Source organism: Azonexus sp. (genome assembly GCF_030824335.1).
GTDB lineage: Bacteria > Pseudomonadota > Gammaproteobacteria > Burkholderiales > Rhodocyclaceae > Azonexus.
In genome coordinates this window covers 110,782-163,012 of sequence record NZ_JAVBXX010000010.1, presented here as the reverse complement: position 1 = coordinate 163,012, position 52,231 = coordinate 110,782, and the positions used below count along the sequence as shown (strand labels likewise).

Genomic DNA, 52,231 nt, shown 5'->3' with positions numbered 1-52,231 from the left:
CGGTCGACGGTCTCAGCCTCGAACGAAGTCAGCGTGACATTGCGCGCTTCGACAAAATTGAGCAGACCGGTTGGCGCGGCATCAACGCCATACCCCCCGGATTCGTCCGTAATGTAAATCGCCTTGCGGTCCCACTTGCGCGGCTGTGCGAGCAGATTTGCCATGGCTTATTTGCCTTTCTTGACAGAGGATTTTTCATCGGCAGGCGCCTGGACTGCCGGCACTTGCGGCACAGCGGCAGCAGGAACGCGCTGCTTCGTGACAGGGTCAATCACGTAACGACCACCTTTGCCCCAGTTCGGGCAACTGGTCGGGTCTTTTGCTGCATCGGTCATGGATTACTCCGGAATGTGAAAACACCCCGAGTTTGAGCGCCGGGCCGATTGGTCGTCAGGGGGACGGGCGTCGGCGCTCTAGGTGGATGGACGCATGTAGTAGGCGGTTCGGTACTCATCCATCCAGAACACCACCCCATCGTCAAAGGACATCAGCCGCCCGCTGGAAAACTCAACCGGGTCAAGATACGTATCGGGTGACCAGCCGTGCAGCGCGATCTTCACAGCATCACGAAATGGCTCCAGGTCATCAATCGCTGCACCGCCATCACCGTCACTACAATTTTTCACGGCAAATACAACAGCAAAACCCGCAGCGACGCGCACGATGGTATCGCTGGCCACATTCATTTTCCCCGCCTGCTCATCCATCGGCAGCAGATATAAAGCCGGCGCTGGCACTCGGCCGGATTTGAGCGCGGCAAGGTCGGCGGCGCTACCCACTTTGCGCACGCCGGCTGGCTTGACCGCCACCAGGCGATCTTTGATGGGCTTCAGGTTCACTTAGTATTCCGCCAGCCCGTCGGCGTCAAAAAACCGTGCCGACGACCGTACAGTAACGTTCACGCCACCCGCCGCTGCCGGCTGGGAAATTCCGACAAGCACCGCCGCGCCGGAGGCCAGCGCACGCAGGCGGCGTGCCGCCTCTTCGTAGCGTTTGGCCACAATCTCGGTAGCGCGTTCATCGTGCAGCCGGTAACGGGCAATGTCGCAAGCGATAGCGACCAGCACCTCCGGCGAGCTGGACAGCGGTAGCGGGTAGCGCACCGCAAGGTGGCTATCGATTTCTGCATGCGCATCTGCCAAGGCTCGCCCCACCACTGCGGCATCAATGATTGATCCGTTGACACGGTCAGTCAGTTGCGCCAGCTCCTCACTGCCAAAGCGCTCTTCCAGATCAGACTGGGTGGCGTAGGGCATGGCTTACTGCCCGGCTTCCGTCAGGTCGGCGACTTCTGCCAGCCCCGCGTCGATCAAGGCGGGTAAGTCATCCGGCACGGCGAGTAGCGGCTCACCAGGTAGATAACGCTTGCCGCGATACTTGAGCGGTTCAAGGACAGCCATGACCACCAACGCTGCATCATCTGCGGCGCTGGACGCGGCCTTGGCGGGCGCGGCCTTGGCGGCCGCTGCCTTGCTATTGGCCGCCATGATCAAGCCACCGCCGCCGAGATCAGGTAACCGGCATCAGCCCCCGCGAGGACCGGCGACACTTCGTCGGTCACCGGATACACCCAACTCTTGGCGTTGCGGTCCTGGTAAGCCTGCTCGACCACCGGATAACCGCCCAACTGATAGGTATAGCCGAAGGTCGGCCGCCCCATGTCAGACACGCCACCCACTTCGGTGTAGGCAATCACCACCTTCTTGCCCCAGACATCGACCAGTTCGCCCGCGTCGTTCTCGTACAAGGCATCGCCGATCAGCACCTGCTTGACGCCGAACAGTTGCGCCAGTAACTCCGGGGTCGCGGCATCGCGGCCGGTGTACTTGATGCGGTCGATCACCTTGGGGTGATACTGCAGCTTGGACCAGACGGCGGCGCCCATCACCACGGTGTTTGGCCGCTTGCCGATCTTCTGGCGTACTGCCTCGATGCCGGTCTTGACGTCGTCAATCGGCTCCGAGGTGCCCGAGTAATCGCTCCACTGGTCGGTGCCAGCCAGCGTTGTCTTGTTGCTGGACGCGTACTTGCTGGCATCGGTGGCCAGATCGGCCTGGGCTTTTTCCAGGCGCAGGCTGATGATGTCCTGCGTCTTGCGGACGGCGTTCTGCCCCAGATCCACACCCGGCACGCGGTTGGCTTCTTCAAGCAGCTCGAACGGCACCACGCCTTCCAGCGCATGCTGCTCCAGGGCGTAATTGCCCGACGAATGGCCGAACTGCACGCGCTTGGTGTTGGTGCCCGGCGTGCGGCCGGTGGCGTAAAGCCGGAAATCCTCGCGGCCGAACGACAGAATCTTGCCGCCGCGCTGCTGAACCGGCACCTTGGGAAACAGGGCGCCGCCGACAAATTCGGCATTCTGGTAGCCCTTGGCCACCGTGGTCAGAATCGGATCGATGACCCGGGCCTGGCCAGTTGTCATTTGCGTCATGGTCAATCTCCTTTAAGCGTTGGGAAGCAACAGCACTTCGATCAGGGCACCGTCGGCGCCAGCGGCTTGCAGCGCAATGGCGACCTTGGCACCCGAGACAGCCCAGGTAATCGCCTTGCCATTGGCGTCAACCTTCAGGGTGTCGCCCTGCGTGATTGCCGCGCCGGCCTCGACAACTGCCGTGCCGATCACATCGACGGGAACCTTCTCGCCGATACTGCCGGCCGAGCGGGTAACGCCCAAGGTATTGGCGCCAGCGCCCGCCTGGGCGCCCGCCGGGGTAATGAAACGGTTGGCTGCCGCTGCGCCGGTCAGGCCGACCGTCAGGGCAAGCAGGGAAATCGCTTGTTGGCTCATGAAATCCTCCTCGGGTTAAGCCATCACCGCACGGACGGCGGCTGGGTAATCGCATTGATGCTGCGCCTGGTAGGCGAGCGCCTTCTGATGGGTGGCCAAGGCGTCCTGGTCGATGCCATAGCCTTGCGGTGCGGCGAACTCGACGCGCGGATCGGCGCCCGCTGCCTTGGCGGCCGTGGCCGTTTCGGCAAATTCGATACGCGGCGGCAAGGTGTTCAAGAAATCCTTGAAGCCATCGAGCAAGGCCTTCTCGCCGTCGCCATCGGAAAAACTCAGCGATTCGTTGGCAAACAGGTTCATGGTCGCCACCACCACAGCCTTGTCGGCCGGCAGCAATTTGCCCTGGCCGATCAAGCCCTCGGCAAAGGCCGTGTGCTGTGCTTCGATCTGTGCCTGTGCCAAGCGCTTGGTTTCTGCCTCGGCATCGGCCACTTTCTTCTTGAGCTGGGCATTCTCGGCCTCCAGCGCGGCCTTTTCTTCAGGTGTCACGGTCGACGCCTCCTTATGGCCCAGAGGGCCGGTATCCCCTTGCGGGGCGGGTTGAAAAACAGGGGTGGAAAATTCGAAGCTGACGATCTCGCTATCGTCGTCGCTGCTGGCAAACTCCGGTGTTCGCAAGCCCTTGACGGCCGGTGCCTGCGCCCCGAGAAAGCCGACATGGCGTAGGTAATAGACCCCCGGCACGGGGTTATTCCGTGCGGCGGGGTGGAAGAAGGAAGCGGAAATTTTCTTGAAGCGGCCAGCGGCGACCATTTCGGCAAAGGCTGGGTCGACTTGCTGTGGTAGTGCTTCAAGTGCGCCATCGGCAAAGCCGAGTGACTTCACCCAGCCATAGGCGGGCGCATCAAGCTGCGGATGCCCCACCACCAGCGGTGCTTCGAACAAGGCCGGGTCATAGGCTGCCGCCGACGCAGCGACATCGCTATCGGAAAACGTCAGCTCGGCACCGCTCATCGCGGCATGCCGGCCGGGCTTGAAAATCTGCAGGGGAGTGGTTTGATGTGCCATGCCGCCAGTTTGGCGACATGGGCTTTACGCGGTCAGGGGGACGGGCGTCGGCAGTTCAATGACCTCGCGAGGCTCTCGGTAAGATCGTCGACATAAATTGTGTTACTTGTTTTTGCACATAACTTCTGCAAGCTTAATAGCGGCATCTGGATGATCAACTGTTACCGATGTAGTCGTTACATAAAACCACCGAAATCCAACATAGGCTCCGTAGGCATTTTTCCCGTTAACTTGCCCACAGACGCTTCCGGAAAAGTCGACTTTTGATTCTCTGAATTGCGCGCTTGATGGATCAAGGAGTTCTGACGCAACCTTTTCCTGTGCCAAGGCTATTTTTTTCTCGCCCTCTTTGCTTGCTACAGCTTCCTGGTAAAGCGGCCACCCAAAAAAATAAGCAAAGATGCCGAGGCATCCTGATAGGGCGATAGACGCCACAAGTAACAAAATTTTCTTTTCTTTCATGACTAACTCGGCCAATCGTATTGATGACGTATCAATATAGCATGGTGTGCTTAGTGAGTCGCAACGGTGCGAAATCTCAACTAAGTTGTCGGCCCGAACTCGTTATATATGACTATGCTATATTTGGTGTCGGCTAGTTGGTGATAGTCAGTAACCGGCCGATTCTGTTGAAAAACTCAAAACCATGCTTTTCCAAGGTATGCCGAAACCTTCCCGGTGGCGAGATCGTCGAATACAGAGCGATTGTGAACGTCGAGCTTTTTGGCCCAAGCTCCTTTTCCACCAGAAAGCGAGTTTTTCAACAGCATCGGCCATCAGCAGCCAGTGGTCGAATACGCTCTAAAGCTGTCGTATAATGCCATTGGCACGTCCTGGGGTGCTTGCAGGGCTTTCGGAACTGTTAAGTACTGTATGCAGGCCGAAAGATTCACCAGTTGTAGTTAAAAAACAACGGATTGCACCAATGAACGCCGCTAGGTCATACGTCGTGAAACCGAGAAACCCTGCAATATTGTTGTCCGCTTTACCTTAGACACTTATCTTCCTTCACTGACCGTATCGAAAGGCGTATGGCGATATGACTAAATTTTCCAAATCAGACGAATCTGCATCGTCATTTGATAGTGACTTTTCATCAGCCATATTTCGCTTCAGTCGCAGCCTTACCGACTTGCGCGAGTTCTCGGAGCTTGTCGAGAGCCTAATCAAGAAGCACAAGCTCAAGGAGCTTGAGACCGCGCTATCCCGCTATGACGGACTTGGTGAAGCCTTGTGTCAACTCGATGACACGCTCAAGTCCGACATCCACTTAATTCAGGACGCTTGTGCGGAAAACCAAACGCCCTGCGAATCGTCACTCCGGTTCGAAGTAAAAGACAACGGAAATGGCAAGGTGCACCTTTCGGCATTCGGCCACCGCGACGACCTGAAAGATTTTGATAAAACCATCAGCACAATTCTACGGAGTGAAAGTGGTGTCCAACACTTGCACCGTAGCTCACTCATAAGCCTGGTTAGTGTTGTCGAGTCCTTCCTGTCGCGCCTTCTCCATCTTTTCTTCCGCAAGCATCCCTCTGCCGTCAACGCCAAGGAGAAGCAGTTCACCTTTGAAGAGCTATCCGCATTCTCAAGCCTAGAAGATGCGCGCACTTATCTTGTGAGCTGGAAGATTGAAAACCTTCTCCGCGGCAGCTACGACGATTGGGTTGAGTACTTTAGGAGTCAGCTCAAGCTGGAGCTTCCTGGAATCAACAAGCATCATGATCAGCTCGTTGAAAACTTTCAGCGCAGAAATCTTTTCGTCCACAACGATGGCGTAGTGAACAAGATATACCTGTCGAAGGTCAGCAAAAGTCTCACCAAGCCAGACATGCTGGACAAGAGTCTTAGCGTATCTAGGACCTACCTGTTCTCAGCGATTGACTGCTTCGAATCTGCATTTCTCCAACTTGCGTTCGAGCTATGGGCTAAGTGCGAGAAAAAAAGCGACGAACGTCCTTCGCTCATAGTCCATTCATCATATGACGCTCTTCAGAACAAGCGTTGGAACGTGGCAACCGAGATTGCGGAGTTCATTGTAAGAGACAAGGCCGCGGACGAAATTTCAATACTGATGGCCAAAGTCAATGCATGGATAGCTCGCAAGCGTGTGGGTGGGCTGGACGCAATCAAAGTCGAAGTAACCGATTTCGACGTCTCAGCCAAAGATGACCTCTTTCGGTTAGCGCGCCATTGTCTGCTGGATGAACACGACGCTGCCCTAACTTTGATAATGCGCCTCTATAAGGGGAAGCGCTTTTCACTTTCCGAGCTATCCGACTGGCCTCTATTTGAGGATCTACGATCCAATTCGGATATGAAGTCTTGGCTCACTCAGCTCCGAGAGAAGGCCGCTAGCGCCAAGAAAAAAGCTGCCCCTACTAACGGCAAGGAGTCTTCTACTAATGAGCCCGCCGAGTCAAAAACATCCACTGCCCGTCGTCCCCGCGTGAAGAAGAAACCTCTGCCGACGGTAGAAAGTGTCTGACCCTGCGGTCCACCGGACGCTGCGCGATAAAGCCGTGCAGCTCCGGTGACTTCCACGTTGAACGTCCGCTTTCCCTGGCAACCAACTTCCGCTTCGGGTCGATTCGAGCCGGTCAAGTTGATGTGATTCAGTGGTCAGATTAGTGTGATTTCGCGCAACGCCATCACTGAAGACTAAATCCTGAAGCTTTTACGCCGATTTTCCCATCGATTAGCAAAACAGAACAACATCGGCAATCGACAATGCGCCTACGACTGCCAGTAACGGGTACTTAACGGGGGTATTTTTTCAAAGGAATACCAGCACCCCACCTATCTGGAAAAATCGCCTACGGCGCGATTCTGAAGCCCGGCCCCGAGCCGGGCTTTTTACTTGCCAGCCAGGTAGTCGTTTAGCGCGGAGAGGATGGCCGCCTGCTCGGTCGGGTAAAGACTCCCATCCTGCTTGACGGGCAGAAAGGGCCGGGCGGGAATCGTGACCTTGCGGCCTCGGCCTGCCTGCCCGCCAAACTGGTGGATCGCGGCGTAGATCATGCTGTTGCCGACGGTCACGCTGTTGCCGTTGCTGCTGACGTGAAACTGGCGGGCCAGTGCGCCTGTATCGATCAATACTTTCTTACCCGCCAAAGTGGCCTGGCTTTTCTTTGAGAGGTTGCCATTCTTCTGCACGCCACCTTTCTTCCCCCGCACATCCTCAATCAGTGCCTGCACTGTGGCCACAGCATTCGGCTGCCAGCGCTGGCCATCCGCTCCGGTGCTTGTCGAAAAGCGCTGTTTGGCGCGCTCCATGATCTCTTCACCAATGCCCTGCAGGATTGGCTGAAGGTTGCCGACGCGCTGGGCGATTGCTTCCAGCGCAGCATTGACTGCCCGGTCGTTGACTTCAATGCTGAACATGTTGGTTCCTTTTACTGGCAATGACTAGGGGCTATACTTAAACGGAGGCGGTTGTTTCCAATGGGAATGGTTAGGGGCTTCGGTCGCTATGATCCGGTTCGAATCCGGCACCGCCTTACTTCTCAAGTTTCACGTACTGCGCACCATTGCGGATGTCCTCAACCTTGACGACACCACCCGTGCGAACAAAATTCGACGTCAGCCGCGACCGCTTTCCTTGGACGCGGACTTTGTCGGCGTAATTGACTCGCACCAGCACCTTACCAACGCCGTCAGGCATATCGAAGGCATAGACCAGCGCTGAATCGTGAGTGTCGAGATAGGGATCTGCACCATCCAGCACCGCGACCAGCTCGCGCCACACGGTCAGCGGCAACGTGGCACCGCGAGCATCCTTGGTGTGGCGCAGGGCATGGATCAATTCTTCGTCGCGCAGCCACACGTCAGCCGACTCCATTGCTATATTTCGCTCGGCCAATGCCGCGATGGTGCGAGGTGCTACGACATGCACCAAGGCCGCTTCTCCAGCCGGCTTCATGCGGGAAGCAGCTACGTCGACCAGCTCGGTGACAGCCAGGCGCATTTCATCAATCAGGGCTGGCCGCAGCGACTCGTACATGTCTGCACCAATCGGGGCATCGAGCTTGATCAGCTTTTCAGAGATGAAATCCGTAAGCGGTTTCTTGATGCTGGCGCCTGGGGCATAGTCGAATCCCGGTGCGATGCCCGGCAATTGCCCTGTGTCGCCGCGCTGGTCCCACCCGGCCGGTGGTTCCGTTTGGCCTGCCGCTTGTGCTTTGGCGTATTCGGCCGCGCTGACCGGTGTTACCCAGCAGTGACAACCCCAGCCATTCGGCGGGAAGTGGGATTTCCAGAACAGGTGGTAATGCGGCAGTGTGAGATTGTTCCAGGACACATGCTGCATCCGCGGATTTGCAACCCAGTCCGCATGCCGGTAGCGCCAGTAGGGGTAGAGCGTTAAAAACTCAGGATCTGTGAGCTGGCGGTAACGCCCAGCGGCGTAGCTCGTAGCCATATTGGTTTCCCAGATGACTCGGGTGCGCCAGGCTTCGCCAGCCTTTGTGCCTTCGCCTGTCCAGCCCGTCCAGCCGTGCTTTGCCACAATCGCCTTAAAGTCTTTGCGAAAGGCATCCAGTCCTCGGCCTTCCCCGATGGCTTTATCGACGGCGCCGCGCAGATCGGCGAGCAGATCTGCTTTCATGGCACCCGCGACAATGAATGCGCGGTCGTGTGCGGCCTGCTTGATGTCATCCCAGCGCTCGCTGGGTAGATTGAGTTTCTGGCGGAAGAAATCGAGCTGCTCGGAAAACGGCGTACCAAAGCCGAAGGCGATGTCAGCCATGACCCGCCTCATCACGCACCGCAGCCATACCCTTCAATTCAGCCAAGGCGAATCCAGCCGCCATCAGTTGTGTCAGCGCGTCAGTATCGAGATCCCCGTAGGCTTTAAGCAATGCGTCTTGCAGTGCGGGCTGATCCGATGCGGCGTCGACCAGCGAGACAATCTCTTGCAACAGTTGGGCAACGTGCGGTTGTTCGTGCTTGGACAATTGACCTGCAAGCTGCCCAGGCGTGCTCGCCTGTACTGCCGCTTCGGCAAAGTCGGCCTTGCCGGTTTCGCCGCCCTCGTCGGCATCCTCGGCTTGCGTCTCGGCCTCGACTAGCGCGGGCGTTTTTGCCTTTTCCGGCCGGTCGACCGCAACATTGGGCAATTCGGCCGGCGCGCTGGCTTCCTGCAAATCCCCTTCCTGGTAGCCATAGGCGCGCACCCAGTAGGCATTGGTGAAGCGCGCCCCGGCATCGTAGTTCGACTTGTCGCGAGTGGCCTGCATCTGGTCGCGTGCTGCCTGGTCCCAGAACTCGAACACCGGTGCCGCTTGATTACCCCAGTTGATTTCGACCACCCAGCGGATCAGTTGATTCATCGCTGCGGCAACAATTTCAGCATCACCATCGCGCAAGTCATCGGCCACTTCCAGCCCGGCGCTGGCGCTGGCTTTGTTGCTATTGGCCTCTGTCGTCTGATTGGTGCCGGTCAGCGCGATGCTGACCTCGCTGCGGCAGTACATCACCAGGCGTTCGTACAGATCGGCGCTGGCGCTTTTGCCGGCCATCTCGATCAGTTCGACGCTACCGTCGTCTGGAATGGTGGCCACGCCATCTTGTATCAACGCATCCAGGCTATCGAGTAATTCGGCGCGCTCTTCAGGGCTGGCCGTGCGCGGCAGCTTGCCGACCGAGAAGGCACTGCCGAATTTCTCGACAAAGCGCATCCAGAACTTGACGCCACCTTTCTTGAACACGATGGGCCAGAAGCACATCGACAGATCGGCAAAGCCGTAGGGATTCTGGTAGGTGGCATCTTGCCGGGGCAGCAGGAACTTGCGCGGCGGCAACTCCTCGCCATTGACCGGGTTGGTCCGTGTCTTGAAGCGCAACTGGTTGTTGTCGTCGAAATGGAACCACTCCGGTGGCTTGCCAACAATATCGCCAGGCACGACCAGACTGCCGGTTTTCTGCCACAGGTTTTCCATCGGCTGGTAGCCATAGAAAACGGCATCGAGCATCTCGCCGATGATGCGATCCATGTCCAGGTCGGCAAAGAGCGCCTTAATTTCCTTGGCAATACGGGCCGGCGCCTGGCGACGATCCAGCCCCCATTCCAGCGCCTTGACGGCAGATTTGCGGCGCCGTACGCAGCCGCCCACATGGGAATCGGTGCGCAGTTCGCGATAGATCTCGATTCTGCCGCCACGGGCGCGCAGGATGGGGTCTGGGTTAGGTAGGAAGAAGCCCAGCGCCGTGAAGTCGATACTGCGCGAACGCAGGGCAATGTGGTCGGTCAGATTTTGCATGAGGTCAGTAGCCTTGGAAATTGACGCTGTCACGATCTTTGCGCGGCCGTGATGCGACACCTGTCGAGCCAAGCGCGCCGCCACGTGTGCTAGCAATCACCCACAGAATATGCAGGGCGCACAGGCCGTCGAAGTGGTGGCCGGTCTGCTTCTCCGGCCAGGCGTCGAGTTCGGCCAGTAGCTGTGTGAGTGCGGGGTTAAACAGGATGCGCGGCTCGAAGGCATCGGTAATGAACGGCTCCAGACTGTCGATGCGCAGTTCCTGTTCAACCGTCGCGGTGACTGCAACGAGCGGCAATGCAATCGGTTGCGGCGCCTCAAGGCCGGCCTTGATGAAGGTCTGGCGGCTGTGTTCGTACGCGTTGTTGTTCTCGAATCCGATGGCAAGACAGCGGAATTCGCGCTGGAATGTGATCAGGTCGGCTTCCAGCTTGGAGGGTACGCGGCGCTTGATCAACGCCTCGACGACATGCAGCTTTTTGCGTTCGCGGTCCCAGGCACCAGCGACCAAGGCCGATGGGTCTGAACGTTCCCCTTTACCCATCGACGGGTCGCAAGCGCCGAACATCACGAAGTGCGGCAGGCGGCCAACCGAGAAGTGCACCGGCGAAAACACCTTGTCTTCATCACTCCTCGGCTCGCCCTGCATTTCTGTACCGAACGCTCGAGCGTTCTTGGCACGCTGGCGCATCAGCCAGAACAGCGAGCGCACTTGTGGCCACGAAATCTCGGCGCCGGCATCCATGTCGGCCTTGTTGTCCAGGTAGAACAGGTAAGACGGCAATTGCTGTTCGCCGAGCACTTCGCCCCGGCCTGCGGCGTCTTCCTCGGCCGGCTTGTCCTCGTTGAGCATGATCTCCTGGCAGCGTTCCCACAGATCCATGTGATCCGGCAGGCGCTCGATGGCGCGGAAGTGATGCACCAGGTGGCCGATGGCCTTCTTGGCTCTGCTGATCGGGTCATCCTTGTTGAGAATGGTGCCGACACCCACAAACTTGACCGTGCCATCCGGCGGACCAAGGAAGTCGACGGCCTTTTCCAGCCAGTCCCAGCGGTTGTCGCGCTCGGTCGGGCTTTTCGCTTCCTTGTCAGTAATCAGGTCGTCGCCCAGGAGCAGCTTGGGGCGGCTGGCGCCATGGAAGGTGCCCCGGATGGCCTGCTCGGCACCGAAGGCCTCCATTTTGACGCCACTCTTCGTGGTGAATTCGCCGATCTTCCATTGCTTTGTGCCGCCGCAGGCCTCGGGAAAGTCCAGCGCCAGCGCCGCGTTAAACATCAACTCCGTTTTAACGACCTCAAGCAGCTTGGTTGGCAGCTTCGTTTCGGCGCCGAGCATGGTGATGTAATCAATGAAATAAGGCAGCGGACGGTCAGCTGGCCAGCCGATCTCAGCGCGGATGCTTTCCTTCTGCACCAGGGCGATGACTGCGCACCACACTGGGCCAACCTTGGTGGTCAACGAGGATTTGGCCTCGCCTCGCGGGGCGATCCACCATTCCTTAGCGCCGGATGGCTTATCCAGCAACTGCGGATAACGCTCAAAGAAATGCCGGTGGAAGTTCGACGCCGGCGGCCGGATGTGATGCGGCAGATAGGTGTAGGCGAAGAACTCGAAATCACGGTCGAGCAACACCCGGCGTCGGCGCTCGCCACGGGCGGCGGGCGATGGATCGAGACCGATTGACCGGGCCTCTATCTCGGCACGGGCAGCACGGGAGATTTCCTGGAGTTCTTCCAGGAAGTCTTTTTCGGTGGTTTGGGTTAATTTACGCATTTACCATTTTCATTTCTCACACAGGAGGCGCTATGGCAGTTATTTCGAAACACTTGATTGACCAGAAAATCAGCGAACTTGATGAGCACTACAACGTGCTCAAACAGGTTCTTGCAGGATCGACGATTGAGGAGAAGGATGGTGCGTATTACGTTCCCAAGAGGGAGATGGTCGACAACCTGCGGGAAATCAATATCGACAAACTTCTCACTGCAATTGGACACTATCGTGTCGCGCTTGACGCCCTTCAGCGCTTGAAGAGCCAAGCGCTGAAATCTTCGGGTAACCCGATGTTCTATCCCGAAGTAGAGCCTTTCTAGCCTAGCCATACGCCCTCGCCAATTCATCACCAAACACCGGCAGCAGCTCAGCAAAGGCATCGGCCTGCTGCGGGTGGTTTTCCCGGAGGTAGGCGATAAGGCGCTTGATCACGTCCATCGCCACACCCAGCTTGTCCGCCTCGGGCATCATCGATTTGCCTGCTGCCCGGAGCTTTGAAACCGTGTCGCCCAGGATGGCCATCGCCTTGACCGCTTCATTCGGGTCTTCGAGCAGTGCCACCCGTTCCAGCAGCGCCTCACAGCGCATCAGACCAGCGGCGATGATCCGCCCCATGGCCTGTTCGATGCCGCCACCGGCAACGATCAACGAGGCCGCACGGAACTTGTCCCAGTCGTCGCCTTCTTCCCGGGCAGCACGAAACCAGTTACGGGCCGTGGCGTAAGGCACGCCGGTCTTGTCAGCAGCTGCTTCCAGCGGCAAACCGCCGATGTAGGCGGAGCGTAACTCCATGCGTTTTTCTGGCGGGTGGGCCATCAGAACAATTCCCGCAGCAGTTGTGCATGTTCGCGGCCCTCGGCCGTGATCTGCACCAGGTCGTCATTCAGGCGCACGGCACCGACGTCAGCCAGCACACGCAGATCGGCGCGCACCTTGTCGAGCGTTACTGCCACACCGTGCACGCTCTCCAGCTCGTTGCGCAGCTCACGCGCAACGCTGTTGCCGCCGGCGAAGGTCAAGGTGCACAGCAACGAGTTGCGACGCTTCCTGTCTTGATCGTTCATTTCAGCCCTTTCTGCATGACCTGGTTGAGGATCAGGCGCAGCGTGTCGCTTTGGCCCCGGTTCTCGCCAACCAGCTGATTGACCGTGCCGGCCAGGATGTTGATGGATTCATAGACCTTGCCGAGGTCCGCATGATTGGGCGCCGCGCCAGCAGCGGTTTCCAGCGCCGAAACATCCTTGTCGAGTCGATCAAACTTCAAGGCCAGCTCTTCAATGCGCTCGTTGGTCTTGTCATTGCGTTTGTCGACGTAGTCCCAGATGGTTCTCGCGAAGTGCAGAATCATTGAGATCGTCAAAAGCCAGTCACGTATTTCCATTATTCCGCCATCCCCCAGTCCCACTTGCCCATGTTTTTGATATCGCGCTGGCACGCAATGCAGCGATTTATGGCCGGCACGTCCATCAGCTGGGCGGTCGGGATTGCTGCACCACAATCCATGCAGCGGAAGGCGCTATCACCTGCCTTGGCCGGCTGCATGGAGGGTGCTCGTTCGGCCGGGCAGTCCCGGCCTTTGTCCTTATTCACTTGCACTGGTGCCCCCTGAGTAAAACCTTGCTATGGCGTCGATGCGCCCCCGGCAGGTGTCGTAGCTGCGCTGGGCGTTTGCGATCCACGACCCGACATCGGTATCGGTGGCAAAGGCGGCATCGGTGCGTACAGGCTCGCTGGTGGCTTCGGGTATAGGCCGTGCCGGCTGGTGGCTGACGGACTGGTTGAGCACGCGGACAGCAGCGCTGTCAAGGCAGCGCCGGCCAACAGTAAGGCGTTCGATTTCATGGGTCTTCTCCTGGGCAAATACGGTCAATGTGTTTTCCCAGCCAGCGAGCTGGAGCGCGATGTTGTCGCCGCGAAGGTTGGCTGCTGCGAGCGATGCGGCGTTTTCCTCTGCCGCCCGTGCTTTGGCTTTGGCATGCCCATGGTTGATTTCGGCGATCTGGGCATCCTTGCGCCAGCCATTCGCCGTCCAGCCAGCCCCGAAGGCCAGCGTTATCAGCAGCACAGCGAGTAACGCATAAGCCCAGTCCGGGATCAGATTGAAATCCAGTTTCATGGGCGCTCTCCGGTAAGACATTGATGCGCCATTTCCCGACGCCGGATAGGGATGCCGCCGCAGAACTTGGCGTTTTCCGGTGCGAAGCAATCGCGCCCTTGCACCTTCTTGAAGTCCAGAATGGTCCGGCAGGCAGCCTCGTACTGGCCGGCCTGCACCTTGCGCACGATGGATGAGCGGCAAACCGCTGGTGCCCCAACGTTGTAACTGAGGTCAACGTAGGCATCCCATTCGTGCGGGTAGAGTCGGGCTTGTTCGCCAAAACAACGGCGCAGGCTGTCTTCCTTAACCGCCAGGTCACGCACCGCCCTGCGGATAGCCTGCGGTGGCGTGATGCGGTCGCCAGCCTGCACCGACGTTCCATCATCGCGGGTCGTGCTGCCGAGGCCGATGGTCAGTTTGTCGCCGGGCACCGGCGTGATCGGCGCACTGGAGTAACCTTCCTGAAGCGCCGTATAGGAAAAGCCGGCAGCAGTGAGTGCCAGCATGGTAACGACGATGCGTTCCTTCATGGCCGGCGCTCCTGGTACTTGACCGGCGCAATCCAGCAAGGCTGATCGCATTGAAAAAACATACACCGCTGCTCGCGGGTATGCCCGGCTTTGCAGTAGCCGTAGCCGTCCATGTACGCCCGTTGACCGGCGTCTTTTGAAGGCAAGTAGTGTTGGCAGGTTCGACAGTTCATGCCCACAGGTTACGTGTGGGCATGAACTGCCGGCAGGGGGACGGGCTTCGGCGCTACCAGCTGGTAATGATCAGTTCCCCGGCTGGCCCTTTTGACTTTCCGGCACCACCCACCGTGTAAGTCACGCCAACCTGCCGCATGGCCAGCCCAGCAAACGCCTCGCGCATCTCGGGGATGTCATTCACCGAAATGATCATCTTTCCTTTGATCGAACGGGCCAGCGCCGCCATCTTGGAATATTCGTCCAGACCAAAATCCACCCCGTACCCCTCGGTTCCCCAGTACGGCGGATCAAGGTAAAACAATGTCTCCGGCCGGTCGTAGCGCTTGATCACATCAGCCCAGGGCATGTGCTCGATGTACGTCCTGGCCAGTCGAAGGTGTGCGGCAGATAAGTCCTCCTCCAGCCGCGTCAAGTTCATCCTGGGCGGCGCGCTTGGCGCAATGCCGAATGTCTGATTGGCCACCTTGCCGCCAAAGGCCATCTTCTGGAGATAGAGAAAACGCGCTGCGCGCTGGATGTCCGTCAGCGTTTCTTCCGGTTGCGCTTGCAGCCAGCCGTACATTTGCCGGCTGATCAGCGCCCACCGAAACTGCTGCGCCAGCTCTCCCAGGTGGTGCTTGACCACCCGGTACAGATTGACCAGCTCGCCGTTGATGTCATTCAAGACCTCAACATCGGATGGCACCTTCAGGAAGAACAGCGCGGCACCACCGGCAAAAGGTTCGACGTAACAGCGATGCGCCGGAAACAGCGGCAACAGGTGTTTAGCCAGGCGGCGCTTGCCGCCGATCCACGGGACGATTGGGCTGGGCTTTGACATGGCGATCCTCCAAATGTCGAGGCTCGCCGGCCTTCAAATTGTTGAGGTGTCCGCAGCGCGGGCACTTGATAGAGAGGCTTAAATACTCGGCCTCTGCGAGTTTTTTATTACATTCGGTGCAGCGTATCGTTTCCACGAACTATTCCAGCGTGATAGCCTCGACGTGCTGTGTGCACAGCACGGTGCCTTGGCCGAACGCAGGTTAAATCTGCCGGAGGTGGCTACCGTCAGTGTTCCAGCACTGCGGTGGTCGCACCGTCTTCCAGCGAATAGTGATGGAATGGCGCCTTCGCAGGCAGGGGGAAGCCGCTCCCCTTGGGGTGCCGCGATGGTCAAATAGTCAATTTCGGAGGGGTAATCATGAGAGAAAATGAGGCAGGGACATCTGATGACGAGGATCTCGATGGGCGTATCAACGCTTGGAAGAAAGGTCTCACTGCAATCGGGGCCGCGCTGGTCTTCGCCTATTTCCTGTACTTCGCACTTTATCAAAACCTGCCTGCTGCGACAGATGCAGGCGAATGGGGCGCCTTTGGGGATTTTGTGGGCGGGCTGCTCAATCCCATCGTGGCCTTCGCTGCCTTCTACTGGCTGACCCAGTCGGTGAAGCTTCAGAGGCGCGAACTGTCGGAGACGCGCGAGGAATTAAAAAAGACAACTGAGGCCCAAACGGAGCTGGTGAAACTGGCTGCTCTGTCCGGACTTGCCACGGCTGCCTACTCAGAAATTTCCCGTATACGCAACATTATGGACGTCATCGAGAGAAACTTCCCACATGAAAGTGATCCTGCCAGCCAAAGGGAGTATGACGAAAGCCACAAGGTCACGCTGGCGAAATTGTCCGAACAGAACAAAAAGGCTCATAACGAGCGTGAGCGGTATGTTGAGCAGATGAAAGCACTACTGGCTAAGCATGGGGATACATCGATAGGAGGCGAAAAATGAGATTAGAAAAAGCAGAGAGAAGCTATGTAAAAAAACAAGCCCGATTGGATGGAATGCTGGCTGGTCGAGCTGCTGGCAGTGTGTAAATCTATTAAAACAGTGAGCATTGCATCACCATCTCTGGCAGCTTCTACGGCGATGGGCCATTGACGATATTTTCCACCTTCCGATTAGCGATTGGCCGAAATTCCTGCACCAGCACAGACACAGCCCCCTGTTATTCTTTTACTATTTCCCGCAGCGCGGCCACTCTGGCTTGAGCTTGGTCCTCTGTGCCGTAAGCGATATCCAGAAGCCAGACAACCTGAATCGGCATATCTCGCCCCGATTCGTAGCGGCTTCCCCCGGATTGGGTGATGCCGATTTTGTTCCAGAAGGCTTGTTGATTCAGGCCAAGTGATTGGCGCAATTGTCGCGCCGAGCGCCCGCTGGGGCAAAGTAAAGTATCCATGTGACTAAGCGCCAACATCCAAAAAAAACCCGCCGAAGCGGGTCGTTTTAAGCAACGGAACGCTCTGAGCGTTCAATGAACAGCCGTTCAACAAGATACCAAGTTGCGGCATTGGAGAAGATTGGAAAATTTTCGCTGCAACGCTGCAGGTTTCGTAGCCAGGTTAAGTGCTCGCGCTCGAAAGAGTCACTGACATGAAGCTCGGTCGCAATCCTAGAATCCCAGCACCCAAGAATATTCAGCGCACAGTAATATGCCAAGCGGGCAGATAAATCGATCTTCTTTGCCGCATCGTCATGCTCTACCGGCGATTGGTGGGCGATTATCAGTTCGGTTAGCGAGCAAATCTTGTGACGATCTACCGTAACCTCTTTGCCGCTTTGCGAAGTAATGCGCGGCCGAACACACTCTTCAAGCGTTTCCCAATAAACATGATTTATGTCACGAGCGGCATTTTCGGCATAAACAACCGTGCCGCCGAACTCTCGCTGACAGTCTTCCTGGAAATACTGCAACCAATTAGTGATATCCACCAGACGTTGCTCACGCTGCTGAGGCGTCGACCGGTCACCAATAACATCTTCGGCGACTGGCGCCGTTCTTTTGTTCATGCCTCGCCCCGTCAGAACAAACGGGATGCGTTGGTTTCCCCGGAAAATACATCGGAAAAAACTGAACGAAACGCACTACTTGCGACATCACGATTTGACAGTGACTTTGTCTGAGCGCTGGCATCTCCGTTAATGAAAACAGCAACTGCATCTTCGCGAAGTTCATTAGTCGGCAACACGCCAAGGTGCGGCGTACTTTTTTCCTTGGCCTCAAACAGGGCTTTTTTTTCCACTTTCGTCCTCATTGCGAGTGCAAAAAAGCCAGCTACGGTTGGCTGGCGTTATTCAATGTGCGAATGGTAACGCCAAAGTTGGGTATGGTAAACAAAAGCATTGTGACAAAAGCCCTGAAAAACAGCGCTTTCATCTGCCCAGCAATGACAAAGTTATTAAAACAATGATCCCTGGGTAAGCATCTCTGGCTGAGTCGACGGCACCGGGCCATTGACGATCTTCTCCACTGAGCGATTGCTGATCGGTCGGAATTCCTGCACTAGGATGGACACAGCACCCCGGCCGCTACGCCCTTCACCCAACAAGGCATCGTAACGAGCGATCATCCGGCGATTTCGGTCGGCGCGCAGTGCCTGGTCACACAGCGCAATGTAGACCTCATCGCCGCCGAAGCTGGCGAGTAGTTTGCCTGCCTCTCTTGCACCAACAATCTCAACCAGGGCTTCCCAGTTCGCACCGCGCTTACCCGTTGGAAAGCGGAAATCTTGCCCGCCCATCTCGCGCACCAAGCACATGGTCGGGCCGTGTCCGATAATGCCGACGATGGTTTGAATGGTAGGCGGTAGTGCCATGTCAGACCCCGTGCCGTTTCACATAGACCTCAAGCGCCTGCACAACTTTGCGCAGTTGCTCGCAGTCGCAGAATTCCAGCGGCTGCTCAGTGCCGCGCATCTGCTTGGTGATGCCCTCGATGTAGGCCTTCGAGATAATCGCCACTGGCGGGGTTTGCAACGCGCCAATGCGCTCAGCCAGGCGGTAGATTTTCCGGCCATAGACTTGGCGATCAGAGGTCAAGCGAAAGACGAACTTCCACTCCGCACCCGCATTGCTACGCCGGTTCAGATGGTCGAGTACGCGTGTGACCTCGCTGAAATCCATCTCGGACAAACTGGCCTTGCCGGTCAGCGCCAACTGCAGATCGTGACGGGCATCGGCATCAATCCCGTTCGCCCGGCAGGCCGCGTGAATCGCCCGGATGCGGGCTGCTTTCTTGACGCCAATCATGCTCATAGCGGCCGACCATCCAGTACAGCAAAAAACGCCTTGTGATAGCCGTCGACCGCAGCACTCAATACGGTGACAGGCCACCATGCCAACGTGGTCGCATGGACAAAGAGGGCGAGGTTTTCGGTGGCGGTCATAGCGTAGCGGCCCCGTCCGTGATGATCTCAACGGAGTCGCAGACCTTGCACAAATGAGAAATGGCAGCCTTTCCGCTGGCCCAGTCCGGCATAAAAAGAGTCAATTTGGCGGTGTAGTACGGGTCTTTCGCCACCCACCGTTTGCCCAAGGCTTTTTCTGCTTTCGCTTTTTGTGCAGGAGAGCACAGCGGACGGACTGACTTGCGCAGGAGTTTTTGCTCGGGGTGCGTTTCGGTGCCGCTAACCCATTCACCACGGAACACGCCGTTCACGAAGGTCATCACGCGATACACCATGCTCCCCTTCGAACGTTGCACCTGCAGCGATACGCGATAGCCGTCGCAAAGCAGATGAACACCGGCCCACGGCATATTCAGTTCGTCGGCCAACTTGTCTTTCTGTTCCTTGGTCAATTTCATGTCAGTCCCCGTTAAAAACCATCTCCAGAAGCCCGCCAGTAACGACCAGCGGGCTTGAAGTGGGGGTTTAGGTTCGGCCGGCCTCTCGGTCCAGCTTGTTGCTCAACTCTTCACACTGCGTCTCGTCGAGATCTCGCTCTTCCGCAAACGCAACGAATGCCAGCCAGTTCTCGCCCAGGAAATCGGCCAGTACGCCCAGTTCAAACTGATCCATTACGCACCGCCAACCGCGTCGCGGAAATGCTTGAAGGCGGTGAACTTGATGACGCGCTTGGCCGGTATCGCTAGCGCTTCGCCGGTCTTTGGGTTGCGGCCCGCACGGGCGGCTCGGGTGTCAACCGACAGCTTGAAGTTGTCGGTAACCACCACCTCTTCGCCGGCAGACAGCGAATCCTTGATGGCGCCAAGCAGCGCGGTCAGTTGCTGCTCCGCCACCTTCTTTGTAACGTCGCCGGTGGCTGCGAGCGTGTTGATCATTTGCATTCGGTTCATGGTGTTTTCCCTTTCAATGGGGAGGGTTGGAAAAAAGGTAATGGGGATGCGCTTCACGGCGCGGGGATGTGGGTTATGGCTTCAGCTCCCAGCAATCACAGACCGCGCTTTCGCGGGTGGCATGTCCGGCCGAACCAGCTGCATGCGGATGGCCACAGTAGGGCGAGTTATTGCCACAGCCGCCATCCCGACTCGGCAGCTCCTTCAGATAGAAAAGCCGGCAAGTGCGACAGGCAATGTGCGGCTTGCCGTCGTCCTTACGCTCCTTCGGCGACTTCCAACCCATCCTGGCGCGTACCTGTTAGGGAAAGCGCCCAGGGTGATGGCAGGCGGTAGAGTTGGAGGGATTTGAACCACATCATCCCACCTGCTCGAAAAGAGTGTCGAAGCGTTCCTGCGTCGGCGATTCTTTATGCATGCTGATCACCCAAAACCCAGGGCGCTCAGGATCGACATGTTTGTAACCCGGTTCACATCCGTTCAAATACTCGTCACCGTCGTCCTGGCTACACTCACCGCATGCAGCAAGATCATCAGTGCAACACGCGCATTCACCGGATACATAAAGCCCGCTAAATCCCTCGGATTCGAGCTTGTCCTTGATTTTTTGGCGTAGGTTGTCGCGCATCACGCCACCTCCGCCAATTCCGCCTCAAACGGCACCACCACGAACTGTTCGCCCTGGCCGATCTTGATGCCCTGGATATGCTTGGCTTCTTCCGGGTTGGCCTTGATGGCGTCGCGGTTGAGGCTGGGTGTGCGGCGGATGAACTCTTCGAGGCCGGCGGCTTCGCAGGCGGCAATGACGTTTTCTTCGGTATCGGTCAGGCGCACGCTGGGCGGCGTGGTGCGCCAGAGCAGTTCGCCGGTGGTCATGCCCACGGTCTTGACCTTGTAGTTGTTGGTCAGCGCGGCGCGGTTGGCTTCGGCGTACATCTGCAGGCCGTTGGTGAGGCCTTCGATCTTGAGGCGGAACGGTTCGGCCTCCTTTTCAAAGGATTCCTTCAAGAGCGACATGCTGTCGTTCATGTCGGCCTGAATGCGCGCCAATTCGCGGCTGTGACGGCCGATTTCAGCGATGGCCGACGCAGCCATTTCGCGGTTTTGCGGCACGTCGACCGCAGCTGCGGCCGACTTGATGCGGGTTTTTTTGGTTGCCATGGTGTCTCCTTAAAGTTGGCAGTAGGTGTTCAGGGTTTTGCGACGGGCCAGCGGGCCATCCGGCGAGACGACTTCTCGGCCTTTTTCGCTTAACAGGACCGGTGCGCTGGTTGCGCCTTCCTGTTCGAAAATCAGGCCTTCCTTGCGGATCTGGCTCATCGCCGTGGACACATGCGCACCGAACCGCGCTTTGAGTTGGCTGTAGGTCATGCCGCCTGGGGCACGCAAGGCCAGCAGAATCCGGTGGCCAAGGCTGCCGACCACAATGCCGAGCCGGCGCTCCGGGGCAACTTTGATCGAGATATAGCCGCTCATCGCGCCGCCTTCACCCAGGCCAAATGCCAGGAGTAGCCGAGTCGACCGTAGAACTTCACGGCCAGCCCAAGGCGGGCGACGGCGCGCAGGGGGAAGGTCAATGCGCGCATTTCACATCCCTCCAGAAAACCCGGATGTTTCCGTTTGCCAGTCCTACCCAGTGCTCGATCTTCATGCCGTTGTTTGATGGCTCGCTGCGCCAGCATGCGCACTCATCATCAAAAATGCTGAGCAGGCGCTGCGCCGGCGCCACGACCAGGTAAGCCCCATTGCGGTCGGCGGCAACCGTCAGCACCGCGAGGTGATGCCGCTGCGCAAAAGCCCAGGCGGTGCGCTGGTCTTTCTGCAGGCGCTCGAAGTCGCAGCGATGATCTTTCTCGCGCTGGCCATTGATCGGCCCGCCAACAGGTTGAGCCAAAGAGGGTGAAAGATGTTCCGGCGCATAGCCGGGATGAAACAGGGCGTGAATCTGGGCACTCATTTCGCACTTCCTTCCTTGGTGGGTTTGTGGGGGCAGGTCTGGCAGCTTTTCCAGTGCCGGACTTCGCGGGCATTGCAGGTCGGGCAAGGGCGCAGCGCATACGAAGCGCACTGCGCCGGCGTGATATCGGCCTTCAGGTGCGGGCAGGCAAAGCGGCTGAACCGTTCCAGTACAGCTGCTTCGATATGGGTGCCGTTGTAGTCCGGCTCATTGATCCAGCGGCTGACCGTCGCCCGTTCATAGCCAATTTCTCGGCCGAGCTGCGCCTTGGTCATGCCGCCTTCGATCAAGGCAAGTGCGATAGCGCGGGCGTTACTGGTGACAGCCGTTGTTTCTGTGCTACTGGGCATCGCCGGCCTCCGTCTCAATCACGGCAGCAATCACCATCTTGCTGTTTGGGTCATAAACCTCGGTCAGGCTTCGCACCGTCGGCGCCAGCCGCCCCAGGTCACGCACCAACATCCAGCGCTTTTCGCCGTTGCTACCAAAAACTGTGGGCGCCATGCGTCGCTTCATCTCAACCAAAATGCCCACCGTGCACAACGCCTTCACATAGCGCCCGATGTTGTTGCGCGGGTCTTTCGCCTCGGCGTCGTCAGCCAGGGCATTGCGCACCAGGTCAGAAAGCGTGAACTTCCCCTTGATCTGCATCGCCCGCCACGCCTTCTGGCGCAGCGTACCTTGCACCAGGCGCGGCTTGCCGTGCGGTCCTTTGGGGCCGGACTTGTTAGGCAAAGCACTCATTGCCCAGCCTTCCGCACAGCCTTGACCACCGCGCTGCGGCGCGTCTGCCAGTCGAACATCATCTCCATGCCCTCGCAGTCCGCCAGGCCAACCCGGCCGCTGGTCTTCTTGCCGATGCGCTCGGCCACGGCAATGCCGTCGATGATGTTGCGCACCCGGCCACCGCTCTGCTGGTGCAGGTAGCTCGCCAGGTCGTCGGCAATCTGCACCTCGGCCAGTTCGTCACAGAGCAGACGCACGTCCGCCAGGCTGGCCATCTTGAACTCGACCACCGCCGCAAAGCGGCTGGCGATCTGCGCATGCCGGCCAATCTTGGGAATAACCCGTTCATCGCCGGCATAGATCACCAGCGTCTCGGTGCGGTCGGAAAAGTCGCGAATCTTCTCCATCACGGCAGCGTTCTCTGCCAGGCAGAAATTCACCTCATCAACCACCAGCGGCGTGCCGGTGCCGACCATGAACGACAGCAGCCGCTCAAACAGGGCTTGGGCGCTGCCGGAGCTATCAATGCCGGCCTTTGTCGCCAGCTCCTTCATGAACTGGCGCGGCGTCCAGCCTTCGTTGGCGCGCAAGTGAATGGCGTCGTTCTGTACGGCCCAGTAGTCGATGTTCTCGGTCTTGCCGGTGCCCGGCGGGCCATACACCAGCACGTTGGTGGCTTCCATGGCGCCGCGTGACAGCGCCTTGTTGATGCCGGCCTCGAAGGCCACGTAATTGCTGGTTTTTACGAACAGGTCTTTCATGTAATACACTCCCAAATTGCGATGGTGGTTTGGTTGCTACGTCGTTGCTGTAAATGGGTGGCTTTCAGTTGGCGCTGACAGCCACCCGCCCTTCAAAATTTCTCGCCTTGGCGCCTTCCAGCGCGCCCCACATCCCCAGTTCGTCAATCAAGCGGTACAGCGGCGCGATCTTCTCGGCCTGTTCCAGTAGGTAGCCGGCCCGCGCCGGGTTGATGTCGGCCGGGTTGGCGTGCAGATGCCGAACCAGGGCCGGGTCTTCCATCTGGTTGATGCGCCGATTGCGCACGATCTCGGCATCGACCGGGCTGGGTAGCACCTCGGCGCTTGGCTTGGCCGGCTGGGCTTCTGGTTCGGCTTCAAGCGCCACCCGTACTGCGGTCGACTCGACCACGTGGCCTTGGGCCATGAATTGCCGAAAATCGGGCTGCTCCAGCACCACGCCAGGGCGCTGCGCCTCAATCGCCTGCTTCTTCGTATCCAGGCGCTCAAGCTGCTTATCGACCCGCTTGTTCATGGCAATCTCGACAAAGCTCATCGCCCGGTAGCCAGGACTTTCGTAGAAGCTGGCGGTGTACATGGGCACCCCGGCCAGGTTCTTGATATAGACCTGGCTGCCATCCTCAATGTCGTAAGCCACCAGCACGTCTTCGCCGTTGTGGTGGTCCAGGTCGGCATGGTGATAACGCTGGCCCATGATCTGCACACAGCCCCGCGTGACCCGCTTCACTTCATGCACGCGGAAGGCGTCGATCAACTCCTCACCGGAGAGCGGCTTGCGCTCCCATCCATCGGCCACAAAATCAGCCAGCCGCTCATTGGGTGTCTGGTGCCGACGTTTTCCCGTCGTCGGGCAAACGATCTTCGGCAAGCTGCGGTGCGGCATGTCGTTGAACTCGGCAACCACCTGTTTCACCCAGGCCACTGCGTCTGCCCAGCAAGAGAACACCACGCCACATCCAACCTTCTGGGCCTCGGCCCGCAGGCGGTCAAACTCGGCCGCATCGGCGGCACTGGCGGCTTTCGTCAGCTTGTTGGTGATCTTGTGAATGCGAATCTGCGTCTTGCTGTCCTGCCCGTCGCCCTTGTACGTCGCCAGTTCTTTGGCGCGTTCCTGCAGGTAACGGTTGAACGACTCGGCAATCCCGTTCGCCTGGCTGTTGCCGGGGATGTTGTGCACGATCTCGATGGATCGCCGCGCTGCCATCGACGCCACCGGGTCAAACTCAACGCGGTCGTTCTTCACGGCGCCGGTGTTGTCCGTCTGCCAGAACAGCGGCTCGCCATCCTCAATGCACACGGCGTACAAGCTGCCCATGATCACGGTCGTCGACTCCGAAAGCCCGATGGCCCGCTCATGCACATACGCCTTGCGCGTCGCCACGTCGTGGCTGTGCCAGACTTCGCCCGTCACCCACTTGCCGGACACCGGGTGCGGCGCGTAAAACTTCGTGCTCCAGCCGTCCGAATGCACTTCCTGCAAGGGCACCATGCCCTCGGCCGAACGCACATGGTGGAACTTGAACGGGTTCAGCGCGCTGCCCGTATTCCGGCCCTTCTTGGCGTCCAGCTTGGAATATTTCGCGTTGTACCACTTGGTCACCGTCGAGTAGTCCGGGTATTCCTTCGCTTTCACCGTGCCGGCACCGCTGTGCGGCTTCCAGCCGTCGGCCTTCAGTTGCTTTTCCATCGCCTCATAGGCCGATTTCATTGTTGGCTTCTGCGGTCGCTGCATGTAAGCGAGGAAATACGGCGCCCAGCCCGGAAAGGTCATGTCCGGCGTGCGTTTTCCCGGAATCAAGGCGTTGTCGCCGTCCTCCTTCCACTGGGCCAGCCAGCGCTGCAGGCTGCGCTTGGTCAGCTTGGCCGCAAACGTCTCAATCTCCTGACCTTCCAGGGCAATCGCCACCGGCGTGCCGGTCGCGTAGCTCACTTCATACCGAAAACCGTTCTTGTCATTTGCCAGCGCACTCCAAAACACCTGCTGCGGGGTGGCTTCGCCATTGACCAGGATCGTCAGCCAGGCATCAATCGCCGCCGATTCGCTCTTTGCTTGCCCGCTCGCCACCGCCTTGCGCAGCGAAGCCAGAATGCACAGCCGCGCCTGTTGGCAAATCAACTGCTCGGCATCCGCCTGCTCGGCGCTGATCGGCGCACGGATCGCCAGCGGCTTGGTAACAACCATCGCCGAAACAGGGGCCGACGCCACCTCGGGCAGACCCTTGAACAGCTTGCGCGTCGCCCAGTCCTGGACGGTTTCGCGAATGGCTTTCGGGAGTGAGGAAGCGGGGTAAGCAAGGCCTCGCCCAGCCTTCTCAGCCGGCCACGCTTCCTTGTTGGCTCGCCGCAGCACGCTGGTGCGGTGAGCGCCAAGCGCCTCGGCAATATCAGCCAGCGAATAACGCGGCACGGCAGTCGGTAACGGGGCATTCATGCCATCACCTGCGTAAAGGTGAGGGGTCTCGCCATTCCATTAGAATGAGCAAGCAGGCATCCAATCTGCATTCCAACTAACTTCACAGGAGACCCCTCATGGAACATGAGAAAATGATGGAACACGCCACGACGCTGGCTGCCGCCTTTATCGCCAATGGCGACCTTCGGCATCGCAGAAACTTTCGAGACGATGGCAGTAGCGAGACACATGAACAGGTAACCCTTCTGCTTATTCAGATGTATCGGGCTGTTGAAGAGGCATCGTTTGAGGCGCGTCAGACTTCTTGGGCAAAGCGGATGAAGGGGGAAATCCCTGATCCAACCGGGAATGCCTGACATAAGCCGTGTATCCGCCCCCACCCGTGATCCGGTTGCGGGGAATCCACTCCTCGGCTCCGCCATCCGCAGGGATTGAATGACTCACTCCATTTCTCCCATCGCATGTTTCAGTTGTTTGATCTTCTTGGCCGCGTCTTCCTTCAGACGCTCCAGCTTGCCAATCTCGGCATCCAGCGCTTCTTTGCCGACCAGCACCTTGCAGCCGCGCAAATCTGCCAGCCAAGCCGTCAGCGCATGCGTTTCGCAAGCCACCTCAAAGGCCGGCAGATACTCCAGCGGAAAGCGCCAGCCCTCGCGGCTGTCCGCAGTCCAGCTATCCAGTTGGTTCTTGGTGATTTCATGCCCGACCAGTTCGGTCATATGCGCGGCAATCTCGAAACGCTGGCGCGGCGAAGCCTTAAGCAGGTCGGCCAGCAAGTGGCGCAACGCGGGGCCGATGGCCAGGGCACCAGGCAGCGGCGAACGCGCTACGGGCACTTCGAACAAGTCCAGCGTCAGCGAGTCGTGACGGGTTTTCATGATGTCTACGCCGCCATCCGATTATTGCCATTGTGTTGGCAGTCAGATTGGGTAGACTTCAAGGCACGCAAGCCGAAAGATTTGCGCGTACCGTCAGCGTTGTAACGGGTCGGCCAAATGTCCATCGGGTGCAAGCCCAGCACATCAGCCAGCCGCTTCTCGTTGATCGGGTACGCGGTCTGATTCATCGCCTTGGAGAGCGTCGACGAGCCGCGAATATTGTGCCGTCTTGCCACCTCCAATAACGTGATGCCGCGCTTGTGCAGAGCAGCCAGAATATCGGCCGGGTGCCAGTCCTCTTGACTGGCTTTTTTAGCGGTGTTCTTTGACATTTCTTAACTTCCGTGGTGGGTGGTTGTTGAATGGCATTAGACACCCTAAAGAGTGCGCATGTCAACACCATTGACGTGCACACTTCGATTTTTGGCACAAAAATGAAAGCAGTTTGTTTTTCTCTTGTTAATCAACTGGTTGCGCCAAGTGTGCACGCAGTTCTGTGCACAGGACGCGTGCACAGTTCGAGGGGGTGCTAACTGTGCACAGTATTGGATCCGCCTTACGGGTGTGGCGAGAGCAGAGCGGGCTGTCTCAAAAGGATGCGGCGGCACACTTTGGGGTGCCTTCACGAACGTACCAAGACTATGAGCGCGACCTGAAATCGCCGGGGGCTGGGTCAATAACCGCCTTTGTCCGTGCCGGCATCAACGCCAACTGGCTGCTGACCGGTGAAGGCCCGATGCTGCTCGCCGATCTGGCCGCGCCAGCCCCGGCAGCAGCACCCAAGCCCGAGCCGCAGCGCATCAACGTCGACGCCCTGGCGCACGCCTACGCCGTCACGCTGCAGACCGCTCCCAAGGGCGAAACCCTTGCCCAGACAGCCCGCAAGGCCGTTGCCTTCTACCTGTATTGTTTTGATCAGGGGCTCATCACCGAAGACGGCGAAGGCAAAGGCAACCTCGAAGGCGCCGCCTGATATCGATATGACTTTCGTCTGATTGGCCGCTGCGCCGGGCCGTGGCATGCTGCGCCCCCATGGAAAGGGGGCCGGAACAATATCTATGGATGCTTGGGCTGGTAGCCGCCTGGCGGCAGCAGGTTGATAACGACCAAGGCGCCCCGCGCCCGTTACTAAGTGGCGTCTATGCCCAGGCCGGCACCTTCAATAACGCCCCGGCCACCGCTGCCAACGACATCCCGTCGGCTCTGCGAGCAGTTCTGTTTATTTGGCTCTGGAACTGTGCCATTAATCGCGCAAATCTGAGCGGAAATTGTCTGAATTCCAGCATTCCGCGCCAAACAACCAGCGCGCAAAATTTTTCCACCCATCCCGCCGAAACCCGCACCATCCCGGCCTTTCCCAATTGCCAGGCCAAAATTTTCAGCCCCACAGGACTGTGCCAAATAAACACCCCCCTCACAGTGTGGTGATGTGCGACAGCTCAACTATCCGCGCCAAGGCGCATCCTTGACACACCGCGCTGCATTTTTCGCCAAGGGAGCAATAGGGGAGCAATGGAATTTGCCGAAGCCAGAAAGCAAAAAGGCCAACTCCGAAGAATTGGCCTAACTGCTTGATTCTAATACTGGTGCCCCGGGCCAGACTCGAACTGGCACACCTTTCGGCGGCGGATTTTGAATCCGCTGCGTCTACCGATTCCGCCACCGGGGCTTGTGGAGGCCGGATTATCCATGAATCACGGCTTTCGTTCAAGTAAATCTGCACAGGGAAAACTTTTTGCCAGTGCTCCGGCAACCAGTGTAGCCGTGCTGGCAGTATTTTGCGGCGGTGTGCGCTCTACGTGGATGACCACTGCTCGAACCAGACGTTGCGAAAGATCAGGATCGTTTGGCAGGCAAAAAGCATTGAGTTGAACGCCTATCTTTTCGGCAAGATAGTCGCTGATTGCGTAGCCATCGGCGAATCCGGCAATGTAGGAGATGCAACGGCTACTGCGTATCGCGTGATGTGGGTCGCTGTTTTTAACCTCGGCATACAGTGCTTCTGCTGCCCGGCAATCTTCCAGCAATTCCTGGCCGGTGTAGGCATGCGCCGAACCGGCCAGCAGGCCCAGTAACAGGATAGGCAAGGATTTCATTGCTCAGTCCGGAATGCGGTCATGAAGCTTGGGCTTCCGTAATGCGTTGGTCGATATGCGCCAGTGCATCTTCCACTTGATCGATCAGGATCAGGCAGAGGTCGCCGGGTTGCAGGCGAGCCAGGGCAACGTCAATTGCCGCAAACTCGCCATCGATGGCTTCGATGTGGCGCACCCGCTTTGATTTGCTCAGACCGGCGCGCAGCAGCGAGATGACTTCGCCATCGGCCCGGCCGCGCTGGCAGGCATCTTGATAAAGAACGACTTCGTCGAAGGCCTCGCCGAGAATCTCGGTTTGTTGCGTGATGTCTTCGTCGCGTCGGTCGCCAGCGCCGCTGATGACGACCGAGCGGGTTTTTGCCGGCAGGTTTTCGACTGCCTTGACCAGCGCCAGCATGGCGTCCGGGTTATGACCGTAATCGGCGATCAGCGTGGCTTCCTTGTAGTCGAAGACGTTGAAGCGACCAGGGGCTGTTGCCGTGTCGCTGACGAAGCCGGCCAGCGCCGCTTCGATCATCGACCAATCGTAGCCGAGTGCCCAGGCGGTGGCGATAGCAGCCATGGCGTTTTCGATCTGGAAGCCGATGCTGCCATTGCGAGTCAGCGGAATGCCGGCCATCGAGATGCGGTGTTTGCGCCGGCCTTCGCCGCAAACGATATCGCCCTGATCAACGTAAAGCACGCGTTTGCCCAAGGCGCGATGTGTGGCCAGTACCGGGTGCGTTGGATCAAGGGCGAAGAAGGTGACGTTGCCAGCGCAGTATTGGGCCATCGAGGCGACCACCGGGTCGGCTGCATTGAGCACCGCGGTGCCGGTCGGCGCGACGTTTTCGACAATAACCCGCTTGATGACGGCGAGCTCCTGTACGGTCGTGATGTAGTTCAGGCCGAGGTGATCGCCGAGGCCGATGTTGGTGACGACGGCGACATCGCACACGTCGAAGCCCAGGCCTTCGCGCAACAGGCCGCCGCGGGCGGTTTCCAGAACCGCCGCGTCGACATCCGGGTGGCCCAGCACGTTACGTGCACTGCGCGGGCCGGAACAGTCGCCGGTTTCGATGCGCTTGTTCTGAACATAGATGCCATCGGTGCTGGTCATGCCGACGCGCAGATTGTTGGCCTCGAAAATGCGGCCGATCAACCGGCTGGTCGTCGTCTTGCCATTGGTGCCGGTGACGGCAACCACGGGGATACGGGCGTTGTCCCCATCCGGGAACATCATGCCGACGATGGCCTCGCCCACCGGACGGCCTTTGCCGAAAGAGGGGGCGAGGTGCATGCGCAGGCCCGGTGCGGCATTGACTTCGACAATGCCACCACCCTGTTCTTCGAGTGGCTTCAGGATGGTGTCGCACACCACGTCGATGCCGGCAATGTCGAGGCCGACCGTCTGTGCCGCAGCAACCGCCGCAGCGGCTAGTTCAGGATGCACATCGTCGGTCACGTCGGTCGCCGTGCCACCGGTCGACAGATTGGCATTGTTGCGCAGTACGACGCGCACGCCACGCTCGGGAATCGAATCGGCGGTGTAGCCTTGTTCGGCCAGGCGGGCGATGGCGATTTCGTCGAAACGGATCTTGGTCAGCGAGGTGGCGTGACCATCCGAACGGCGTGGGTCGCTATTCACGATGTCGACCAGTTCGCGCACGGTGTGCGTGCCATCGCCGACGACCAGCGGTGGGTCACGCCGGGCGGCAGCGATCAGCTTGTCGCCGATGACCAGCAGGCGCCAGTCGTGGCCGGGCAGGTATTTCTCGACCATGATGTCATCGAAGAAGCTGACCGCAACCTGATAGGCGTGGCGGACTTGTTCTTCGCTGGTCAGGTTGACCGAAATACCCTTGCCCTGATTGCCGTCCTGCGGCTTGACCACCACCGGCAAACCAACTTCAAGGGCGGCGCGCCAGGCATCGTCTTCATCTTCGACCGGGCGGCCGGTCGGCACGGCAACGCCAGCGGCGTGCAGCAGGTTCTTGGTCAGTTCCTTGTCCTGGGCGATGGCTTCACCGATGGCGCTGGTCAGGCTGGTTTCTGCGGCCTGGATGCGTTTCTGCTTGCTGCCCCAGCCGAACTGCACCAGGCTGCCCTGGGTCAGCCGGCGATAGGGAATGCCGCGGGCCAGTGCTGCGGTGACAATGGCGCCGGTCGATGGTCCGAGGCGAATGTCTTCGTCCAGATCGCGCAATTCCTTCAACGTGCCGTCGAGGTCGAAAGGCGTGTCGGCCAGGGCCGCATTGCACAACTGCTCGGCACGTTCGAAAGCCAGGCGGCCGACATCTTCTTCGGTGTATTCAACCACCACCTGATAAACGCCGGTATCGACGGTCTGCGTCGTCCGGCTGAAGGTCACCGGGCAGCCCGCCTGGGCTTGCAGACCGAGTGCGGCAAACTCGAGGGCATGCGCCATCGAGACGGTATCTAGGTGATCGGCTGGAATCAGGTCGCCCAGTTCGGGAAAGCGCGCGCGCAGGCGGGCTTCGAAGCCGGGCAGGTCGGCAATGGCCGATTCGTTGCCGGAGCAAGTGACAATGGCCTGGATGGCGGTGTGGCGGCTCCACAAATTGGGGCCACGCAAGGCGCGGATGCGGGAAACGTCCATGAACGTGCTTCCTAAATGTTTTTTAGATGCGTGTTATTAGATGCGGCTGGCGACGCGGGCCGACTTGCGGGTACGTCGGGGGAGCAGGGCAAAGGGATCGGCCAGTTCGAGGCCGTAGGTCTTGATGCCGGTGACGATGACATCCTGCGACAGGCCGAGTGCCCAGCCGGCAGCGACCGCTGCCAGCACATTGGCAATGGTTTCCGGTTTCTTGGCCTTGCCGATGAAAGGTACGTCACCGAGGCGGCAAAGGCGAACTTCGTCCTGGCCGGTGCCGAGGTAAATACGGCTTTCACTGACGTAGACCGCACGTTTTCCGGCGGCCAGATGTTCGTCGAGCACCGGGCAATCCGGGTCGGTGGCGAACAGGATGACTTCCCCGTCGCACAGTTCGGCAAAGTCGGCAACCTGCGGATCGCAGGCATTGAGTACGGCACAGCCCGACTTGAGCACGACGTCGACCTGGGTGCGGTAAGTCGAGCGCCAGGTGGTGTAGTACTCGCCACCCGTTGGCTGGATGTCCCAGCGCGACAGGTCTTCGGCTGCTGGCAGGACGTTGGTGACGATGCCAATCTGGCAACGGTCGTAAGACAGACCTTCGCCGAGAATGACCTTGCCGCCATTCTCGATGACCGCTGCCTCGACGGCGCGCGTCATCAACAGGCGATGGCCGCCGGCCCAGTTGGCAGCATCCGTTTTCTGGACCTGCCGCCGACCGAGGAAGACGCCATCGCTGCAGGCCAGCCCGACATGCTTGCCGGACAGGTGCAGCAGGTGGGCGACGATGCGGGCAACCGGCGTCTTGCCGCGCGAACCCGAGACGCCGACGACCGGAACACGGCCGCTTTCGTGCGGGGCGAAAAGATTATCGACAATCGCCTGGCCGACCGGGCGCGGTTTGCCGATGCCCGGCTTGATGTGCATCAGCAGGCTGGGGCCGGCATTGACTTCGACGATGGCCCCGCCCTGTTCGGCGAGCGGCTGTGAAATATCGGAACAAACCAGGTCGATACCGGCAATGTCCAGCCCGACGACGCGGGCAGCCAGTGCGGCCACCTCGGCGGTATCCGGATGGACTTCGTCGGTACAGTCGAAGGCGTGGTTGGCGTTGCGCTGGATCAGCACTTCGCGGCCGTTGGCTGGCACGCTGTCACCGTTCAGGCCCTGGCGTTCGAGTTCCATCTTTGCCGCGGTGTCGATGCGGATGATGGACAGCGGATGCAGTTCCGTTTCGCCGCGCCGTGGGTCGGTGTTGATCTGGGTGTCGATCAGTTGCTGGACGGTAGACTTGCCGTCGCCGTTGATGGTGATCAGGTCGCTGCGGTTGGCGGCAACCAGTTTTCCGCCAACGACCAGCAGACGGTGTTCGATGCCCTGGATCGAGCGCTCGACCAGTACGCCCGAGCCTTCCTCGGTGGCGATGGCCCAGGCTTTCTTCACGTCGTCGGCGTTCATCAGGTCGATGAATACGCCACGGCCGTGATTGCCGTCGGTTGGCTTGACGACCACCGGGTAACCGATGTCTTCGGCCGCTTCGACCGCATCATCGGCGCTGTCTACTTCGCGGCCTTCCGGCACCGGGACGCCGACCGACGAAATCAGTTCCTTGGTCAAATCCTTGTCGCGCGAAATGGTCTCGGCAATCGCGCTGGTCCGGTCGGTTTCGGCTGTCCAGATCCGGCGCATCGCGGCACCGTAGCCGAGTTGGACGAGATTGCCGTCGTCGAGCAGACGGATATGCGGAATCTTGCGGGCTTCGGCAGCATTGACGATGGCGGCGGTCGACGGGCCGAGATATTTGCGGTCGACCTTGCGGCGCAAGGTTTTTACCGTGGCTTCGACATCGAAAGCCTCATCGTTGATGGCAGCCAGCAACAAGTCGCGGGCGAGATCGAGCGCCAGGCGGGTGCATTCTTCATGGAAATTGCTGACGATCAGCTTGTAGACGCCGCGTTCGGTGGTCTCGCGGGTGCGACCGAAACCATCGGGCAGGCCGGCCAGGCTCATCAGTTCAAGGGTCACGTGCTCGAGAATGTGGCCGGCCCAGGTGCCTTCCTGCAGACGGCGCAGGAAACCGCCGCGTTCGTCGTAATTGCAACGGTGTTCGACCAGCGAGGGCAGCCAGGTGCAAAGACGTTCGTAAAGGCCGGGAATCTTGTTGGAGGGGAGGTCTTCGAGTTCCCCGATGTCGATCCAGGTTTCGAAGCTGGGCGGGTAGGTCCAGATGCTGGGCCCGCGCAGGGCGGTCTGGGTACGGAAGATGATGTCTTGTTTCTTCATGCTCTTTGGCCTTGTGTCCGTTGGCAGCGGTGATGAATTGTTGTGAGTTGTTGTTCTGAGGTCTGCGGATTATTAACGTTTTTTCCCGCCAGCGGCTGACCGGCGGCAAAAAGTATTACCTTCCGGTACAGGCCGTCACATTGGTCCGGCTCAAAGGAAACGGTCGAGCAGCTTGCGGCTGTGCCGGTCGAGCTGCGTCAGGTCGCGCACCAGGTACTGGATGCCGTGCGCATCGGCGATCAGCAGTCGGGTACGCGACAGGCGCCGGATGTCTTCCTCGCCCTTGAGCAGCAGTGCAGCGCTGCCGCGGTTGGTGCGGACTTGCCAGGTACTGGGGCAGGCGAAACTGGAGACCTCGAGCAGTTGTTCGATTTCCGGGACGAATTCGCGGCTGGCCAGTTCTTCTTCGATCAACTGGCGAGTGGCGTCCGGCAGGTCGGCAAGGCGGTCGGTCCAGGCGATTTCATGGCCTTCGTAGTTGATCAGCGCAATGCCTTCGTCCGGCGCGGCGATGGGAAAGGCGCGGACCGGCGTGACGCCTTCGTGGCGCTCGCCATTTTCGGCCAGAAAGACCAGTCGACCGTAGTTGTCGCGATGTAAGCTGAAATTTACGTTCGGCATGCTGTTTCCTCAGGCGCTAACGGTTTTCGGTTGATTCGGACCGGCCGGTTCGAGTGCCTCGGTATCAACATTGCGCAGTTGTGCCGTGTACAGCTTGAAATAATGCCCTTCGGTGGCCATCAGTTCATCGTGATTACCCACTTCGACAATGCGCCCGCGATCCATGACGACCAGTCGGTCGGCCTTGCGCAGGGTGCTCAGGCGGTGGGCGATAGCGATGGTGGTGCGGCCCTTGACCAGGTTGTCGAGCGCTTTCTGGATTTCCTTCTCGGTTTCGGTGTCGACCGCAGAAGTTGCCTCGTCGAGGATCAGGATGCGCGGGTCGATCAACAGGGCGCGGGCAATCGAGATGCGCTGGCGTTCGCCGCCGGACAAGCCTTGGCCGCGTTCGCCGACCAGTGAATCGTAACCATGCGGCAGGCGCAGGATGAATTCGTGGGCATGCGCGGCACGGGCGGCGGCAATGATCTCGGCCCGCGTGGCTTCCGGCTTGCCGTAGGCGATATTGTCGGCAATGGTGCCGAAGAACAGGAAGGGTTCCTGCAGCACCAGGCCGATATGGCTGCGGAATTCGGCAACCGGCACCGAGCGCACGTCGACGCCGTCGATCAGCACCTGGCCTTCGGTGACGTCGTAGAAGCGGCAGATCAGGTTGACCAGCGTCGATTTGCCCGAGCCGCTGTGGCCAACCAAGCCGATCATTTCGCCGGGCTGGATGACCAGATCAACATCTTTGGTGACGGTACGTGTGCCGTAGCGGAAGCTGGCTTTTTTCAGTTCCAGGCGGCCGGTGACGTTTTGCAGATGGATGGGTTTCGTCGGTTCAGGCACGCTGGAAACGTGGTCGAGGATGTCGAAGATGCGCTTGGTGGAAGACGCCGCACGCTGGGTGGCCGACACAATGCGGCTCATCGAATCGAGGCGGGTGTAGAAACGGCCGATGTAGGCGAGGAAAGCGGTCAGTACGCCGACCGTGCTGGCGCCCTTGGAAATCTGCCAGATACCGAAGACCCAGACGACAAGCAGGCCGATTTCGGTGAGCAAGGTCACCGTCGGCGTGAACAGCGACCAGGTGCGGTTCAGCTTGTCGTTCATCACCAGGTTGTGTTCGTTGGCCGTGCGGAAGCGGTCGCCTTCGCGCTTCTCCTGGGCAAAGGCTTTCACTACGCGGATGCCGGGGATGGTGTCGGCCAGCACGTTGGTGACTTCGGCCCAGACGCGGTCGATTTTTTCGAAGCCGGTGCGCAGTTTTTCCCGGACGAAATGGATCAGCCAGGCAATGATCGGCAAGGGCAGCAAGGTGACCAGCGCCAGCCACGGGTTGATCGAGAACAGGATGACGGCAGTCATCGTGATCATCAATACGTCGGTGGCGAAATTGAGCAGGTCGAGCGACAGGAAGATATTGATGCGGTCGGTTTCGTTACCGATGCGTGCCATCAGGTCGCCGGTGCGCTTGCCGCCGAAATATTCGAGCGACAGGCCGAGCAGGTGGTCGTAGGTCTGCGTGCGCAGGTCGCGCCCCATGCGTTCTGAAACCAGCGACAGAATATACGTACGTATCCAGCCCAGACCCCAGGCCACGACAGCGGCGCCGAGCAGGCCGCCGAGATACATCGAGACCAGTTCCCAGTCGATCGGCTTGCCGTTCTGGAAGGGGATCAGCACCTCGTCCATCAGCGGCATGGTCAGGTAGGGGGGGACCAGCGTTGCTGCGGTCGACGCCAGCGTCAGGACAAAACCCAGAAACAGTTGCCAGCGGTAGGGGCGGGCAAAACGCCACAGGCGGAACAATGTCCAGGTCGATGGGGCAACGGCGGATTCACGATTGCAGATCGGACATTCTTCGGCCCCCGGCTCCAGCGGTGCCTTGCACTTGGGGCAGAGTTCCTCATCCGGGCGTTGTGCGGCGTGGCCGCTGACGATGCTGTCGCGTTGCAGGTCGAATTCGCCGATCAGGCGCAGGGCATCGAGGTTGTTGGCCAGCGTGTAGCGCCAGCAGGCCAGACGGCCGGACGCATCGAGCAATTCCAGCGTGCCGACGCCGGCGTGGTCGTGGTGGTCGAGGCGCAACTCGCCGGACAGCGGCCATTCCTGATATTCGTTGCTGCCGGGTAACCAGGCCAACAGACGCCGGTTGGTCAGGGCGAGCAGGCCTTCGGCAAAATGCAGGCGGCTGTCGAGATCGGGTTGCAGCCAGGCCTGGAGATTTTCATCTGCCTGTAGCGAGGTGCTTACGCGGGCTGACCAATGCTCAGGCAGCGCCGGGACATGAGATACAGGATAGGGAGCAACAGGGCCGTGCGAAGCAGGGCCGGCAATAGTTTGGTTCGACGAGGGCATCGGGGGAGTATAGCCGAGGGGCTGTGAGTGTGGAGGTGACGCGTGTGCTTGTAACGCGTGTCTTTGTAACGTGCGATCCACTCGCCGGGTTGACCGGGTGTGCCGTAAAATCGGGCTTTTCGGGAATTTTGCGGTCAACGTGTCGAAAATCGTCATTTTCAACAAGCCTTACGGCGTGCTCAGCCAATTTACGCCGGAAGGGCGTTGGCGGGCGCTCGACGAGTTCATTCCGGTGAAAGGCGTTTATGTGGCCGGACGGCTTGATGCCGATAGCGAGGGCTTGCTGCTGCTGACCGATGACGGCAAGCTGCAGGCGAAAATCGCCGATCCCAAGCACAAACTGGAAAAAACCTACTGGGCGCAGGTCGAAGGTCAGCCGGCGGATGCCGACCTGGAACCCTTGCGTCGGGGAATCCGACTCTCCGACTTCACGGCACTGCCGGCCAAGGTCAAATTGATCGATCAGCCGGCCGGTTTGTGGGAGCGTGATCCGCCGATTCGTTATCGCCAGTCCATTCCAACGTCGTGGCTGGAAATCCGTATTGCCGAAGGCAAGAACCGGCAAGTGCGGCGGATGGCGGCGGCCATCGGTTATCCTGTATTGCGCCTGATCCGGGCGGCCGTTGGCGGCATTTCGGTCGCCGGCCTGGGTTTGGGTGAATGGCGACAGATCGAAGGGAGTTTTGATGATTTACGGGCTTAGGCAGTTGGCGGGGACAATTCTGGGCGGCATGTTCGGGGTATGCCTGGCAAGCGCCGTCGTGGCGCAGGAATCGATGCCGACAATCGAGTTGACCGCAGGATTCCATCGGATTGAAGCCGAAGTGGCCGCGCAGGATAGTCATCGGCAGGTTGGCCTGATGAACCGGCCAAGCATGCCGGTCCAGCGCGGCATGCTTTTCGTCTTCCCGCAGGCCAACACCCACTGTATGTGGATGCGCAATACGCTGATCCCGCTTTCCGTTGCTTTCATGGATAAAGAGGGGCGGATCATCAATATCGCAGATATGCAGCCGCACAGTGAAGAGAATCACTGCGCCCGGCAGCCGGCGCGTTATGCGCTGGAAATGAATCGCGGCTGGTTTGCCCAGCGGGGCATTGGCGCCGGGACCAAACTGCGTGGTCTGGAACGCGCCCCGCAAGCGCGCTGATGAACCTTCGCGCAACTACTCGCGCTGACGTCGCCGGTTGGCGGTCGCAACTGGTCGGGCGCCGTCCCGAAGATCGATTGCGTAGTTGGCTGTGCGAGACCGGTTCGTTAACCTTGCGCTGCCAGCAACATTGTCGTGATTTCCGCGTGCGGGTGTTGCGCCAGGGCAGGCTAACGCCGCTGGATGACGGGCCGGGGCGGCGGCGTTTGCCGGTGCGCGAAGTGCTGCTTGAATGCGATGGTGTGCCGGTGATTTTTGCCCACAGCGTGCTGTCGACCGCAAGAAGCGGTCGGCTGGGGCGTTGGTTTTCCCGTCTGGGGAGTCAGTCTCTGGGATCGCTGTTGTTTACCCACGCCGGCTTTCGCCGGGCGAAGATTGAGTTCTTGCGTTTGCCTCAACGGCACCCTTTGTATCGGCGTCTGCTTGCCTGCGCTGTCATTGCGAAGAAGCCTCGAACCGAGGTCGAACCCGTGATTTGGGCGAGGCGTTCCCGCCATCACCTCGGTCAGAGCAGTGTTCTGGTGACCGAGGTATTTTTGCCGACAATCGAGATGCTCGAAGCGTTCGACAGCCAGCAATAACTTATTTGACTTCAGCTTCCGGCGGAGCTTTGGGGTCCTGGGACTTGCGCTGCAGGAAACTGGGTAGATTCATCGGGTGTGCCTGGCGGCTCAGGGCAAAGCTGAGGAAGAACTTGCACCAGATGGTACTGCCGGCAATGGCCATCCAGGTGTCGTAATCGAGTTCGCCGGCCAGAACGCCGGCAATGACGGCTAGCGCAATGCTGCCGGCGACGAGATTGATGACCGCCTCGTAAGGCGCGTATTTTTCCGGGTTGGGGGGCGACTCGCCGTACTTGATGGCGACTTCGGAAAAATCCTTGTTGATCGCAATACGCCAGGCACGGCGCAGCCAGAAAAACGCCATGGGAAACAGCGCCAGGAACAGAATCCAGGTGAGCGCGACATGGACATTGAAAACCATACTAGACCTCGGTGCTTCTGCAGCAGGGCAAGATGCCCTTCGCTAAATAAAAAAACCCCGTCGACATCGCCAACGGGGTTTTCGAATCCCCGCCCGATGTCCGGACGGGGAAGCTTACCTCAAGAGCGCTTACTTAGTGTGCGCCATCAACAGCCTTGGCGCCGCGCGGGATACGTACTGCTTCAACCATGTGCTGGATGTGCTCAGGCGGTTCCTTGGTGACCTTGTCGACTGCGAAGGCAACGATGAAGTTGACCAGCGCGCCGATGGCACCGAAGGCTTCCGGCGTGATGCCGAAGAAGGCATTCGGGCCGCCGATCAGATTGACGAAGTCGGTACCCTTGATGAAGAAGATGCCCTTGTGTGCGAACACGTAGAACAGGGTGATGAACAGACCAGCCAGCATGCCGGCCATGGCGCCTTCCTTGTTCATCTTCTTGGAGAAGATACCCATCATGATGGCGGGGAACAGGGAGGAGGCGGCAATACCGAAGGCCAGCGCAACCGTGCCGGCAGCGAAGCCCGGGGGGTTCAGACCGAGGTAGCCGGCAATCACGATGGCGACAGCCATGGAGATCTTGCCAGCCAGCAGCTCGTTCTTTTCGCTGATGCCCGGATTGAACACACCCTTCACCAAGTCATGTGACACGGCGGAGGAGATGGCCATCAGCAGACCGGCAGCGGTCGACAGAGCGGCAGCCAGACCACCAGCAGCGACCAGGGCGATAACCCAGTTCGGCAGCAGCGCGATTTCCGGATTGGCCAGCACGATGATGTCGGCGTTGACCGTCAGCTCGTTACCCTTCCAGCCAGCAGCATCGGCCTTGGCCTTGGCATCGGCGTTCTTGGTCTTGTCGTTGTAGTACTGGATACGACCGTCGCCATTCTTGTCTTCAAACTTCAAAAGGCCGGTCTTTTCCCAGCGCTTCATCCAGTCCGGACGTTTTTCGTAAACCAGGCTGGCTTCGGTCGCATAGACGTCTGCACGGGCCTTGACGGTTTCCGGATTGACCTTCATGGAGCCGTCGGCAGCCGTTTCCAGGCCGACAGCGGAGTTGACCGTACCATGCAGGTTCAGCTTGGCCATGGCGCCGACAGCCGGAGCGGTCGTGTACAGCAATGCGATGAAGACCAGTGCCCAACCAGCGGAGGAGCGGGCGTCAGACACCTTGGCCACCGTGAAGAAGCGCATGATGACGTGCGGCAGACCGGCGGTACCGATCATCAGCGACATCGTGTAGACGAACATGTTCAGCTTGGAGCCGGCCGTGGTCGTCGTGTATTGACCGAAACCGAGGTCGGTAACGACCTGGTCCAGCTTGGTCAGCAGCGCCATGTCGGTGCCGCTGATGTCGGAACCCAGACCCAGTTGCGGGATGGCGTTGCCGGTCAGTTGCAGGGAGATGAAGATGGCCGGCACCGTGTAAGCTAGGATCAGCACGATGTACTGTGCAACCTGGGTGTAGGTGATGCCCTTCATGCCGCCGAACACAGCGTAGGCGAACACGATACCCATACCCATGTAGATACCGGTGTCGCTGGAAACGCCCAGGAAGCGAGAGAAGGCCACGCCAACGCCGGTCATCTGACCGATGATGTACGTGATGGAGGCAGTCAGCAGGCAGATGACCGCGACAGTGGAAGCGCCTTGCGAGTAGAAGCGGTCACCGATGAATTGCGGTACGGTGAACTTGCCGAACTTGCGCAGGTACGGTGCCAGCAGCATCGCCAGCAGCACATAGCCACCTGTCCAGCCCATCAGGAACAGGCCACCACCGTACCCCATGTTGGCGATCAAGCCGGCCATGGAGATGAAAGAAGCTGCGGACATCCAGTCGGCGGCGGTTGCCATGCCGTTGGTGACTGGGTGAATGTTGCCGCCGGCAGCGTAGAACTCGGACGTGCTACCAGCACGTGCCCAGATCGCGATCCCGATGTACAGCGCAAAAGATGCGCCGACCATCAGGTAAGTAATAGTTTGCAGATCCATGCTGGCTCCTTAGTCTTCGTGAACGTCGAACTTGCGGTCGAGATCGCCCATTGCTTTACCGTAGTAAAAAATCAAAGCAATGAAGATGTAGATCGCGCCCTGATGGGCAAACCAGAAGCCCAGCGGGTAGCCCCCGAGTGAAATGCCATTCATCGCTTCGACAAACAGGATGCCTGTGCCGAACGAGAACACGAACCAGACTGCCAGGATCTTCCCTAGCAGGCCGAGCGTGGCTGACCAATAGGCTTTGCCTTGATCTTCCATTGTTATCTCCTCCTGTGAAAATTAAAGGGACGGGCTGCGCAATACAGCACCGCCACGTTGTCCAGTGTGGTCAGGGAAACTTACAGCCAACTGACAATACTTTCAGTTGGCTTACAGATTCATCCTTTGGCCGCAATGGGCTGAGCGAGTCAGGCAGGCGTGTGAGGAGACGGGGTTTTTATCGTGGGAATCTTGTCGCTGCAAGTCATTCCCGGCTTGTCTGCGGGATTACCCGGCGATCAACACCGGGATCGGGCTCAGGTGAATGACTTTATGCGCCACCGAGCCGAGCAGCAGGTTTTCTGTAGCACCGAGGCCGCGGCTGCCCATGATGATGCCCCGGCAAGCGCGTTCTTCGGCAATCCTGACAATGGATTCGGCGCATTCACCCATGACGAGGTGCAGGCACCAGGGATGGCCCGCGGCATCGAGCGTCCGCCTTGCTTCGTCGGTGATGGCCCAGCCGCGCTCGGCCAGTTCTGTCTCGGCGGCTTCCTTGCTCAGCCAGTGTTCGACGTGGACCAGTTCGATGCTGAACGTCTTCATGTCATCGGCCAGGCGCAGCGCTTCATCAATCGCTTGCTGGGCATGTTTCGATCCATCGATGGCCAGTAACCAGCTGTTTTTGGCCGGAGCGGCCGGTGGCGGATTCGATTCGATGCGCAATCCGGTCAGTCGTCCGTCGGCATCGCGATAGCTGGCGCTGGCTGGGGGCATCGTTGAAATTTGCGTTGCATTCATGATTTTCTCCCTCAAGCGCTTTCTTTGCGCGACATGATCAGACTCAGGGCGACCGATCCCAGGATGATGGCGCCGACAATGGCGAGTGACCACTGGATCGGCATGTGGAACCACGGCGCGGCCAGCATTTTTCCACCAATGAAGACGAGCACGATGGCCAGGCCGTATTTGAGCAGATGAAAGCGATCCGCCATGTCGGCGAGCAGGAAATAGAGTGCCCGCAAGCCCATGATGGCGAAGATGTTGGAGGTAAAGACGATGAATGGGTCAGTGGTGACGGCAAAAATGGCCGGAATGCTGTCGACCGCAAAAACCACGTCGCTGGCTTCGATCAGGATCAGCACCAGGAACATCGGGGTGGCCCAAAGAATGCCGTTCTGGCGGACGAAAAAGGCTTCGCCCTGGAAGTTCTGCGTGATGCGCAAATGGCTGCGTAGCCAGCGCAACAGCGGGTTTTGTTCAAGATCGGGCTCGGCTTCGGCAAAAACGATCATCTTGATGCCGGTGACGACGAGAAAGGCGCCGAAAACGTAGAGCAGCCAGGAAAACTGGGAAACCAGCCAGACGCCGCCGAGGATCATGCCGGCGCGCATGACGATGGCGCCGAGAACACCGTAGAGCAGCACGCGGCGTTGCAATTCGGGCGGTACGGCGAAGTAGCCGAAGATCATCACGAAGACGAACATGTTGTCGACGGAGAGCGATTGCTCGATCAGGTAGCCGGCGAGGAATTCGAGCGTCTTGCGCTGCGCAATCTCGGCGCCTTGCGTATCGTTCAGATACCACCACAACAGGCCGGCAAAGGCCAGCGCCAGACAGGCCCAGGCGATCACCCAGATCAATGCTTCCTTGACGGAAACCCGGTGCGATTTGCGGCCGCCGAAAACGAACAGGTCGAGTGCCAGCATGGCGACCACAAAGGCAATGAAGCCCGCCCACATGGGGCCAGTGGCAAAAGTGTCGGTGGAGATGTCCATGGAAATGCTTTCCGTGTTGCGTGATGCATCGATGGTAAGCCGAAAATAAAAATTGGATTAATCGGATACTCGGAAGCGATATGTTGAAAAAACCGATGAGAAGTTTTGTGCTAGGGCGACTGCGTCTGCGCGAGTTTTCCATAAAAAACGGGAGCCTTGGCTCCCGTTTTTACGGCACGATTTTTACGACTCAAGCGGCGAAGTTGGCTTCGGCGAACGACCAGTTGACCAAGCTGTTCAGGAAGGTTTCGACGAACTTCGGACGCAGGTTGCGGTAGTCGATGTAGTAGGCGTGTTCCCAAACGTCGACGCAGAGCAGGGCCTTGTCGCCGGTGGTCAGCGGGGTGCCGGCGGCGCCCATGTTGACGATGTCGAGCGAACCGTCGGCCTTCTTGACCAGCCAGGTCCAGCCGGAACCGAAGTTGCCTACGGCGGAGGTCTGGAAGGCGCTCTTGAAGGCTTCCAGCGAACCCCACTTGGCGTTGATGGCATCAGCCAGAGCACCGCTCGGGGCGCCACCACCATTCGGGGTCAGACAGTTCCAGAAGAAAGTGTGGTTCCAGACCTGGGCGGCGTTGTTGTACACGCCGCCAGCCGGGGCCTTCTTGACGATGGCTTCGAGGTCGAGGTTTTCGAACTCGGTGCCCTTGATCAGGTTGTTCAGGTTAACCACGTAGGCATTGTGGTGCTTGCTGTAGTGGTAATCAAAGGTTTCGGCCGACATATGCGGGGCTAGGGCATCTTTGGCGAAAGGCAGGGCAGGTAGTTGATGTTCCATTGTTTTCTCCGTTGTTTATTAAGGGTTAAAGCGGGGTAAAGCTGGATTGGGCAAAGTCAGGCAAAAAATTCTATTCAGCATCCGGCGGTGCGACAACAGGCAGCACCGAGGCGTCCAGGCTGCCTTGGGTCAGCGTGATTTTGAGCCGGTCACCGGTGTTGACCGCAAGATTGCTGCGCAACGCCCGACCATCCGGCCCGATGACCAGTGCGTAGCCGCGTGATAATACGGCAAGCGGGTCGAGATGTTTCAGACTGCCGGCAAGTGTATTTAGTTTCATCTGCCAGCGCGATCGTTGCCAGGTGCTTGCCTGATTCAGGTGTCGGGCCAGTTGATCGAGCCCGGTACGCTGGCGGGAAATTCGTTCGGCCGGGTGGACCAGGCGGCTGCGCCACCAGTCGAGCGCTTGTTGTCGGTCGGCCAGACGCCGGCTGGTCTGGCGGGTCAGGCGGTCCTGCAAGGCATTGAGTCGGTTGAGCAGGGTGTTGCGGTCAGGGGCCGCTTGTTCGGCGGCCGCTGTTGGTGTCGGGGCGCGCAGGTCGGCGGCGAAGTCGGCAATCGTGAAGTCGGTTTCGTGCCCGACGCCGCTGATCACCGGCAGCCGGCTGGCGACGATGGCGCGGGCGACACATTCTTCATTGAAGGCCCAGAGGTCTTCGATACTGCCGCCACCGCGACACAAAATGATCGCATCGCAATCGCCCCGCCCGGCCGCCTCTAGTGCTTCAGCGATACGCAGACCGGCGCCGTCGCCCTGAACCGGGGTCGGGTACAGCGTGATGGCAACGTGCGGCGCACGGCGGTGCAGCGTGCTCAGCACATCGCGCAGTGCGGCGGCCTGCGGGCTGGTAACGATGGCCAGGTGGCGTGGCATGGGTGGAATTGCCCGCTTGCGGTCAACGGCAAAAAGCCCCTCATTTTCCAGTTGCGCCTTGAGCCGCATGAAACGTTCGAACAGATCGCCCTGGCCGGCACGCCGGATACTTTCGATGTTGAGCTGGAATTCACCGCGCGGTTCGTAAAACGAAACCAGCGCACGGGCTTCGATCTTCTGCCCGTTTTCCAGCCGCCAGCCGAGCGTTTGCGCCCGGCTGCGCCACATGACGCAGCGGACCTGGGCGCCAGCATCCTTTAGCGAAAAATAGACATGGCCTGAAGTGGCATAGGTCAGGTTGGAAATTTCTCCCCCAACCCAACTGAGCGGGAAGGCGGATTCGAGGCAGTCACGCACCAGACGGTTCAGTGCGCTGACGCTCAGGACGGAATTATCGACAGGGCGAACGGAGGATTGCATCGTTGAATTCTAACTGGCGTTCGTTCATGGCGATAGCGGCTTGACATCCATGGATAAACTTAAAATATTGATTTGTATGGATTTTAATTTTGTGCCTCGTTTTTTGGCAGGGTAAGGAAAATCCTTGTTTCTTGCGGGTTTGCGCTAACTGCCTACAGTTCATCCACAGACTTATCCACAGCTTTTGGGGATAAGCTCCGGCGAGCGCATAAAATCGTCGCACTTGCCCCTACGGCTGGGGGGAGGCAGAATTGCGGACTGAATTCCCTCTAAGGACATTGTCACGTGTTTGAAATCGTCAAAGCGGCCGGTTGGCCCATCTGGCCCTTGTTGTTGGCTTCAGTCATTTCGGTCGCACTGATCATCGAGCGTCTGGTGGCTTTGCGCCGGGTCAAAATTCTCCCGCCCGGACTGCTCCAGCGGGCGGTCGGCGAGTTTCGGCGTGGTGCCGATAACAGCAAGCTGCTCGATGATCTGGAGCGTCACTCGCCGTTGGGCCGGGTGTTGTCGGCGGGTTTGCGCAATGTCAATAATCCGCGTGAGGTCATGAAAGAGTCGATCGAGGAGGCTGGATCGGCGGTGTCGCATGAGTTGAATCGTTACCTGACGACGCTCGGCACGATTGCTTCGATCAGTCCGTTGATGGGCTTGTTCGGTACGGTGATCGGGATGATCGAAATTTTTGGTTCGCAGACGCCGGGCACCGGCAATCCGCAACAGTTGGCCCACGGTATTTCGATTGCCTTGTACAACACCGGTTTCGGCATCTTCATCGCCATTCCGAGCATGATTTTCTGGCGCCATTTCCGGGCCTTGGTCGACGGCTACGTGGTGGGCATGGAGCAGCAGGCGGTGCGTCTGGTCGAATACATGCACGGCGATCGGAAGTAAGCGATGAAATTTCAGCGCGGACGCTACCGTGAAGAGCCGGAAATCAATTTGATTCCGATGATCGACGTGTTGCTGGTGATCATCATCTTCCTGATGCTGACGACGACCTACGCCAAGTTCTCCGGTCTGGAAATCAATTTGCCGACGGCCGATTCGAGCAAGCAGAACGATCAGCCGAACGAGATTGACGTGGCGGTGACCGCTGCTGGCGACATCCTGGTCAATAAATCGCCGCTGGCCAGCGGCGATGGGACCGCGATCTCCGAAGCCTTGCGGCGGGCGGCAGGTGGACGGGCTGATCCGGTCATCGTGATCAATGCCGATGCAAAGGCGACGCACCAGCGCGTGGTCGATGTCATGCAAGCGGCCCAGTCGGCTGGTTACCCGCATATCTCCTTCGCCACCCAGTCAGTCAATTGATGTTTTCCCGCTGGTTACAGCGACAATGGTTCCAACGCCGGCTGACGCCGGCGTTGTGGCTTTTGTTGCCGCTGCTGCTTCCGGTCAACCTGCTTTTCATTGCTATTTCCGGCTGGCGTCGGCGCACGGTCAAGCCGGTGCATTTGCCCGTGCCGGTTGTGGTGGTGGGCAATATCACTGTCGGCGGTGCCGGCAAGACGCCGCTGACGCTATGGCTGGCCCAACAACTCGTCGCGCGGGGTTGGCAGCCGGGGATTGTGAGTCGTGGTTATGGCGCTGCAGGTCTGGCAGCGCGCCCGGTACGGGCCGACTCGTTGGCGCAGGAGGTCGGTGACGAGCCTTTATTGCTCGTCCGGCACAGTGCTTTGCCGGTGTGGGTGGGGCGTGACCGGGCGGCGGTTGGCGCGGCTTTGCTGGCAGCGCATCCAGCGGTGGATGTTTTGCTGTGCGACGATGGCCTGCAACATGTCCGGCTGGCACGCGATGTCGAACTGGCGGTGTTCGACCGGCGTGGCATGGGTAACGGCTGGCGTCTGCCGCTGGGGCCGCTACGCGAGTCGCCGGCGCGGCTTGCCGCGGTCGACGCAGTCATTGGCAACGATTTCCCGACTCAACAATTACCGGGTACAACTCCGGGTTTTGCCATGCGTTTGCTGCCGGGCGTTTTCTATCGGCTGGACGATGCATCGATACGTTGCAATGCCGATGCCCTGCGGGGGAAATCCCTGCATGCCTTGGCCGGGATTGGCGATCCGTCGCGATTTTTCCGTACCCTTCAGGCGCTGGGCCTGGACTTTGTGGCGCATCCGTTTCCCGATCACCATGCCTATCAGGCAGATGATTTGGCGTTCAGTGACGGTAGTGTGCTGCTGATGACGGAGAAGGATGCAGTAAAATGCGCAGCTCTGACGACAAGGGAAGCTTGGGTGCTGCCCGTTGAGGCCGAGTTGTCGCCGGCACTGATTGATTTGATTGTGGAGAAACTCCGTGGACGCCAGGTTGCTTGAAATTCTCGTTTGCCCGATTTGCAAGGGACCCCTCGAACACAAGAAAAGCGCACAGGAACTGGTGTGCAAGCCGTGCAAGCTGGCTTTTCCGATTCGCGACGACATTCCTGTGATGCTGGAAGACGAAGCGCGCCAGCTTGGCGCCGACGAAGCTTGATGACCCCGGCGTTCAAGGTTGTCATTCCGGCGCGTTACGCGTCGACCCGCTTGCCGGGCAAGCCGCTGCTTGACTTGGGAGGCAAGCCGATGGTCGTCCGGGTGGCTGAGCAGGCTTATTTGTCCGGCGCCGAGGAAATCTGGGTGGCGACCGATCACGAAGGCGTGCACGCTGCTTGCATGGCGCATGAATTTGCTGCCTTGATGACACGTACCGATCACGCCACCGGGACGGACCGGCTGGCCGAGGTGGTCGAGCAGCGCGGCTGGAGCAACGACACCATCGTGGTCAATGTACAGGGCGACGAACCCTTGATCGAGCCAGCCCTGATCATGCAGACGGCGCGCCAACTGGCGGTCAGCGGCGCCGATATCGCCACGGTGGCGCATCCGATTGTCGATCCGGCCGATTTCTTCAATCCGAATGTGGTCAAGGTGGTTTGTCGGGCGGATGGCGATGCGGCGTATTTTTCCCGTGCACCGATTCCCTATGCGCGCGATCATTTTGCCCGGGAAGCCGGTGGCAATAGCCTGCCGGAGAACTTTCCCGCCTATCGGCATGTCGGGCTTTACGCCTACCGGGCCGGCTTTTTGAAGGCTTATGCCGGGTTGACCGCAGCACCGACGGAAAACTTTGAAGCGCTCGAACAATTGCGTGCGCTGTGGCATGGTTACCGGATCAGCGTGACCTTGATCGACGCCGCACCAGCCGCCGGGGTCGATACCCCGGAAGACTTCGAGCGGATGCGCAAACTGTTTGACCCGGCCTGAATTAGCAGGTAATTTCCAGAGCTTCCGGAACTTAAAGAGCGGCGCCTGGATACTTGGATAAGCCGACAACAAGAATTTTCATTTATAACCAGAGGGACACTCCATGAAATTGATTCTTTTGGGCGCACCCGGCGCCGGCAAGGGTACGCAAGCGACCTTCATTTCAAAGCAGTTCGGTATTCCGCAGATTTCCACCGGCGACATGTTGCGCGCTCAGGTCAAGGCGGGTACCCCGCTCGGCCTCGAAGCCAAAAAGCACATGGATGCGGGCGGCCTGGTGCCGGATGCCGTGATCATCGGCATGGTCAAGGATCGCCTGACCCAGGACGACTGCAAGAACGGTTACCTGTTCGACGGTTTTCCGCGCACGATTCCCCAGGCACAGGCCATGAAGGACGCTGGCGTGCCGATCGAGTTCGTACTCGAAATCGACGTGCCGGATAGCGATATCGTCGAGCGCATGGCCGGTCGCCGGGCTCACCTGCCGTCGGGTCGTACCTATCACGTCAAGTTCAACCCGCCGAAGGTTGAAGGCAAGGATGATGTCACCGGCGAAGATCTGGTGCAGCGTGACGACGACAAGGAAGAAACGGTCAAGAAGCGTCTGGATGTCTATCACTCGCAAACCAAGCCGCTGGTCGATTTCTACGGCAAGTGGGCGGCTGAAGGCGATGCCGCTGCGCCGAAAGTGCGCAAGATTGCCGGTGTCGGCAGTGTCGATAGCATCACGGCAGCAGTTTTTGACGCATTGAAATAAGCTTCATGACGGCGAAAAATGCCTTCTACGCGCAGTCGGGAGGCGTTACCGCCGTGATCAACGCCACGGCGTGCGGCCTGATTCAGGAAGCACGCCGTTTGCATTTGCTGCATCCGGAACGCATCGGCAAGGTTTATGCCGGTCACGATGGCATCATCGGCGCGTTGACCGAAGACCTGATCGATACCAGCCTCGAATCCGATGCCGATATTGCCCGTTTGCGTTATAGCCCAGGCGGCGCTTTTGGTTCGAGTCGTTACCGTCTCGGTACGCTGGAGACGCACCGGGCGCAGTTCGAGCGTCTGGTTGAAGTATTTCGAGCCCACGATATCGGCTATTTTTTCATCAATGGCGGCGATGGTTCGATGGGGGCGGCCTGGCATCTGGCGCAGATTTTTGCTGCACTGGGTCACTCGTTGACCGTCATCGGCATTCCCAAGACGGTGGATAACGATCTGGCGCTGACCGATACTTGTCCGGGCTTCGGTTCGGTGGCCAAATATGTGGCCACCTCGATGCGCGAGGCGAGTTTTGACGTGGCCTCAATGGCAAGAACGTCTACACGAGTCTTCATCCTCGAAGCGATGGGGCGCCACGCCGGCTGGATTGCCGCTGCCTGCGGCCTGGCGGCTGAACGTGAGGGCGATCCGCCGCATATTCTGTTATTTCCCGAAGTGCCTTTCGATCACGAAGCGTTTCTTGCCCGGGTGGCTGAGTGCGTCGAGCAGCATGGTTACTGTGCCATTGCCGTGGCCGAAGGTTTGTGTGCCGACGATCATTGCAACCTGGGCGATGCCAGCCTGGATCGTGCGCTGAGCGGTTCCTTGAGTGTGGGAGTCGGGCGTTTCATTGCCGAGTTGATTCATACCCGGCTGGGTTACAAATACCATCTGGCGCTGGCCGATTATTTACAGCGGGCAGCGCGTCATCTGGCGTCGGCAACCGATGTCATGCAGGCGCACGCCTTGGGGGTAGCGGCAGTTAACCGGGCGCTGGCCGGCGAAAACAATATCATGTTGACCTTGCGGCGCTTGTCCGACCGGCCTTATTGCTGGGACATTGGTAGTGTGCCGCTGGATAGCGTGGCCGGCGCGACGCGCCGGATGCCGGCCGAGTTCATTTCTCCCGGCGGCTTTCACATTACCGAGGCTTGCCGCGCCTACCTGCAGCCGCTGATCGAAGGAGAGGATCCGCCGCCGTACCGCAATGGTTTGCCCGATTACGTGCATCTGCAAAATCGGCGGGTTGAGAAAAAACTGCCGGGTTTTTCGCTGTAATTGCGGTCGACCGCAAAAAAACCTTATTTTCCCCTGGGTTTAACCGCGTTGCTGGCGTAAACGGGCGACATCCGGAATCTCGATATCGCGTCCTTTGACGATGATCAGCTTGTCCTCGACCAGTTCGTGCAGGATGCGCGAGAAGTGTTCCTGGGTGAGATTGAGGCGCGAGGCGATGATGCCTTTGGTGGTAGTCAGCGAAACAGTGGCTGGACCGCTGACGGTGTTTTCCGGCAATTCGCGCAGCAGGTAATCAGTGATGCGCTCTTTGCCGGAGTGCAGCGAGTAGCCCTCCATGTCATGCATCAACTGATGCAGGCGCATGGCCATGCTGGCCAGCATCTTGCGCGCCAGGCGCGGGTCGTTCTCCAGTTCCTCGTAAAGCGCCGCTTTCGAGATGTGCAGCAACTGCGAGTCGCTCAGTGCCTGGGCGAACACAATGTACGGCGTGTCCATGAACATGATGGCTTCGCCGAAGGTTTGTCCCGGCCCGACGATTTCGACGACTTTCTCGTTGCCCTGAGCCGAGGTAAAGGCAAGCTTGACCTGGCCGGATAACAGCAGGTGAAAGCCCTGGTTGGGATCGCCCTTGTGAAACAGGATATCGCCCTTGTTGACGCGGATTTCCCGTGTGCCACGCGTGATCCGGGCGACCTCGTCGGGCGACATGCTGGAGAACAAAGGCAGGCGGCCGATCAGGGCGGCAATATCGAGATTTGAAGCGCTGGCTGACATGGCTGACTCATCCGGATTGGATTGGTCATAGTGTCATCCCATGGCAAGCCTTGGCAATACGCCTTTGGGATTACACCGGGGAGAGCAAGGAAGGCATTGCTAGCGCGCCAGAAAGGCGCCTTGCGTACGCCCGTGAGCGGTCAGCTTATCCATCTCTTTCTCTTCGCTGGTTGCCTGCTGCAGCAATTGATGCCCCAGGCGATTTGCCGCATCTTCCAGCGTCCGGCAGGATTTCATTTCTGGCAGGTTCAGAATGCCCCGGTCGATGCGCCCGGCGTAGTCGCGGGCAATCTTCACATGCGTCAGTTCATGGGCGCGCAGAGCGCTCAGGTAGTGCGTGAACGCAGCCATTGCGTCACTGTCTTTGGTCGCGAGCTTGGGCAGCGTGATCTCGGCACGCAGTCGAGTCTGGTTTTCCGTGATCCGGCATCGACCATCGCTTTCTTCCCACCAGCGAAAGCGCCATTCGATACGCCAACTGGTGTAACCATGGAAAATATTGCCTTGCTGGCGGATTGGTGAGCCTTCATTCAGTGCGCTCAGTAGCGTGTGTCCGGCACGATGTTCGGCTGGATAATCCTTGTAGTGGATCTGTTCGCTGACTTCGCCATGTGTTGGCAATTGCCACACAAGAAGAATCAGGCAGAGTGGTGACGTTCGCCATACACTGCCTGATTTTGCGATCATGAAGCGGGATCAGACCAGCGGCTTGCTGGAGACCAGCACGCCGTCTTCATCGGCGTAGAGATATTCGCCCGGTGCGAAAGTGACGCCGCCGAAGGTCAAGGCCAGATGGCGATCGCCAATGCCTTTCTTGACAGTTTTTTGCGGGTGCGTATTGAGTGCCCGGACGCCGATGTCGATGCCGTTGATGTCGCCCGAGTCGCGGATGCAGCCATAAACCACCACACCTTCCCAGCCGTTCTTGTGCGCCAGGATGGCCAGTTGATCGCCGACCAGTGCGCAGCGCAGGGAGCCGCCACCATCGATGACCAGCACTTTGCCTTGGCCGTTTTCGTTGAAAATTTCGCGGACCAGCGTGTTGTCCTCAAAGATCTTCAGCGTGACGATTTCGCCGGAAAAGGCGGTACGGGCGCCGTAGCGCTGGAACATCGGCGCGACAACACGGACGGTTTTGCCCAGTTCGGCTTCGAATTGATCACAAAGGTCAGGGGTCTTGAAACTCATGTTCGGTTCCTAAAATGAAAAAGCCGTGCAATCTTGCACGGCTTTAGGGGGAGAAGGCAATCGTCAGACGACTGCTTCGCTGGGTTCCTCTTCAAAGAGCAGCCTGATTTTGCCCTCTTTATCGAGGTCGACCGTGACATGACCGCCACTGGACAATTTGCCGAACAGCAGTTCATCCGCCAGTGCCGAGCGGATCGTGTCCTGGATCAGGCGAGCCATCGGACGCGCGCCCATCAGCGGATCAAAGCCTTTTTTGGCCAGCATTTCCTTGACCGCTTCAGTGAAGTGAGCTTCCACCTTCTTCTCGTGCAATTGCTCTTCCAGTTCGATCAGGAACTTGTCGACCACACGCAGGATGATCTCGTGATCGAGCGGCCGGAAGGAAATGGTGGCATCAAGGCGGTTGCGGAATTCCGGTGTGAACAGG

General features: G+C 59.0%; 72 protein-coding genes and 1 tRNA gene (2 of these 73 running past the window's edge). 16 read left to right on the top strand and 57 right to left on the bottom strand.

Features of this window, described 5'->3' with window-relative positions; genetic code table 11:
- From RCI20_RS07315 to RCI20_RS07275, 9 genes are all read right to left on the bottom strand, one after another.
- Positions 1-164, bottom strand: partial view of a phage tail tube protein gene (locus RCI20_RS07315; RefSeq protein ID WP_306603934.1) — the 5' end (the start) only. The gene continues 787 nt to the left of window position 1, outside the view; only the first 164 of its 951 coding nucleotides appear in the window; it begins with the start codon at positions 162-164; the stop codon falls past the left edge of the window.
- A 3-nt stretch (positions 165-167) separates the two neighbouring features.
- Positions 168-335 carry a hypothetical protein gene (locus RCI20_RS07310; protein ID WP_306603931.1) on the bottom strand — a complete coding sequence of 56 codons (168 nt, stop codon included), beginning with the start codon at positions 333-335 and terminating at the stop codon, positions 168-170.
- A 78-nt stretch (positions 336-413) separates the two neighbouring features.
- Positions 414-839, bottom strand: a complete 426-nt coding sequence (locus RCI20_RS07305; protein WP_306603929.1) for a hypothetical protein — start codon at positions 837-839, stop codon at positions 414-416.
- Positions 840-1,256, bottom strand: coding sequence for a gp436 family protein (locus tag RCI20_RS07300; RefSeq protein WP_306603927.1), 417 nt, complete (start codon positions 1,254-1,256; stop codon positions 840-842).
- A gap of 3 nt (positions 1,257-1,259) precedes the next feature.
- Positions 1,260-1,487, bottom strand: a complete 228-nt coding sequence (locus tag RCI20_RS07295) for a hypothetical protein (RefSeq protein ID WP_306603925.1) — start codon at positions 1,485-1,487, stop codon at positions 1,260-1,262.
- 2 nt (positions 1,488-1,489) lie between these two features.
- Positions 1,490-2,431, bottom strand: a complete 942-nt coding sequence (locus tag RCI20_RS07290) for a major capsid protein (RefSeq protein ID WP_306603923.1) — start codon at positions 2,429-2,431, stop codon at positions 1,490-1,492.
- A 12-nt stretch (positions 2,432-2,443) separates the two neighbouring features.
- Complete coding sequence (locus RCI20_RS07285) at positions 2,444-2,788, bottom strand: DUF2190 family protein (protein WP_306603921.1); 345 nt, start codon at positions 2,786-2,788, stop codon at positions 2,444-2,446.
- Positions 2,789-2,803: 15 nt separating this feature from the next.
- Complete coding sequence (locus tag RCI20_RS07280) at positions 2,804-3,796, bottom strand: hypothetical protein (protein WP_306603919.1); 993 nt, start codon at positions 3,794-3,796, stop codon at positions 2,804-2,806.
- A gap of 102 nt (positions 3,797-3,898) precedes the next feature.
- On the bottom strand, positions 3,899-4,258 hold the full coding sequence (locus RCI20_RS07275; protein WP_306603917.1) for a hypothetical protein: 360 nt from the start codon (positions 4,256-4,258) through the stop codon (positions 3,899-3,901).
- A gap of 577 nt (positions 4,259-4,835) precedes the next feature.
- Between RCI20_RS07275 and RCI20_RS07270 the strand changes: the two genes are divergently transcribed.
- On the top strand, positions 4,836-6,284 hold the full coding sequence (locus RCI20_RS07270) for a hypothetical protein (RefSeq protein ID WP_306603915.1): 1,449 nt from the start codon (positions 4,836-4,838) through the stop codon (positions 6,282-6,284).
- Between the two features lie 368 nt (positions 6,285-6,652).
- Here RCI20_RS07270 and RCI20_RS07265 read toward each other — a convergent pair whose 3' ends face one another.
- From RCI20_RS07265 to RCI20_RS07250, 4 genes are all read right to left on the bottom strand, one after another.
- Entirely contained in the window at positions 6,653-7,180 is a 528-nt protein-coding gene (locus RCI20_RS07265) for a phage virion morphogenesis protein (RefSeq protein ID WP_306603913.1), read from the bottom strand.
- A 115-nt stretch (positions 7,181-7,295) separates the two neighbouring features.
- Positions 7,296-8,543 (bottom strand): phage minor head protein, encoded by a 1,248-nt coding sequence (locus RCI20_RS07260; RefSeq protein ID WP_306603911.1) that lies wholly within the window; start codon positions 8,541-8,543, stop codon positions 7,296-7,298.
- Positions 8,536-10,056, bottom strand: a complete 1,521-nt coding sequence (locus RCI20_RS07255; RefSeq protein WP_306603910.1) for a DUF935 domain-containing protein — start codon at positions 10,054-10,056, stop codon at positions 8,536-8,538. Before RCI20_RS07255 ends, RCI20_RS07260 begins: the two co-directional genes overlap by 8 nt.
- A gap of 4 nt (positions 10,057-10,060) precedes the next feature.
- Entirely contained in the window at positions 10,061-11,830 is a 1,770-nt protein-coding gene (locus RCI20_RS07250) for a hypothetical protein (RefSeq protein ID WP_306603909.1), read from the bottom strand.
- Between the two features lie 32 nt (positions 11,831-11,862).
- Between RCI20_RS07250 and RCI20_RS07245 the strand changes: the two genes are divergently transcribed.
- Entirely contained in the window at positions 11,863-12,150 is a 288-nt protein-coding gene (locus RCI20_RS07245) for a hypothetical protein (protein ID WP_306603908.1), read from the top strand.
- 1 nt (position 12,151) lies between these two features.
- Here RCI20_RS07245 and RCI20_RS07240 read toward each other — a convergent pair whose 3' ends face one another.
- From RCI20_RS07240 to RCI20_RS17735, 8 genes are all read right to left on the bottom strand, one after another.
- Positions 12,152-12,646, bottom strand: a complete 495-nt coding sequence (locus RCI20_RS07240) for a DUF1804 family protein (RefSeq protein ID WP_306603907.1) — start codon at positions 12,644-12,646, stop codon at positions 12,152-12,154.
- The gene (locus tag RCI20_RS07235) at positions 12,646-12,894 is read right to left on the bottom strand and encodes a hypothetical protein (RefSeq protein ID WP_306603905.1); all 249 of its coding nucleotides are present in this window, start codon (positions 12,892-12,894) and stop codon (positions 12,646-12,648) included. The genes RCI20_RS07240 and RCI20_RS07235 overlap by 1 nt, the downstream gene beginning before the upstream one ends.
- A complete protein-coding gene (locus RCI20_RS07230) occupies positions 12,891-13,178 on the bottom strand; it encodes a hypothetical protein (RefSeq protein WP_306603903.1) in 288 nt (95 codons plus the stop codon). The genes RCI20_RS07235 and RCI20_RS07230 overlap by 4 nt, the downstream gene beginning before the upstream one ends.
- A 32-nt stretch (positions 13,179-13,210) precedes the next feature.
- A complete protein-coding gene (locus tag RCI20_RS07225) occupies positions 13,211-13,420 on the bottom strand; it encodes a hypothetical protein (protein WP_306603901.1) in 210 nt (69 codons plus the stop codon).
- Positions 13,413-13,946 carry a hypothetical protein gene (locus tag RCI20_RS07220; protein ID WP_306603899.1) on the bottom strand — a complete coding sequence of 178 codons (534 nt, stop codon included), beginning with the start codon at positions 13,944-13,946 and terminating at the stop codon, positions 13,413-13,415. The genes RCI20_RS07225 and RCI20_RS07220 overlap by 8 nt, the downstream gene beginning before the upstream one ends.
- Positions 13,943-14,458, bottom strand: a complete 516-nt coding sequence (locus tag RCI20_RS07215; protein ID WP_306603897.1) for a glycoside hydrolase family protein — start codon at positions 14,456-14,458, stop codon at positions 13,943-13,945. The genes RCI20_RS07220 and RCI20_RS07215 overlap by 4 nt, the downstream gene beginning before the upstream one ends.
- A 226-nt stretch (positions 14,459-14,684) precedes the next feature.
- Complete coding sequence (locus tag RCI20_RS07210) at positions 14,685-15,455, bottom strand: DNA adenine methylase (protein ID WP_306603896.1); 771 nt, start codon at positions 15,453-15,455, stop codon at positions 14,685-14,687.
- The gene (locus tag RCI20_RS17735; protein WP_373691490.1) at positions 15,400-15,591 is read right to left on the bottom strand and encodes a Com family DNA-binding transcriptional regulator; all 192 of its coding nucleotides are present in this window, start codon (positions 15,589-15,591) and stop codon (positions 15,400-15,402) included. Before RCI20_RS17735 ends, RCI20_RS07210 begins: the two co-directional genes overlap by 56 nt.
- Before the next feature lie 224 nt (positions 15,592-15,815).
- Between RCI20_RS17735 and RCI20_RS07205 the strand changes: the two genes are divergently transcribed.
- Positions 15,816-16,400, top strand: a complete 585-nt coding sequence (locus tag RCI20_RS07205; protein WP_306603895.1) for a hypothetical protein — start codon at positions 15,816-15,818, stop codon at positions 16,398-16,400.
- A gap of 217 nt (positions 16,401-16,617) precedes the next feature.
- Here the strand turns inward: RCI20_RS07205 and RCI20_RS07200 are convergent, their stop codons facing one another.
- The 17 genes from RCI20_RS07200 to RCI20_RS07120 form a co-directional block, all read right to left on the bottom strand.
- Positions 16,618-16,851, bottom strand: coding sequence for a DNA-binding transcriptional regulator (locus RCI20_RS07200; protein WP_306603894.1), 234 nt, complete (start codon positions 16,849-16,851; stop codon positions 16,618-16,620).
- A gap of 47 nt (positions 16,852-16,898) precedes the next feature.
- Positions 16,899-17,462 (bottom strand): hypothetical protein, encoded by a 564-nt coding sequence (locus tag RCI20_RS07195; RefSeq protein ID WP_306603893.1) that lies wholly within the window; start codon positions 17,460-17,462, stop codon positions 16,899-16,901.
- Positions 17,463-17,473: 11 nt separating this feature from the next.
- The gene (locus RCI20_RS07190; protein ID WP_306603892.1) at positions 17,474-17,695 is read right to left on the bottom strand and encodes a hypothetical protein; all 222 of its coding nucleotides are present in this window, start codon (positions 17,693-17,695) and stop codon (positions 17,474-17,476) included.
- A gap of 156 nt (positions 17,696-17,851) precedes the next feature.
- A complete protein-coding gene (locus tag RCI20_RS07185; protein ID WP_306603891.1) occupies positions 17,852-18,268 on the bottom strand; it encodes a hypothetical protein in 417 nt (138 codons plus the stop codon).
- Position 18,269: 1 nt separating this feature from the next.
- Positions 18,270-18,707 (bottom strand): phage protein GemA/Gp16 family protein, encoded by a 438-nt coding sequence (locus RCI20_RS07180; RefSeq protein WP_306603890.1) that lies wholly within the window; start codon positions 18,705-18,707, stop codon positions 18,270-18,272.
- Positions 18,704-18,838 carry a hypothetical protein gene (locus RCI20_RS07175; RefSeq protein WP_306603889.1) on the bottom strand — a complete coding sequence of 45 codons (135 nt, stop codon included), beginning with the start codon at positions 18,836-18,838 and terminating at the stop codon, positions 18,704-18,706. The genes RCI20_RS07180 and RCI20_RS07175 overlap by 4 nt, the downstream gene beginning before the upstream one ends.
- Entirely contained in the window at positions 18,835-19,257 is a 423-nt protein-coding gene (locus RCI20_RS07170) for a hypothetical protein (protein ID WP_306603888.1), read from the bottom strand. Before RCI20_RS07170 ends, RCI20_RS07175 begins: the two co-directional genes overlap by 4 nt.
- 67 nt (positions 19,258-19,324) lie before the next feature.
- Positions 19,325-19,471, bottom strand: coding sequence for a hypothetical protein (locus RCI20_RS07165; RefSeq protein WP_306603887.1), 147 nt, complete (start codon positions 19,469-19,471; stop codon positions 19,325-19,327).
- A complete protein-coding gene (locus RCI20_RS07160; protein WP_306603886.1) occupies positions 19,471-19,749 on the bottom strand; it encodes an HU family DNA-binding protein in 279 nt (92 codons plus the stop codon). The genes RCI20_RS07165 and RCI20_RS07160 overlap by 1 nt, the downstream gene beginning before the upstream one ends.
- A gap of 358 nt (positions 19,750-20,107) precedes the next feature.
- Positions 20,108-20,377: a hypothetical protein gene (locus RCI20_RS07155; protein ID WP_306603885.1), complete on the bottom strand. Its 270-nt coding sequence runs from the start codon at positions 20,375-20,377 to the stop codon at positions 20,108-20,110.
- Positions 20,377-20,910, bottom strand: a complete 534-nt coding sequence (locus RCI20_RS07150; protein ID WP_306603884.1) for a host-nuclease inhibitor Gam family protein — start codon at positions 20,908-20,910, stop codon at positions 20,377-20,379. The genes RCI20_RS07155 and RCI20_RS07150 overlap by 1 nt, the downstream gene beginning before the upstream one ends.
- A gap of 9 nt (positions 20,911-20,919) precedes the next feature.
- On the bottom strand, positions 20,920-21,225 hold the full coding sequence (locus RCI20_RS07145) for a hypothetical protein (protein WP_306603883.1): 306 nt from the start codon (positions 21,223-21,225) through the stop codon (positions 20,920-20,922).
- A gap of 97 nt (positions 21,226-21,322) precedes the next feature.
- Positions 21,323-21,706, bottom strand: coding sequence for a hypothetical protein (locus RCI20_RS07140; RefSeq protein ID WP_306603882.1), 384 nt, complete (start codon positions 21,704-21,706; stop codon positions 21,323-21,325).
- Positions 21,703-22,056 carry a helix-turn-helix transcriptional regulator gene (locus RCI20_RS07135; protein ID WP_306603881.1) on the bottom strand — a complete coding sequence of 118 codons (354 nt, stop codon included), beginning with the start codon at positions 22,054-22,056 and terminating at the stop codon, positions 21,703-21,705. The genes RCI20_RS07140 and RCI20_RS07135 overlap by 4 nt, the downstream gene beginning before the upstream one ends.
- Positions 22,046-22,450 (bottom strand): hypothetical protein, encoded by a 405-nt coding sequence (locus RCI20_RS07130; RefSeq protein ID WP_306603880.1) that lies wholly within the window; start codon positions 22,448-22,450, stop codon positions 22,046-22,048. The genes RCI20_RS07135 and RCI20_RS07130 overlap by 11 nt, the downstream gene beginning before the upstream one ends.
- Complete coding sequence (locus tag RCI20_RS07125; protein WP_306603879.1) at positions 22,447-23,193, bottom strand: AAA family ATPase; 747 nt, start codon at positions 23,191-23,193, stop codon at positions 22,447-22,449. Before RCI20_RS07125 ends, RCI20_RS07130 begins: the two co-directional genes overlap by 4 nt.
- Positions 23,194-23,257: 64 nt before the next feature.
- Positions 23,258-25,624, bottom strand: a complete 2,367-nt coding sequence (locus tag RCI20_RS07120) for a Mu transposase C-terminal domain-containing protein (RefSeq protein ID WP_306603878.1) — start codon at positions 25,622-25,624, stop codon at positions 23,258-23,260.
- Positions 25,625-25,722: 98 nt separating this feature from the next.
- Here RCI20_RS07120 and RCI20_RS07115 point away from each other — a divergent pair, with 98 nt between their 5' ends.
- A complete protein-coding gene (locus tag RCI20_RS07115) occupies positions 25,723-25,962 on the top strand; it encodes a hypothetical protein (protein WP_306603877.1) in 240 nt (79 codons plus the stop codon).
- 84 nt (positions 25,963-26,046) lie between these two features.
- On the opposite strand, the gene RCI20_RS07110 is transcribed toward RCI20_RS07115, so the two are convergent.
- Complete coding sequence (locus tag RCI20_RS07110) at positions 26,047-26,484, bottom strand: hypothetical protein (RefSeq protein WP_306603876.1); 438 nt, start codon at positions 26,482-26,484, stop codon at positions 26,047-26,049.
- 5 nt (positions 26,485-26,489) lie between these two features.
- A complete protein-coding gene (locus tag RCI20_RS07105; protein WP_306603875.1) occupies positions 26,490-26,816 on the bottom strand; it encodes a helix-turn-helix domain-containing protein in 327 nt (108 codons plus the stop codon).
- 164 nt (positions 26,817-26,980) lie between these two features.
- On the opposite strand from RCI20_RS07105, the gene RCI20_RS07100 reads away from it, so the two are divergent.
- Positions 26,981-27,457 (top strand): helix-turn-helix domain-containing protein, encoded by a 477-nt coding sequence (locus tag RCI20_RS07100; protein WP_306603874.1) that lies wholly within the window; start codon positions 26,981-26,983, stop codon positions 27,455-27,457.
- An 89-nt stretch (positions 27,458-27,546) separates the two neighbouring features.
- Entirely contained in the window at positions 27,547-27,912 is a 366-nt protein-coding gene (locus RCI20_RS07095) for a hypothetical protein (RefSeq protein ID WP_306603873.1), read from the top strand.
- Between the two features lie 156 nt (positions 27,913-28,068).
- Here the strand turns inward: RCI20_RS07095 and RCI20_RS07090 are convergent.
- The 6 genes from RCI20_RS07090 to RCI20_RS07065 form a co-directional block, all read right to left on the bottom strand.
- Positions 28,069-28,153, bottom strand: a tRNA-Leu gene (locus tag RCI20_RS07090).
- A gap of 25 nt (positions 28,154-28,178) precedes the next feature.
- A complete protein-coding gene (locus RCI20_RS07085; RefSeq protein ID WP_306603872.1) occupies positions 28,179-28,580 on the bottom strand; it encodes a Rap1a/Tai family immunity protein in 402 nt (133 codons plus the stop codon).
- Between the two features lie 19 nt (positions 28,581-28,599).
- Positions 28,600-31,179, bottom strand: coding sequence for a cyanophycin synthetase (gene cphA, locus RCI20_RS07080; protein WP_306603871.1), 2,580 nt, complete (start codon positions 31,177-31,179; stop codon positions 28,600-28,602).
- 36 nt (positions 31,180-31,215) lie between these two features.
- The gene (gene cphA, locus RCI20_RS07075) at positions 31,216-33,459 is read right to left on the bottom strand and encodes a cyanophycin synthetase (RefSeq protein WP_306603870.1); all 2,244 of its coding nucleotides are present in this window, start codon (positions 33,457-33,459) and stop codon (positions 31,216-31,218) included.
- 150 nt (positions 33,460-33,609) lie between these two features.
- Positions 33,610-34,080 (bottom strand): DUF1854 domain-containing protein, encoded by a 471-nt coding sequence (locus tag RCI20_RS07070; RefSeq protein ID WP_306603869.1) that lies wholly within the window; start codon positions 34,078-34,080, stop codon positions 33,610-33,612.
- A 9-nt stretch (positions 34,081-34,089) separates the two neighbouring features.
- Positions 34,090-36,423 (bottom strand): ABC transporter ATP-binding protein, encoded by a 2,334-nt coding sequence (locus tag RCI20_RS07065; RefSeq protein WP_306603868.1) that lies wholly within the window; start codon positions 36,421-36,423, stop codon positions 34,090-34,092.
- A gap of 139 nt (positions 36,424-36,562) precedes the next feature.
- Between RCI20_RS07065 and RCI20_RS07060 the strand changes: the two genes are divergently transcribed.
- Genes RCI20_RS07060 through RCI20_RS07050 form a run of 3 tightly spaced genes read left to right on the top strand, consistent with a single transcriptional unit; the run spans position 36,563 to position 38,155 of the window.
- Positions 36,563-37,126 (top strand): pseudouridine synthase, encoded by a 564-nt coding sequence (locus RCI20_RS07060; RefSeq protein ID WP_306603867.1) that lies wholly within the window; start codon positions 36,563-36,565, stop codon positions 37,124-37,126.
- Positions 37,110-37,574 carry a DUF192 domain-containing protein gene (locus tag RCI20_RS07055; RefSeq protein WP_373691489.1) on the top strand — a complete coding sequence of 155 codons (465 nt, stop codon included), beginning with the start codon at positions 37,110-37,112 and terminating at the stop codon, positions 37,572-37,574. Before RCI20_RS07060 ends, RCI20_RS07055 begins: the two co-directional genes overlap by 17 nt.
- Complete coding sequence (locus RCI20_RS07050) at positions 37,574-38,155, top strand: chorismate lyase (protein ID WP_306603866.1); 582 nt, start codon at positions 37,574-37,576, stop codon at positions 38,153-38,155. Before RCI20_RS07055 ends, RCI20_RS07050 begins: the two co-directional genes overlap by 1 nt.
- A 1-nt stretch (position 38,156) precedes the next feature.
- Here RCI20_RS07050 and RCI20_RS07045 read toward each other — a convergent pair whose 3' ends face one another.
- The 7 genes from RCI20_RS07045 to xseA all read right to left on the bottom strand — a co-directional run bounded on the left by RCI20_RS07045 (position 38,157) and on the right by xseA (position 44,602).
- Positions 38,157-38,558 carry a hypothetical protein gene (locus RCI20_RS07045; RefSeq protein ID WP_306603865.1) on the bottom strand — a complete coding sequence of 134 codons (402 nt, stop codon included), beginning with the start codon at positions 38,556-38,558 and terminating at the stop codon, positions 38,157-38,159.
- Between the two features lie 133 nt (positions 38,559-38,691).
- Entirely contained in the window at positions 38,692-40,548 is a 1,857-nt protein-coding gene (locus tag RCI20_RS07040; protein ID WP_306603864.1) for a sodium:solute symporter family protein, read from the bottom strand.
- A gap of 9 nt (positions 40,549-40,557) precedes the next feature.
- On the bottom strand, positions 40,558-40,812 hold the full coding sequence (locus tag RCI20_RS07035; protein ID WP_306603863.1) for a DUF4212 domain-containing protein: 255 nt from the start codon (positions 40,810-40,812) through the stop codon (positions 40,558-40,560).
- 228 nt (positions 40,813-41,040) lie between these two features.
- The gene (locus RCI20_RS07030; protein ID WP_306603862.1) at positions 41,041-41,553 is read right to left on the bottom strand and encodes a universal stress protein; all 513 of its coding nucleotides are present in this window, start codon (positions 41,551-41,553) and stop codon (positions 41,041-41,043) included.
- Between the two features lie 11 nt (positions 41,554-41,564).
- Positions 41,565-42,530, bottom strand: coding sequence for a TerC family protein (locus tag RCI20_RS07025; RefSeq protein ID WP_306603861.1), 966 nt, complete (start codon positions 42,528-42,530; stop codon positions 41,565-41,567).
- Positions 42,531-42,720: 190 nt separating this feature from the next.
- Complete coding sequence (locus RCI20_RS07020; protein WP_306603860.1) at positions 42,721-43,308, bottom strand: superoxide dismutase; 588 nt, start codon at positions 43,306-43,308, stop codon at positions 42,721-42,723.
- A gap of 70 nt (positions 43,309-43,378) precedes the next feature.
- Positions 43,379-44,602 (bottom strand): exodeoxyribonuclease VII large subunit, encoded by a 1,224-nt coding sequence (gene xseA / locus RCI20_RS07015; RefSeq protein WP_306603859.1) that lies wholly within the window; start codon positions 44,600-44,602, stop codon positions 43,379-43,381.
- Between the two features lie 285 nt (positions 44,603-44,887).
- Here xseA and RCI20_RS07010 point away from each other — a divergent pair, with 285 nt between their 5' ends.
- The 7 genes from RCI20_RS07010 (at position 44,888) to RCI20_RS06980 (ending at position 49,881) form a co-directional block, all read left to right on the top strand.
- Positions 44,888-45,493, top strand: a complete 606-nt coding sequence (locus RCI20_RS07010; protein WP_306603858.1) for a MotA/TolQ/ExbB proton channel family protein — start codon at positions 44,888-44,890, stop codon at positions 45,491-45,493.
- A 3-nt stretch (positions 45,494-45,496) separates the two neighbouring features.
- Positions 45,497-45,913 carry a biopolymer transporter ExbD gene (locus tag RCI20_RS07005; protein WP_306603857.1) on the top strand — a complete coding sequence of 139 codons (417 nt, stop codon included), beginning with the start codon at positions 45,497-45,499 and terminating at the stop codon, positions 45,911-45,913.
- The gene (lpxK, locus tag RCI20_RS07000) at positions 45,913-46,920 is read left to right on the top strand and encodes a tetraacyldisaccharide 4'-kinase (protein ID WP_306603856.1); all 1,008 of its coding nucleotides are present in this window, start codon (positions 45,913-45,915) and stop codon (positions 46,918-46,920) included. Before RCI20_RS07005 ends, lpxK begins: the two co-directional genes overlap by 1 nt.
- The gene (locus RCI20_RS06995) at positions 46,901-47,077 is read left to right on the top strand and encodes a Trm112 family protein (protein WP_306603855.1); all 177 of its coding nucleotides are present in this window, start codon (positions 46,901-46,903) and stop codon (positions 47,075-47,077) included. Before lpxK ends, RCI20_RS06995 begins: the two co-directional genes overlap by 20 nt.
- Positions 47,077-47,847: a 3-deoxy-manno-octulosonate cytidylyltransferase gene (gene kdsB, locus RCI20_RS06990; protein ID WP_306603854.1), complete on the top strand. Its 771-nt coding sequence runs from the start codon at positions 47,077-47,079 to the stop codon at positions 47,845-47,847. The genes RCI20_RS06995 and kdsB overlap by 1 nt, the downstream gene beginning before the upstream one ends.
- 103 nt (positions 47,848-47,950) lie before the next feature.
- On the top strand, positions 47,951-48,604 hold the full coding sequence (adk, locus tag RCI20_RS06985; RefSeq protein ID WP_306603853.1) for an adenylate kinase: 654 nt from the start codon (positions 47,951-47,953) through the stop codon (positions 48,602-48,604).
- Positions 48,605-48,609: 5 nt separating this feature from the next.
- A complete protein-coding gene (locus tag RCI20_RS06980) occupies positions 48,610-49,881 on the top strand; it encodes a 6-phosphofructokinase (RefSeq protein WP_306603852.1) in 1,272 nt (423 codons plus the stop codon).
- Between the two features lie 39 nt (positions 49,882-49,920).
- Here the strand turns inward: RCI20_RS06980 and RCI20_RS06975 are convergent, their stop codons facing one another.
- The 4 genes from RCI20_RS06975 to clpA form a co-directional block, all read right to left on the bottom strand.
- A complete protein-coding gene (locus RCI20_RS06975; protein ID WP_306603851.1) occupies positions 49,921-50,616 on the bottom strand; it encodes a Crp/Fnr family transcriptional regulator in 696 nt (231 codons plus the stop codon).
- A gap of 99 nt (positions 50,617-50,715) precedes the next feature.
- Positions 50,716-51,246 carry a DUF922 domain-containing protein gene (locus tag RCI20_RS06970; protein WP_306603850.1) on the bottom strand — a complete coding sequence of 177 codons (531 nt, stop codon included), beginning with the start codon at positions 51,244-51,246 and terminating at the stop codon, positions 50,716-50,718.
- 66 nt (positions 51,247-51,312) lie between these two features.
- Positions 51,313-51,804 (bottom strand): ribonuclease E activity regulator RraA, encoded by a 492-nt coding sequence (rraA, locus tag RCI20_RS06965; RefSeq protein WP_306603849.1) that lies wholly within the window; start codon positions 51,802-51,804, stop codon positions 51,313-51,315.
- A 63-nt stretch (positions 51,805-51,867) separates the two neighbouring features.
- Positions 51,868-52,231: the 3' end of an ATP-dependent Clp protease ATP-binding subunit ClpA gene (clpA, locus tag RCI20_RS06960; RefSeq protein WP_306603848.1), read on the bottom strand. The gene runs 1,895 nt beyond the window's last position; the window shows 364 of its 2,259 coding nt (coding positions 1,896-2,259); its start codon lies beyond the right edge, outside the window — the gene reads right to left on this strand; the stop codon is at positions 51,868-51,870.

What these genes read in the sequence shown, in the direction of transcription:
- RCI20_RS07055 (WP_373691489.1), top strand. Translation starts at nt 37,110, where the DNA reads ATGATTTACGGGCTTAGGCAGTTGGCGGGGACAATTCTGGGCGGCATG.
- RCI20_RS07255 (WP_306603910.1), bottom strand. Translation starts at nt 10,056, where the DNA reads ATGCAAAATCTGACCGACCACATTGCCCTGCGTTCGCGCAGTATCGAC.
- RCI20_RS07295 (WP_306603925.1), bottom strand. Translation starts at nt 1,487, where the DNA reads ATGGCGGCCAATAGCAAGGCAGCGGCCGCCAAGGCCGCGCCCGCCAAG.
- RCI20_RS07140 (WP_306603882.1), bottom strand. Translation starts at nt 21,706, where the DNA reads ATGAGTGCCCAGATTCACGCCCTGTTTCATCCCGGCTATGCGCCGGAA.
- RCI20_RS07120 (WP_306603878.1), bottom strand. Translation starts at nt 25,624, where the DNA reads ATGAATGCCCCGTTACCGACTGCCGTGCCGCGTTATTCGCTGGCTGAT.
- RCI20_RS07065 (WP_306603868.1), bottom strand. Translation starts at nt 36,423, where the DNA reads ATGCCCTCGTCGAACCAAACTATTGCCGGCCCTGCTTCGCACGGCCCT.
- RCI20_RS07195 (WP_306603893.1), bottom strand. Translation starts at nt 17,462, where the DNA reads ATGAACAAAAGAACGGCGCCAGTCGCCGAAGATGTTATTGGTGACCGG.
- RCI20_RS07280 (WP_306603919.1), bottom strand. Translation starts at nt 3,796, where the DNA reads ATGGCACATCAAACCACTCCCCTGCAGATTTTCAAGCCCGGCCGGCAT.
- RCI20_RS07265 (WP_306603913.1), bottom strand. Translation starts at nt 7,180, where the DNA reads ATGTTCAGCATTGAAGTCAACGACCGGGCAGTCAATGCTGCGCTGGAA.
- RCI20_RS06980 (WP_306603852.1), top strand. Translation starts at nt 48,610, where the DNA reads ATGACGGCGAAAAATGCCTTCTACGCGCAGTCGGGAGGCGTTACCGCC.
- RCI20_RS07240 (WP_306603907.1), bottom strand. Translation starts at nt 12,646, where the DNA reads ATGGCCCACCCGCCAGAAAAACGCATGGAGTTACGCTCCGCCTACATC.
- RCI20_RS07110 (WP_306603876.1), bottom strand. Translation starts at nt 26,484, where the DNA reads ATGAAAACCCGTCACGACTCGCTGACGCTGGACTTGTTCGAAGTGCCC.
- RCI20_RS07310 (WP_306603931.1), bottom strand. Translation starts at nt 335, where the DNA reads ATGACCGATGCAGCAAAAGACCCGACCAGTTGCCCGAACTGGGGCAAA.
- RCI20_RS07085 (WP_306603872.1), bottom strand. Translation starts at nt 28,580, where the DNA reads ATGAAATCCTTGCCTATCCTGTTACTGGGCCTGCTGGCCGGTTCGGCG.
- RCI20_RS07180 (WP_306603890.1), bottom strand. Translation starts at nt 18,707, where the DNA reads ATGAGCATGATTGGCGTCAAGAAAGCAGCCCGCATCCGGGCGATTCAC.
- RCI20_RS07245 (WP_306603908.1), top strand. Translation starts at nt 11,863, where the DNA reads ATGGCAGTTATTTCGAAACACTTGATTGACCAGAAAATCAGCGAACTT.
- RCI20_RS07260 (WP_306603911.1), bottom strand. Translation starts at nt 8,543, where the DNA reads ATGGCTGACATCGCCTTCGGCTTTGGTACGCCGTTTTCCGAGCAGCTC.
- RCI20_RS07115 (WP_306603877.1), top strand. Translation starts at nt 25,723, where the DNA reads ATGGAACATGAGAAAATGATGGAACACGCCACGACGCTGGCTGCCGCC.
- RCI20_RS07070 (WP_306603869.1), bottom strand. Translation starts at nt 34,080, where the DNA reads ATGCCGAACGTAAATTTCAGCTTACATCGCGACAACTACGGTCGACTG.
- RCI20_RS07040 (WP_306603864.1), bottom strand. Translation starts at nt 40,548, where the DNA reads ATGGATCTGCAAACTATTACTTACCTGATGGTCGGCGCATCTTTTGCG.
- RCI20_RS07025 (WP_306603861.1), bottom strand. Translation starts at nt 42,530, where the DNA reads ATGGACATCTCCACCGACACTTTTGCCACTGGCCCCATGTGGGCGGGC.
- kdsB (WP_306603854.1), top strand. Translation starts at nt 47,077, where the DNA reads ATGACCCCGGCGTTCAAGGTTGTCATTCCGGCGCGTTACGCGTCGACC.
- RCI20_RS07005 (WP_306603857.1), top strand. Translation starts at nt 45,497, where the DNA reads ATGAAATTTCAGCGCGGACGCTACCGTGAAGAGCCGGAAATCAATTTG.
- rraA (WP_306603849.1), bottom strand. Translation starts at nt 51,804, where the DNA reads ATGAGTTTCAAGACCCCTGACCTTTGTGATCAATTCGAAGCCGAACTG.
- RCI20_RS07165 (WP_306603887.1), bottom strand. Translation starts at nt 19,471, where the DNA reads ATGGATCAGTTTGAACTGGGCGTACTGGCCGATTTCCTGGGCGAGAAC.
- RCI20_RS07250 (WP_306603909.1), bottom strand. Translation starts at nt 11,830, where the DNA reads ATGCGTAAATTAACCCAAACCACCGAAAAAGACTTCCTGGAAGAACTC.
- RCI20_RS07230 (WP_306603903.1), bottom strand. Translation starts at nt 13,178, where the DNA reads ATGATTCTGCACTTCGCGAGAACCATCTGGGACTACGTCGACAAACGC.
- RCI20_RS07275 (WP_306603917.1), bottom strand. Translation starts at nt 4,258, where the DNA reads ATGAAAGAAAAGAAAATTTTGTTACTTGTGGCGTCTATCGCCCTATCA.
- RCI20_RS07035 (WP_306603863.1), bottom strand. Translation starts at nt 40,812, where the DNA reads ATGGAAGATCAAGGCAAAGCCTATTGGTCAGCCACGCTCGGCCTGCTA.
- adk (WP_306603853.1), top strand. Translation starts at nt 47,951, where the DNA reads ATGAAATTGATTCTTTTGGGCGCACCCGGCGCCGGCAAGGGTACGCAA.
- RCI20_RS07150 (WP_306603884.1), bottom strand. Translation starts at nt 20,910, where the DNA reads ATGGCAACCAAAAAAACCCGCATCAAGTCGGCCGCAGCTGCGGTCGAC.
- RCI20_RS07160 (WP_306603886.1), bottom strand. Translation starts at nt 19,749, where the DNA reads ATGAACCGAATGCAAATGATCAACACGCTCGCAGCCACCGGCGACGTT.
- RCI20_RS06975 (WP_306603851.1), bottom strand. Translation starts at nt 50,616, where the DNA reads ATGTCAGCCAGCGCTTCAAATCTCGATATTGCCGCCCTGATCGGCCGC.
- RCI20_RS07095 (WP_306603873.1), top strand. Translation starts at nt 27,547, where the DNA reads ATGCTTGGGCTGGTAGCCGCCTGGCGGCAGCAGGTTGATAACGACCAA.
- RCI20_RS07205 (WP_306603895.1), top strand. Translation starts at nt 15,816, where the DNA reads ATGAGAGAAAATGAGGCAGGGACATCTGATGACGAGGATCTCGATGGG.
- RCI20_RS07020 (WP_306603860.1), bottom strand. Translation starts at nt 43,308, where the DNA reads ATGGAACATCAACTACCTGCCCTGCCTTTCGCCAAAGATGCCCTAGCC.
- RCI20_RS07290 (WP_306603923.1), bottom strand. Translation starts at nt 2,431, where the DNA reads ATGACGCAAATGACAACTGGCCAGGCCCGGGTCATCGATCCGATTCTG.
- RCI20_RS07155 (WP_306603885.1), bottom strand. Translation starts at nt 20,377, where the DNA reads ATGCGCGACAACCTACGCCAAAAAATCAAGGACAAGCTCGAATCCGAG.
- xseA (WP_306603859.1), bottom strand. Translation starts at nt 44,602, where the DNA reads ATGCAATCCTCCGTTCGCCCTGTCGATAATTCCGTCCTGAGCGTCAGC.
- RCI20_RS07200 (WP_306603894.1), bottom strand. Translation starts at nt 16,851, where the DNA reads ATGGATACTTTACTTTGCCCCAGCGGGCGCTCGGCGCGACAATTGCGC.
- RCI20_RS07235 (WP_306603905.1), bottom strand. Translation starts at nt 12,894, where the DNA reads ATGAACGATCAAGACAGGAAGCGTCGCAACTCGTTGCTGTGCACCTTG.
- RCI20_RS07135 (WP_306603881.1), bottom strand. Translation starts at nt 22,056, where the DNA reads ATGCCCAGTAGCACAGAAACAACGGCTGTCACCAGTAACGCCCGCGCT.
- RCI20_RS07175 (WP_306603889.1), bottom strand. Translation starts at nt 18,838, where the DNA reads ATGACCGCCACCGAAAACCTCGCCCTCTTTGTCCATGCGACCACGTTG.
- RCI20_RS07185 (WP_306603891.1), bottom strand. Translation starts at nt 18,268, where the DNA reads ATGGCACTACCGCCTACCATTCAAACCATCGTCGGCATTATCGGACAC.
- RCI20_RS07105 (WP_306603875.1), bottom strand. Translation starts at nt 26,816, where the DNA reads ATGTCAAAGAACACCGCTAAAAAAGCCAGTCAAGAGGACTGGCACCCG.
- RCI20_RS07050 (WP_306603866.1), top strand. Translation starts at nt 37,574, where the DNA reads ATGAACCTTCGCGCAACTACTCGCGCTGACGTCGCCGGTTGGCGGTCG.
- lpxK (WP_306603856.1), top strand. Translation starts at nt 45,913, where the DNA reads ATGTTTTCCCGCTGGTTACAGCGACAATGGTTCCAACGCCGGCTGACG.
- RCI20_RS07045 (WP_306603865.1), bottom strand. Translation starts at nt 38,558, where the DNA reads ATGGTTTTCAATGTCCATGTCGCGCTCACCTGGATTCTGTTCCTGGCG.
- RCI20_RS07210 (WP_306603896.1), bottom strand. Translation starts at nt 15,455, where the DNA reads ATGTCAAAGCCCAGCCCAATCGTCCCGTGGATCGGCGGCAAGCGCCGC.
- RCI20_RS07125 (WP_306603879.1), bottom strand. Translation starts at nt 23,193, where the DNA reads ATGAAAGACCTGTTCGTAAAAACCAGCAATTACGTGGCCTTCGAGGCC.
- RCI20_RS07215 (WP_306603897.1), bottom strand. Translation starts at nt 14,458, where the DNA reads ATGAAGGAACGCATCGTCGTTACCATGCTGGCACTCACTGCTGCCGGC.
- cphA (WP_306603871.1), bottom strand. Translation starts at nt 31,179, where the DNA reads ATGGACGTTTCCCGCATCCGCGCCTTGCGTGGCCCCAATTTGTGGAGC.
- RCI20_RS07030 (WP_306603862.1), bottom strand. Translation starts at nt 41,553, where the DNA reads ATGAATGCAACGCAAATTTCAACGATGCCCCCAGCCAGCGCCAGCTAT.
- RCI20_RS07270 (WP_306603915.1), top strand. Translation starts at nt 4,836, where the DNA reads ATGACTAAATTTTCCAAATCAGACGAATCTGCATCGTCATTTGATAGT.
- cphA (WP_306603870.1), bottom strand. Translation starts at nt 33,459, where the DNA reads ATGAAGAAACAAGACATCATCTTCCGTACCCAGACCGCCCTGCGCGGG.
- RCI20_RS07170 (WP_306603888.1), bottom strand. Translation starts at nt 19,257, where the DNA reads ATGAAATTGACCAAGGAACAGAAAGACAAGTTGGCCGACGAACTGAAT.
- RCI20_RS07145 (WP_306603883.1), bottom strand. Translation starts at nt 21,225, where the DNA reads ATGAGCGGCTATATCTCGATCAAAGTTGCCCCGGAGCGCCGGCTCGGC.
- RCI20_RS07130 (WP_306603880.1), bottom strand. Translation starts at nt 22,450, where the DNA reads ATGAGTGCTTTGCCTAACAAGTCCGGCCCCAAAGGACCGCACGGCAAG.
- RCI20_RS07300 (WP_306603927.1), bottom strand. Translation starts at nt 1,256, where the DNA reads ATGCCCTACGCCACCCAGTCTGATCTGGAAGAGCGCTTTGGCAGTGAG.
- RCI20_RS07285 (WP_306603921.1), bottom strand. Translation starts at nt 2,788, where the DNA reads ATGAGCCAACAAGCGATTTCCCTGCTTGCCCTGACGGTCGGCCTGACC.
- RCI20_RS07220 (WP_306603899.1), bottom strand. Translation starts at nt 13,946, where the DNA reads ATGAAACTGGATTTCAATCTGATCCCGGACTGGGCTTATGCGTTACTC.